The following is a 57,671-nucleotide window of genomic DNA, read 5'->3' as shown; positions in this document are numbered from 1 at the left end:
AGGTTCGTACACATTGATGATTTCAAATCCTGGATTCAGAGATTTTCAGCAGATGATTACTGTTGAAGATAATATTAAGCTTAATATTTCATTGAGCCAGGAAGACGAGGCAAAAACTTCAAACATTGATGAAGTTGTCATCTCCGCCGTGAAAAAAGACAAAAATCTTTCCACAGCGCAAATGGGAACCGAGACTTTGAGCATCAAACAGATCGAAAAACTGCCTGTTCTCTTCGGTGAAAAAGATGTGATGAAAACAATTCAGCTTTTGCCTGGCATTAAAAGCAACGGCGAGGGAAGCAGCGGTTTCAGTGTAAGAGGTGGCGCGACGGATCAAAACTTGATTTTGCTGGATGAAGCTCCTGTCTACAACGCTTCACATTTGCTTGGCTTTTTCAGTACATTTAACAGTGATGCACTCAAAGATGCGAGCATTATCAAAGGAAACAGCCCGGCTCAATACGGTGGCCGATTGTCTTCTGTTCTGGATGTGAAAATGAAAGACGGAAACAACAAAGATTACAACGTCACAGGGGGAATTGGTTTAATCAGCAGCCGATTGAGCGTGGAAGGTCCTATTCAAAAGGAAAAATCATCTTTCATTATTTCCGGAAGGCGAACGTATGCGGATGTTTTTTTGAAAACGACTGACGATTTCAAGGACAGCAAGCTTTATTTTTATGATTTAAACTTAAAGGCCAATTATCAAATTAATGACAATAACCGATTATATTTATCAGGTTACTTCGGGCGAGATGTTCTTGGTTTGGGAGATACTTTTGCTACCGATTGGGGAAATACAACTGCGACTTTGCGATGGAACAGCATCATCAACAGCAAATTGTTTTCGAACACCTCATTCATCTACAGCAATTACAATTATAACGTCAGTTTAACGAGTAATGACAATACTTTCGGACTGGACTCTCAGATTGAAGACTGGAATTTAAAACAGGATTTTACCTGGTTTGCCGGAAATAAACATTCTGTGAGATCTGGATTGCAGTCGATCTATCATACGATTTCGCCAAGTAGTGCATCAGGAACCAGTATAAGCAGTTTTCCGAGAAATCCTAGATATTCCTGGGAAAATGCTTTTTATATGAATGATGATTTCAAAGCGACAGAAAAGCTGACCATCAATTATGGATTGCGACTGTCTATGTTCAGTGTTTTGGGTGGCGACACTTTTAATACTTATGAAAACGGAACCATTATCAATTCTGAATTTTTGGAAAAAGGAAAATTCGGAAAGACTTATATTAATCTCGAACCAAGAATCACAGCGAACTACAGAATTAATGAAGTCAGCAGTGTCAAAGGTGGATTTTCCAGAAACACTCAGAATTTGCATCTGCTTAGCAACAGCGGAAGCGGAAATCCTACCGACCAATGGATTGGAAGCAGTTACACCGTGAAACCTGAGATTTCTGACCAGATAAGCGCAGGCTACAGCCGAAACTTCAGCAATAATAATTACGAATTGAATGCTGAGATTTATTACAAATCAATGCAAAACCAAATTGACTATAAAAATGGCGCGCAAATCACATTTGACACAGCTTCCGATGTTGAAAGCGAATTGCTATTCGGAAAAGGAAGAGCTTACGGTTTAGAATTAATTGCCAAGAAGAAAAGCGGGAAGCTCACAGGTTGGATTTCCTACACTTTATCAAAAACGGAAAGAAAAATCAACGGAATCAATGATGATGAATGGTACAACGCCAGACAGGACAAAACCCACGATCTCTCTGTGGTCGCCACTTATCAATTAAATCCAAAATGGTCTTTATCCGGTTTATTTCTTTACAGCACAGGAAATGCAGTCACTTTCCCAACCGGAAAATACGAACTGAACGGACAAACCGTCTTCCAATACAGCAACAGAAATGCCGACAGAATGCCCGCTTACCACAGAATGGATCTAAGCGCAACGTATGAGCCGGTTTCGAAAAAACGTTTCAAAGGTTCCTGGTCATTTGGGATCTATAATGTTTACGGCAGAGAAAACGCGTACACGATTAATTTTGAAGATAATCCGGACAGACCGGGAACTACCAGAGCGATGCAGACTTCGCTGTTCCGATGGGTTCCAAACATTACTTACAATTTCAAATTCTAAATTAAAATGATGAAAAATATATTGTTATTCCTATTCTCTCTTTTTCTGATCCTGTCTTGCGAAAAAGAAATCGACCTCGATTTGGATGATCAAAGCGGAAAGATTGTAATTGAAGGAAATATTACAGATCGGCCCGGACCATATTTTGTGAGAATTACAAAGTCAGTCGCCTTTACGCAGGCCAATGAATATCCTGCGGTAGAGAACAGTGATGTGGTTTTGAGTGATGATCTGGGACAATCCGAAATTTTAAAATATATTGGAAATGGATATTATCAATCTTCAAATTTTCTGGGACAATCCGGGCGAACCTACACTTTGAAAATCCAGGCAGATGGAAAAGATTATATCGCTAAAAGTACAATGCCGGAAGCGGTAGATTTTGAAGGTTTGGAGCAGGATTCCTTTCTGGTAGCCGGAGAAGTGAGTTATACGCTGTTACCGATTTTTACAGATCCGCCTGCATTGGGAAATCGCTACCTTTTTCGCTACACGGTAAACGATCGGTCGAAAGCTAATTTCCTGGAATTCTCGGATAATGTCAATAACGGATTGCCAAACCAACGACCACTTCTGCTGCCAAATGATGACGAAGACGGCAGCGTAAAAGTAAAAGTGGGCGACACAGTGACGGTCGAAATGAACTGCATTGATGATAAGATTTATACTTATTTTTCTGCATTACTCCAGCTTTCGGGTGGCGGTGGACCAGGTGGCGGGATTACGCCTACAAATCCGCCCAGCAATATTAGCAATGGAGCGTTAGGATATTTTTCAGCACATACTGTAAAAATAAAAACTGCGGTCATTGAATAGCAGACTTTTTCATTAATGGAACATTTCTCTATTAATGATTTTAATTCGGCAGCTATACTAGATTAAGTTTGCTATAAAACTGTCGATTCAAAAACCAAAGTCACTTTGAATTGTTTCCTTATTTAGGATATTCCTGTTCTAATTTTTTATCCAGCAGAAAAGGAATAAACGGGAGCACAGAACCTAGCAGATAGAGTGCAATTCTAATCAGACTCCAACGGTATTTGATGGAAGCAATCACGAGACAAACAAAAAATGCCAGAAACAAAATACCGTGAATCCAGCCAAAATATTTAACAGCCTCTGGAATATTAAAAAAATATTTTAAAGGCATTGCAATGAAGAGCAAAATGAGATAAGAAACGCCTTCTATCAAAGCTGTCTTTCGGTATAATTGGATCATTTTTAATGATTTGTTTTTTTTGATTTCAGAATGTGGTTACAATAATAATCGATTTCGGTGGAGTAGGCAACAGAAGAACATTTATTCGAAATAATTAAGGACAACCAAAAATGATTTGGTTGTTTTTTTATGCGTTATTCTCAGCGCTATTCATCTCCTTTTTTTGAATTTAAAAGTGGAAATAAAGATTTGTAAATTCTCAACCGAACAGCGTTGTATTTCAACTGTCTTGTACCGTCCTGTAACATTAATCCGGAAAATATATATAATTTTAAAAAATAGGAAAGTTTGAATTTTTTCAATCAGAATTAATGAAATTTTATTTTAAAATAAATTGTGAACTGGATTAAACTTTTCATTTTCATCTGACCCCCAATCAATAATTAACAAACCAACCAATGAAAAATGTCCAATCGGAAAATTCGTTTCTTTCTGCAGCCAGAAAGAGGAACTACAGCTTTCCACTCATTCTCATCACGAGTTTGTTTTTCTTTTGGGGTTTCATCCATAATCTGGATCCGATTCTGATCAAACATTTGCGAAGTGCTTTTCAGCTCAATCATTTCCAGGCTTCGTTGGTAGATTCATCTGTTTTTGCAGCGTATTTTTTACTTGCAATTCCCGCCGGATTAATTATTCAGAAGTATGGTTACAAAACCGGAATTCTTGTCGGTTTGTTCTTTTTTGCAGCCGGCTGTTTTATGTGTGTTCCCGCAGCCAATACGATTAGTTACCCATTTTTCCTTGGTGCACTTTTCATATTATCGTGCGGCTTGGCAATACTCGAAACTGCGGCAAATCCATACATCACTATTTTGGGTGCACCGGAAAAGGCAACACAAAGATTAAACTTTGCCCAGTCGTTCAATGGTTTGGCAGCCTCTGTCGCTCCAATTGTTGGCGGTATTTTTATTTTAAGTGACGAACCAAAATCACAGAATGAAATTGCCACGCTCAATCAGACAGCAAAACTGGCCTACATTCAGGCAGAAACTTCACTCGTGAAAGGACCGTACATCATATTGGGCATTATCATTTTGCTGGTGATGTTTTTATTCTTATTCGTAAAACTACCTGATGTTACTGAAAATAAGGAGAAGTCATCTAAAAATTTTCTGCAGGTTTTGGGCGTAAAAAATGTCGGTTGGAGTGTGCTAGCTCAGTTTTTTTACATCGGGGCACAGATTTATATCTTCAGTTTTCTTTTGGTTTTTGCAGAAGACGCAATTAATATGAAGGGTCAGGAAGCTAAATATTATGCTGGTGTCGCAGGATTTTTATTTATGATCGGGCGTTTTGCAGGAACTTTTCTGATGAGATATATTTCGCCCCAAAAACTATTGATGATTTACAGCATCATCAGTATTATTCTCAGCATTTGGGTAATTCTAGGATCGGGAATTTCAACCTTGTATGCACTTGTGGCGCTGACATTTTTTATGTCCATAATGTTTCCAACTATTTTTGCTTTGGGAATCGAAGGCGCAGGACCGGACACAAAACCTGCCTCCAGTTTATTAATTATGTCAATTGTCGGCGGCGCAGTTATACCGCCTTTGGCAAGCAAAATCACAGATATTTCTGGGAATATTCATTTTTCTTATGCTGTTCCATTATTGTGTTTTGTCATCGTGCTTTTATTTTCACTAAGGTTTAGAAATAAAATGTCGTCATAATGATTAATGGTAATCTAAATATCTTGGAGAATAATCTTGAGTCTTAAAAAATTATTTTAATCATTTAATTAATTACATAAATGTTTTCATTAAAAAATAAAAAAGCAGTTGTAACAGGCGGCGGAAGCGGAATTGGACAAGCGATTGCGGTTCAGCTTGCAGCCAATGGAGCAGAAGTTCATATTCTCGAAATTACAGAACAAAACGGACAGGAAACGCTTGAAAAAATAAATAATGCAGGAGGAAATGCTACAGTTTACGCCTGTGATGTCTCAAAACAAAAAGAGGTTTTAGACGTTTTCGATCAAATTGGAGCAATTAATATTCTAATAAATAATGCCGGAATTGCACATATAGGAAAAGCGGACACAACTTCGGAAGAAGATTTCGACAGAGTTTACAATGTCAACATCAAAGGCGTTTACAATTGTCTTTTTGCTGCGATTCCGCAGATTAGAAAATCTGGTGGTGGTGTGATCATTAATATGGCTTCCATTGCTGCATTGGTAGGAATTCCTGACCGTTTTGCCTACAGTACTGCAAAAGGCGCGGTAAAAGCAATGACAATGAGTGTTGCTAAAGATTATATTAATGATAATATCCGTTGCAACTCAATCTCTCCGGCTCGTGTACATACGCCTTTCGTAGATGGATTTTTACAGAAAAATTATCCTGACAACATCGAAGAAATGTTTGAAAAATTATCCAAAACCCAACCCATCGGAAGGATGGCTCAGCCTGAGGAAGTGGCTTCTCTCGCTCTTTTTCTTTGCAGTGACGAAGCTTCATTTATCACTGGTGTAGATTATCCAATTGACGGTGGTTTTACAACTTTAAATAACTAAAAAAATCAAAAATGAAATTAATAAAATTCGGAAAACCGGGACAGGAAAAACCGGGCGTCATTATTAACGATAAAAGATATGACGTCTCGCATTTGGTAAAAGATTACGATGAAAACTTCTTCTCCGGCGATGCCATAGAAAATTTAAAATCTGAAATTAATACGCAGAATCTACCGGAAATTTCTCCCGACGAAAGATTGGGTTCACCTTTAGCAAGACCATCAAAAATAATCTGTGTCGGATTGAATTATAAAGATCACGCAGCAGAAACCAACGCGCCGATTCCACATGAACCTATTTTGTTTTTTAAGGCGACGACTGCAATTGTTGGTCCGAACAATGATTTGATCATTCCTAAAACCAGTACAAAAACCGACTGGGAAGTTGAACTGGCAATTGTCATCGGTAAAAAAGCAAGTTATGTTTCTGAGGGAAATGCGCTGGAGCACGTTGCCGGCTACGTTTTGCACAACGATTACAGCGAAAGAGCTTTTCAACTAGAAAGAAACGGACAGTGGGTAAAAGGAAAAAGCTGCGATACATTTGCGCCGATTGGTCCTTTCATTGCGACGCCGGACGAGATTGAAGATGTTCATAATTTACGCTTGTGGCTGAAGGTCAATGGACAAATGCTGCAAGACGGAAATACTTCTAATCTTATTTTTAATATTCCTTTTATCGTGAGCTATATCAGTCAGTTTATGACTTTGCTTCCGGGAGATATTATCAGTACGGGAACGCCTGCTGGTGTTGGTTTGGGGCAAAAACCTGAACCTTGGTATTTGAAACCGGGAGATGTTGTAGAATTAGGAATTGAAGGTCTGGGAAGCAGCATCCAAAAAGTAAAAGCTCACGGAGAATAAATCATTTTAATATAAATTTCATCTCAGAAACTGATAAAAATGATTATCGATTCTCACGTCCATTTTTGGAAATTTGATCCGATTCGGGATAGCTGGATTACGAAAGATATGAACGTCATCCAAAATGACTTTCTGTCAGAAGATTTTTCTTTGTTCATCGAGGAAAATCGAGTAGAAGGCTGTATTGCTGTGCAGGCAAGTCAAAGTGATGAGGAAACAGCTTTTTTATTAAATTTAGCTAAAGAAAATCCGTTTATTAAAGCTGTCGTCGGTTGGATTGATTTAGCTTCAGACAATATTGAAGAATCGCTTCAAAATTATCAGTCCGAAAAACTAATCAAAGGTTTCAGGCACGTTGCTGAAGGAGAAGAAATTGGTTTTTTACTGAAAGAAAATGTTTTTAACGGAATCGCTGCTTTGCATAAATATGATTACACTTTCGATATTCTATTAAGACAGGATCAGCTTTCTGACGCCGTGAAACTTTCTGAGAAATTGCCGGATCAGCCTTTCATTCTGGATCATTGCGGAAAGCCTAATCTGAAAACAAATGATTTAAAAAGCTGGAAAATTAACATTTCAGAATTAGCTCAAAACCCTAATGTCTATTGCAAAATTTCGGGACTTTTAACTCAGGGAAATTGGAATTATATTAATGAAAAAGAAATTTTTGAAGTTCTGGATTTCATATTTTCACAATTCGGAATCAGACGTTTGGTTTTCGGAAGCGACTGGCCTGTGATGTTGTTGGGCGGAAATTATGCTTTGTGGATTGAATTAATTTTAAAATATGTCAGCCAATTTACACAAACTGAACAGCAGCTTTTCTTCTCAGGAAATGCAATTGAATTTTACAATTTATAAATTATGAATTTAAATCTCGACCAAAAAATAATTATCGTAAGCGGCGGCGCAAAAGGCATCGGAAAAGGTATTGCCAATGTTTTGGCTGAAGAAAATGCATTGCCAATAATCATCGGCAGAAATGAAGATGACAACAAAAAAGCCGTTCAGGAAATCCTGGATTTTGGTGGAAAAGCCGACTTTGTAACAGCCGAACTTTCCCAACCCGAAGAATGCAAAAAAGCTATCGATGAAGTTGTAAAGAAACACGGTAAAATAGATGGAATCGTGAATAATGCAGGTGTCAACGATGGAGTAGGTCTTGAAAATGGATCGTACGAAGGTTTCCTAAATTCATATCACAAAAACGTAGTGCACTATTATCTTTTGGTGCATCACGCACTTCCTTATCTCAAAGAAAGCAAAGGCGCAATCGTAAATATTGGCAGCAAAACTGCTGAAACCGGACAAGGCGGAACATCCGGTTACGCCGCAGCAAATGGAGCCAGAAATGCTTTGACAAGAGAATGGGCAGTTGAGCTTTTGCCCTACAGCATCCGTGTCAATGCCATCATCGTTGCGGAAGCCTGGACACCACTTTATGAATCGTGGATCTCAACATTTGAAAATCCGGATGAAAAACTGAAAAGCATTACTTCAAAAATCCCTCTCGGAAAGAGAATGACAACTTCGGAGGAAATTGCGAATATGGCAGCATTTCTTTTATCTGAAAAATCGTCTCACACCACAGGCCAGCTGATCCATGTGGACGGTGGATATGTGCATTTGGACAGGAGTTTGGACTAGAATATCTAGGAAAAAATGTTCTGTAGATACATTTCTACAGATTCATAATTGCTGAGCTGCAGTTTTTTCTTGAGTCTCATCTTGCACGCTCGCACACTTTGGGGCGAAATGCCAAGAGTATTTGCCATCTCGTTGCCATTGAGTTTTAAGGTCATCAGAACCAATATGCGGACTTCTGCCTCGGTCACAGGAATGCCGCTTTTCTTTATTTTGCTGAAAAAATCCGGGTATATTTCTGCAAAGCGTTTTTTAAATTTGTCCCAGCCATCATCGGTTATTATTTTCTGTTCAAGCAGTTCACTCACGTCGTAGTCAATATCTGTAATTTCTTTGTCTGGCTCCTGGAGCTGGCTGATGATATTATTTTTATGCGTGAGATCTATGATATAGGTTTTAAGATCTTCTTCTTTTATCTGGATCAGCTGCTTCGAATTTTCAAGTTCTAATTCCAGTTGTTTTTTTCTGAATTTGATCACAGAAAGATAGCGGTAAACAAAAAATGCAGAAATAAGCAATGCGATGATGGCGCAGGCTCCGATGAATATTACGCGGTCATTCGTGATTTTTTTCTCATTCTGAAGATTTTTAATTCTGAGGTTTTTCACTTCAATTCCTAAGTTGGCCTGATATTGAGACAGGATTTTACTTTGATTGGCCTGCATAATACTTTTTTCCACCTCATTATGTTTTTTGAAATAATATAATGCGGAATCCGGCATTTTAAATAGATCGTAATTGTGGGAAAGTTCTTCAAGACCTTCGCTGATGCGGACTTTACTTTTAACCAGATAGCTCAGCTCCAGGCATTTCCGTGCGGCGTTTAGCGCTTCTTTTTTATTGCCCTGTTTAGCGTAGATGTTGCTGAGGTTTTGGTAAGCAATGGCTTTACCTTCTTTGTTGTTGATTTTTTCACATTCTTCTAAAGATAAAAGATAGAATTTCAAAGCCTCATCATACGCTCCGGAATAGCGGTAGATCTGTCCTTGATTGTTGTAAGCAACCGCCAGATCTTTGGGTTGGTCAATCTCTCTGAACAATCTGATGGCTTCATTATTTTGGGTAAATGCCGCTTCAAAATTTCTTTGCTCTTTTAATATTAATGCCCTGTTCGTGTTAGTAAGACCCAAAAGCCTGGTCATTCCGTTTTTTTCAGCCAGTGCGGCAGATTCTGTATAGCATTCCATAGCGGCGGTATTGTTTTCCAGCCGCCAGTGTACCAATCCAAGATTATTGAGGAGGGTTGCGGTTTCTTTTTCGTCACCGGATGCTTTTACTTTTTTATAAGCCTTTGTAAAATAGTTGAGTGCTTCCTGATAATTTCCAAGATGCCACTGCTCATCGCCGAGATTCCTGTAATTGGTTGATTCATCATTTAAAGAATGAGTCTTATTAATGATAGTTTCATGACTTTCCTTGTTGCAGGAAACGGCAAATATTAAAATTAAAAAAAGAAGTATTACAGTATTTATTTTGTTCATCTTCAGCATAATAGTTCAAATTTAAATTTTTATACTGCATAAACAAAAAAAGGCTCTGGATATTTACCCAAAGCCTTCGATTTATTTAGTAATTAAAACTATTTAATGATCATCTTTTTAGCTTGCTTAATGCCTGATGATTCTAACTGGTAAAAGTATAATCCTGCTGGCAAATCTTTAGTATCAAAAGTTACGGTGTTTCTGCCGGAAGGATAAACAGCATTTGCTATGACGCTGATCTGGCTGCCTAGAGTGCTGTAAAGTTTGATCACCACCTTGCCACTATTGAGAAGTGTAAATGGTATTGTCGTAGTATTTGAAACCGGATTTGGATAGTTTTGTCCCAATATATCCTGAGTTGAGGAAGCGTTTAAGTTATCCGAAAGTCCAAGAGTGGCATCGTGTTCAGTTTCGAAAAAGTATAGTCCGCTGAAAAACGATTGGTTACTCGCACTGCCCGCCAGCAAAAGTCTGCCATCAGAATGCGGAATAAGTTTTTTTCCGAAGAACTCTGCATATTCAGGTCCGTTAAAAAATGTCTCACCTTTGTTCTGTCCGTTTTTATCAACTTTAATCAAAGATGCAATAGGGAAAGGCTGATTGAATATTTTGTGAGGAAAAGGATCAATTTGAACCTGATCCATAATATAACATACATCAGAAGCATCAATATGGAAATCGTTGTAGTAACGCATGTTTTCGGATGCAAAATCCCAAAGTTGATCACCGGATGCGCTGTACTTTACCAAAGTATTATTAATATCGCCATTAAGTGCAAGACTGTAACCTACCACAGCAATATCTCCACTGGAAAAAGGTTTTATGGTATATGAACGCTCGTCTCTGTCAGTATCACCAAAAGTCTTGCTCCAAAGTGTAGTTCCTGTGGCGCTGATTTTTGCAGTTACAATGTCATCAGCATAGGTTTCTTTATTTTTTGCATAACCATTGATGTAGATGCTGTTGTCATTCGAAATATAAAGATCTGTACCATATGAAGATGAACCGTCAACAGGTACAGAGCTCATCCAACCCGGAGTTCCGTCTGCATTGAACTGAACTGTTGTGAGATTTACATTTTCGGAGATGAAACTGCCGCTGCCGTGTGCACCGGTGAGAATCAGACGTTTGTTGGCATCAACTTTTCCGGCACTTATCCTGTAGATGTTGTTTCCGCTGGTTCCGGGCATATAAGTTTTCCACGCAAGAGAACCGTCAGCAGCCAGTTTGACTCCTAAAAACGAGATGGAAGCACTTCCTTCGGTTTCTTTGGCCGTACCACCAAGATAAACAGAGCCGTCTGCCTGAGGTTCCATCACATAAACCTGAGCATTATAAAGTTCGATGTTCTTTGACCACAGTTGACTGCCCTCAGGTGATAGTTTTATGACTTTCAAAGCTGGAGGATTCTGATCAAAACTAGGCAACAGGCAGACATAAGTGTTTCCGTTGTCATCAGCTCTCGCCACAATGCCTTCAGCAGCATTACCATTTTCTGAATTAAACACGGCATCCCACGCTATATTTCCTTCTGCATTGTGCTTCACAAGAAAATAGTTGTTGTTAAGCATTCCATCGGCATAGTTGAAATATGAACCCGTTGAAAAAGTATTGCCATTCTTATCATTAAAAGAATTCAACATTGTCGCATCTTTTGTTCCAAGATTGGTGTAGACGGCATTCCATTGTGTAGAAGGACTTGTTGTACCAAAAGTTGATTTTACAGTTTCGAACACTGCACCTTTCTCAGTGTAATAGGAATTCACAGAGAAATAAATATTGCCGTTATCATCAGTTCCCGCGCCAGCCATTTGTCCCATCGTTGCCATTCCTGTAGTGGTAGAAATTACAAAAGCAGATCGCCCTAAAAGTTCTCCGTCCGTCGAATATTTATAAGCACGAGCTGCAACATCCTGCTCCCATTCTTCAGCGCCTGGCGTCATACCATTGGCAGACGTTATAATATTACCTTGTGCATCAAAAGTCAATTTCGCATTATTCGTTTCGATAAGATCACTGGTTTCCTTCACCCAATTCTGAGTACCGTCGAGATTGTAAGACAGCAAAACGGTTCCGTCTTCTGAAAAACTGCCTGCGTGACTGCCTGCAACATATAATTTATTGTTTTTAAGACCTGCCTTCCAACCCATTGTTGATTCGCTGTCAGACCTGTAAGTCTGAATCCATTCCTGCTCTCCATCAGGATTATATTTGATGGTTCCTATTCGGTTTAGGAAGGTGTCAAAAGTTCCGGTGACATAGACATTTCCTTCTCCGTCGCTGGTGATTGCCCTTGCCACAGAGTTGGTGACGTCTGCAATATTCTCAGGATCGGTGCTTTCATAATTATATGCCTTTTCCCAAAGTTTAGAACCGGCAGCGTTATATTTAATGGTATGATAATTCAGCCAGCCGTCTGCATTGGGACTGTAGCCTGTAACCAAAACATTGCCGCTGTTGTCCACTGCTAACGCTGTTGCCTCATTCCAGCTTTCTCCACCAGCAGGGTTTTCTGTGTGATGCCATTGTTCAGAACCGCTGCTGTTGTATTTGATAGTGACGTAATCAATAGAATTTCCCGACCAGGCAATTCCGGTAATGTAAACGTTTCCATTGGCGTCGGTAGCGAGACTGTTTGGAACATCAAGGCCTTGTTTGCCATTGTCAAAAGTAGTATCCCAAAGCTTAGAACCGGAAGTGTCATATTTAATGACCCGTATATTCATATCATTTCCATTCCACTTTAGGCCGGATACTATGACATTTCCGGCATTGTCAAACGCAATCTGCATTCCGTATTCTACAGCAAACTGGGCAGCCTGCTCGCGTTTTTGCCAAATTGTCTGTCCATCCGGTCCGATCTTCATTGTAAAGAAGTCACCGGAAGCCTGATTTTCATTTGAACTTCCTCCAGTAATATAAGTATTGCCAAGACCATCTGTTATGGATGCATAAGGAACATTGTTGCCTTTGTAGGCTTCGCCGCCATAGAACTGGTTGGTCTTATTTGCCGTTTTAGATTCTGGTATTGAAAGTCCCATTTGGGCTAACATTTTTTGTTGAGGATCAGCAAAAGCTTTGTACCCATCTTTTGGTTTAAAAGAATTCCAGCGGGACAGTACAGAAATACTTCCATTCTTTTGAGAAGCGAGGTAGCCTTGTTGTTTTTTCAGATTTGTACTTTGCGCGGCAGCACCAATACTGATGCCTGCAGACACAAAAACAAAAAGAGATTTGGTAGTAAATTTCATCTAATCAATTTAATTTTGTTAAGTAAATTTATTCTAAATATCAGTCTTTATTGACTTTAAAGTGTTGACATTGGTGTTGACAAAACCCGGAATTGCTCTTCCAGAGTACTTTTTGCAGAAACTATTTGCAAGAATCGGTTTATGCTTTGGTACTCTAATTGTTTTTCGTAATTTACAGTCAATCAATATTTTTATATATGAGTGAATTTTCTGAGTTCTATAAAACTTTAGAAGTAGACAGCGGACTTTTGATTATGCTCATGGTGATGAGTATCTTTGTAGCCATTTTTCACACGGTCATCATTATGGGACTGTACGAAATTAATCTAAAACCAAAATGGCTTTTCTTTGTTCTGAATCCTTTACTGATCTATCTCTGTTCGCTCTATGACAGCAGATTAGCTGCATTAATTGCGATTGCACTCTTTCTCTCTGTTTTCCTTTTAGGTATTATCGGGATGATTGTTTCAGCCGTCAGAAGTGGATTTCAAAATTCAAAAGAAGAAAATGAACGCAGACTAAGATCTGGAAAACCGGCGCTTCCGCTTTGGAAAAAGATTTTGATCACCTTGTCAGGTTTGTTGTTTTTCGGAGTGGTTTTATCATTGGGCGTTCCGTATTTCATTATTATCGTCTTTATTATTCTACCATTTTTATCTTCATTAAAATCAAATAACAAAAAAAGATTTTACAGATTTCAACGGACATTGCCAACTGCAACCATACGTTCTGTAGCGATGGGTCTGGCAGAAATCTCCGGAAAATCAAAAACGATTGAAACGATGATTTCAAGGATCGGAAGCAAGCAATGTCTTGGTTATCTCTATACTATCGAAAATATTTCTACAGACAAAGACGGCGATAATTCCTACTCACTGGAATCTTCGGAAACAGTCTGCAAACCTTTCTACGTACAGGATTCAACTGGTCAGATGAAGGTTCTGTCAAATGATATAGAATTTATAGATTTCGAAATCGATGAGCGTTATGAAGCCTCAAAAAAGCGGTACACTCAATATCTTCTCAAAGAAAATATGGATGTTTTACTGATAGGTAAAGCAAGTATTCAGGGAATTAACGAACCTGTTTTTGAAAGAGAAGAGATTAAAAATGTCTTCGGAATTTCGCCAGTGGAAAGCGTTGAAAATTATAATACAATGCGTCCCATTTTGCAGTCAGCGGGATATTTTATTTATTTTTGGGTCATTCTCATCGCGCTTATTTTATTAACGCCTGTCACCTTGAACAATGATTCGATAAAGTTTGGAAAGATCAACTTCGATCTGCCTTTTAAAAATTCTAAACCGGTAAAGTCGGTTGATGATTTTTATGATAATATCTATGACAGTTACGAGCAGAGAAACACCGAGCCGGTCGAAAATATGTATGAGGCAGACAGCCTGGAAGTAACCCAGCCATCGGAATAGATTAACATTAATTAAAACAAAAATTATGATACAGATTTTAGCTTACGTTATTATTGGATTAGTCGTTTTAGGACTTCTCAATGTCATTATCTCGACTTACAACAGGCTTGTAATGTTGAAAAATAATGTCGACAAATCTTTCGGAAATATCGATGTACTTCTTAAACAGAGAGCGGACGAAATCCCGAATCTAATCAAAGTTGTAAAAGAATCGATGAGGTTTGAAGAATCTATGCTCACGAAATTGACGGAACTTAGAACCAATTTTCTCAATGCCAATTCGGTGGAAGATAAGGTAGAACTGTCCAACCAAATGCAGACGCAGCTGAAATCTATTTTTGCAGTCGCTGAAAATTATCCGGACATCAAAACCAATCAGAATTTTCAGCTTCTTCAAAACCGCGTTTCTCAGATTGAGGACGCTATTGCAGACCGACGTGAATTTTATAACGAAAGTGTGACAATGTACAATATTGGCATCGCAGAATTCCCAAATCTTATTCTTGCAAAACCAATGATGTACACCAAAAGACAGCTTCTTCAAATCTCAGAACAAGAAAAAAAATACGATGGAATTGCCTTTTAACATCATCGATATCCTTCACAGCATCGAAGCGGAGCCTGGTTTTCTGGTTGCCTTTGCAGCATTTCATCCATTTGCTTTGCTGCTACTTCTGATTCCACTTTGGATCTTTAAGAAAATTGGCGTATACAAACCAGCTGAGGAACTGGGGATTTTCGGTTTTGCGGTGGTGTGCATTATGATGGTCGGCTGGCTTATGGGATTTGTTTCTCAGATTTTATTAATGTTTATGGGCGTTTCCGGAATTAAGATGCTGATGATTTATTTTGCAATGTATCTCTGTGTAACGGCTTGTGTGATCGTCAATGCTAATGGATTGAAGAAAATATATGAAAAGGATCAATTGAAAAAGAAAAAAGTGGCTTAAATAAATTTTATTTTCAATGTAAAATTCAAATGTCAATTGCTGATATTCTAACCAATTTGTAGATAAGTTATTTAGAACGTTTTCATATAGTCTTATCATTGTGAAATCGGATACTTTATTTCCTATATTTAAAGTGGAAATAATGACTTATGAGCAACATACATAATTTAAACAGGCGATCCTTTCTCAAGACAACAGGATTATTGGCTGCCTTTGCAGCGATTCCGACCTCGGTTAAAGCTTTTTATAATGATGTGAAAACTTTCTTCGTACCTGCAAAAAAGGTATTGAAACTCAAAGTTTCCATTAATAAAAAGGCCTACGAAATAGACAGCGACAGCCGAACGACATTGCTGGATCTACTACGAGAAAACCTTGATCTTACTGGGACAAAAAAAGGTTGCGATCACGGACAATGTGGCGCCTGCACAGTTCATATCGATGGGGAAAGAGCTTTGAGCTGTTTGACCCTTGCTGCAATGATTCCCGGAAAAGAAGTCACGACTATTGAAGGTTTGGCAAATGGAGACAAACTTCATCCGATGCAGGAAGCGTTTATAGAATGTGACGGTTTCCAATGCGGCTATTGCACACCGGGACAGATTATGTCCGCAGTCGCTTGCGTGAAAGAAGGTCATACAGGTTCTGTTGCAGAAATTAAAGAATTTATGAGTGGCAATCTTTGCAGATGTGGCGCCTATAACGGAATTGTTCAATCCATTCAAAAAGTTGCAGCAAAATGAGACCATTTAATTTTATTAAAACCGAGAACGTTTCACAAGCTTTATCTCAAAAGAAAGAAACTGCACAGTTCATTGCTGGCGGAACCAATCTGATAGATTTGATGAAGAAAAATATTGCACAGCCTGACACTTTGCTGGACATCACTTCTTCCTTATCAAACAAAATTGAAAAAAAATCCAAAGGAATAGAAATCGGCGCAATGGTGCGTAATACCGCCGTTGCTTTAGATGAGACTGTACTTTCTCAGCATCCGTTGGTTTCAAAAGCAATTTTAGCAGGAGCATCGCCTCAGATCAGAAATATGGCTTCTACAGCGGGAAATCTACTGCAGAGAACCAGATGTCCATATTTTTATGATGTGACAACACCTTGCAACAAAAGAAAACCTGGAAGCGGCTGCAGTGCGATCACCGGAGAAAATCGAATGAACGCCATTGTTGGTTATAATGAGCAATGTGTTGCGGTGCATCCATCGGATTTATGTATTGCGCTCGCAGCTTTGGATGCGGAAGTCAATTTCATATCTAAAAATCAAAAACAAGGTTCTATTGATTTTAAAAATTTCCATAAACTTCCGGAATCTACACCTCAAAAAGATCATACTTTGCCTGAAAATTCTTTGATAACTTCTGTTTCCATTAATGAAAATCATTTTAATAAAAATTTTGCTTATGTGAAAGTGCGCGACCGCGATTCTTATGCTTTTGCATTGGTTTCCGTCGCCGCTGCTTTGCATTTAAAAGATAATAAAATTGTGGAAGCCAGATTGGCATCCGGAGGCGTTGCACACAAACCATGGCGCTGGTACGAAGCCGAAAAATTTCTGAAAAATAAAGAACCTAATGCGAAAAATTTCGCGGAAGCTGCAACCATCGCTACAAAAGATTTGAAACCTTTATCTCACAATAGTTTCAAAGTCAGTATGTTGAAAGGCGCAATTGAAACAGCACTTCAGGATTGTATTAAAGTTTAAACACATCAAATCATTTATTATGAATTTTTTCGATAATCAAAATAATCCTGTCACAATGCCGGAAGGTCGGGTAGAAGGGATCGCTAAAGTCACCGGAAAAGGAAAATACTCGGCAGAATATGATGTGAAAGATCTTTGCTACGGCGTATTGGTCGGAAGTACAGTTCCATCCGGAAAGATTGAAAGCATTAATCTCGAAAATGCCAAACAGGTTTTGGGCGTTGTGGACATCATTACTCATCTTAATAAAGAAACAGTTCCGGGTTTGGCTGATGAAGCTAAAATCAAGGAATCCCGTTTTGGTTTGCCGGTTTTTCATACGGATAAGATTTTTTTCAAAGGTCAGCCAATCGCTCTGGTCATTGCTGAGACTTTGGAAGATGCTGTTTACGCTGCGTCACTTGTCGAAGCAAAATATAAAACAGATCAATTCAATGTTGATTTTAAAAAATCGCATCCTGAGATTCCATTGAAAGAAGAAGGAAAAGAACGGGGAGATCTCAACAATTGGAACAACGCTTCAAATATCATCGAAGCAGAATATACGATCAAAGCAGAAGTTCATCATCCGATGGAAATGCACGCTACAACGGCAGAATGGATTTCTCCGGACAAATTAAAATTGTATGATAAAACGCAAGGTGTCAATGGAGTACAAAAGACTTTTGCAAAATTGTTCGGAATTCCTGAAAAGAATATCGAAGTCATCAGTGAATTTGTTGGTGGAGGATTTGGTTCCGGACTGCGCGTCTGGCCTCACGCTTTAGCTGCTGTGATGGCTGCCAAAAAAGTCAAAAGACCAGTAAAATTAATGCTTACAAGATCTCAAATGTTTGCCGGAAGTGGCTACAGACCTGCGTCCTGGCAGAAAGTGAAACTGGGAGCTGATGCTAACGGAAAATTTACTGGAATTTCTCATCAGGCTAAAAATGGCACTTCAAAATACGAAAATTTCAGCGAAGGCATTACGCGCGTGACGCGATTGATTTATAAGTTTGATAATCTTAAAACCGAAGCCGCGATCGTTCCATTAAATCTTAGTACGCCAACCTGGATGCGTGGTCCGGGAGATTGCACCGGAGATTTTGCTATAGAATCTGCAATAGATGAGTTGAGTTATAAACTTAATCAGGATCCTTTGGAACTAAGATTGAAAAATTTAGCTTTAGAAAAAAATCCTGAGACAGGCTTGCCTTGGTCAACTAATTTTCTTGATGAATGTCTGGCAAAAGGTGCCGAAATGATCAACTGGAAAGAAAGAAAATCCAGTCCAAAACAATTGGTAGATGGCGATTGGTACACTGGTTACGGAATGGCCGTCGGAATGTGGAACGCCGGAAGAGCAAACGCAAGCGCAGCCATTAAAATGACAAAAGACGGAATCATAACGGTTCAAACTGCGATGACCGACATTGGAACTGGAACCGGAACCGGAATGCAGAATATTGCCAGCGAGATTACGGGAATTCCAAAAAGTAACATCAAGATCGAATTGGGAAATTCCAATCTACCGCCAGCGCCAAGCCAAGGCGGGAGCAACGGAATGTCATCCGTAAGTGGAGCTGTAGTGGAAGCAAGTAAAGCTTTGAAATTAAAATTAGCAGAATATGCAGCCCTTCAAAATAGTACTTATAAAAATGTAACAGCCGATGATATTTTGCTTTCCGATAAAGATATTTATCTGAAGTCAGCCAATTCCAGTTTTATTTCTTTTTCAGAGATTTGGGAAAATAATAATTTGACAGAGATCATTGTAGATGGCAGTTCCGGTCCGGGAGAAGAGCGCAAGAAGTTTTCATTTTGCTCGTCAGCCGCTCATTTTTGTAAGCTAAAAGTCAATATCAAAACCGGAAAAGTCAAAATCGAAAAAATGGTTTGTGTAGCAGATGGCGGAAAAATTGTCAATGACAAAGCCGCTGCCAATCAAATGTCTGGTGCGGCAGTTGGCGGTATTGGAATGGCGCTGATGGAAGAACAGACTGTTGATACAAAACTTGGTGCTTTAATTGGCGACGATTTGGCGGGTTATCATTTCCCTGTTAACGCAGATGCACCGATTATCCAAGTGGGTTTCATTGGTAAACCGGATCCGAATATCAATCCGACTGGCGCAAAAGGTTTGGGAGAAGTCGGAATCATCGGAACTGCGCCGGCGATCGCAAATGCTATTTTTAATGCTATTGGAAAACGACTGAGAGATTTGCCAATTACACCGGATAAAATTTTAGGTTAAATAACGAAATTTCTCTCATCATAATTAATAAAAAAACAGCTTTTCAAATTCTTGAAAAGCTGTTTTTATGTGTTGAAGTATTAAATTTTAATCCCTGAAAAACTGTCCAATTCCCACAGAATCAAAAGTATAAGCATTTGAATTTTCGGACCTATCTAATTTTTTACTAATCGTTAATGCCCATAAAACCAATTCTTTGCAGAAATTTTGATCTTCAGCACTTAATTCTGAAGCGTTTTCTTCTATCACTGTTACTAATGGATTGATGCTGTTTAGTTTAGCATAAAATTCTTCGTCAGTATCGGTATAATTTAACTCGAGATGATTTTTGTTAAACCATTTAATCAAATCTGAATAAGGTGTCTTGATGCCTTCTTTGTCGAGTTTGGAAATGCGTGGGAAAATACTTTCAAACTGTGTCATTACAGCTTTGTCGATCAAGATTTTAGCAACATAATCTGCGCCTTCCTGTTCGCCTTCGTAAACCAATTCAATTTTCCCTGTAATGGATGGAATAATTGACATAAAATCAAGCAATCGAACCGTTGTTTTTGAAGAGTCGGTTTCTATCAGACGTAATTTTGCTGCTGCGATCAGGTTTTCCATGGCGCTAATTGTCAATCTTGCACTTACGCCGCTTTTCGCATCCACATATTCGCTGTCACGCGCTGCAAAAGCGACTTCTTCCAAAAGATCTTTAGACAAATTTGGAATTTGAATTTTAGATTTATCTTCCTCAGAAATTGCAGCTTCCTGCTCCGTGATTTGTTTCGCAAGCGCAATGGTCTTGGGATAATGGGTGAAAATCTGAGAACCAATTCTGTCTTTCAATGGTGTCACGATGCTTCCACGATTGGTATAATCTTCAGGATTCGCAGTAAATACAAACTGAATATCCAAAGGCATTCTCAACTGAAATCCACGAATCTGAATATCGCCTTCCTGCAAAATATTAAACAAGGAAACCTGAATTCTTGCCTGTAAATCCGGCAATTCATTCAAGACAAAAATCGAACGGTTTGCTCTTGGAATCATTCCGTAATGCAAAACACGTTCGTCGGAATAAGGTAGTTTTAAAGTGGCTGCTTTGATTGGATCAATGTCACCAATTAAATCAGCAACATTTACATCCGGAGTCGCCAGTTTTTCAAAGAAACGTTCGGAACGATGAACCCACGAAATCGGCGTTTCGTCTCCCAATTCTGCGATCAGATCTCTGGCAAATTTTGAAATCGGCTGAAAAGGACTGTCGTTGATCTCGGAACCTTTGACAATCGGCATATATTCGTCCAAAAGATTGACCATACTTCTCGCAATTCTGGTTTTTGCCTGTCCTCTCAATCCTAAAAGATTAATGTGATGACCAGCTAAAATCGCCTTTTTCAATTGAGGAACTACAGAATCTTCGTAGCCCCAAAGTCCTTCAAATACTGGTTCTTTAGCTTTAATTTTTGAAATTAAGTTTGACTGAATTTCCTGACTGATGGTTTTATCTGTGTAACCGGAATTTTTCAATTCCTTGAATGTAATATCGTTTTTCATTATTTTAAATTCTCTTTATTCTATTTTTTTCGTAATCTTCAAAAATCATTTGTCCTAAACCTGAAAGTCCTGTTAAGAAGGCTTTTCCTTTATTCTGAGCAGTAAAAGCTTCCACAAATTTCCGTAAATAAGGATCTTGCGCAATCATAAATGTGGTAATAGGAATTTTAAGTTTTCTGGCTTGTGCAGCCTTATTGAGACATTGGCCAACAATCATTTCGTCCAATCCAACACTGTTCATATAATATTCTCCGGTTGGTAATTTGATACAGCTCGGTTTTCCGTCTGTAATCATAAAAATCTGCTTGTTGGTATTTCTTTTTCTTCTCAGAATATCCATTGCCAATTCCAATCCTGCAACCGTATTGGTGTGAAAAGGACCAACTTGTAAATAAGGTAAATCCTTAATTTTAATTGGCCAGGCTTCGTTTCCGAAAACGATAATGTCAATGGAATCTTTCGGATATTTTCGGTTGATGAGTTCTACCAAAGCCATTGCTACTTTTTTCGCAGGTGTGATTCGGTCTTCGCCGTACAAAATCATGGAGTGGCTGATGTCGATCATCAAGACAGTGCTCATCTGCGCTTTATGCTTGGTTTCTTCTACAATGAGGTCATCTTCCGTCATTTGAAGATCTGAAATTCCGTTGTTGATCTGAGCATTTTTCAGACTTTCGGTCATATTGACGGTTGACAAGTCGTCGCCGTATTGGAAGTTTCGGTTTTCGCCATCACGTTCGTCGCCGACGCCGGATTTGTTGGTTCTGTGATTTCCGATGCCGCTTTTTTTCAGCTTTCCGAAAATTTGGTCGAGTGCATATTCGCGTAAAGCAGCTTCCAATTTGGCGGTCAGGATATTTTTACCTTTTCCGGTTCCGGTATTTCCATCTTCAGAATCGTCTTCTTTTTTTATATAGCCTCGTTTTCGAAGGTCTTCTTCAAAATCTTCAAGCGTATACTCGTCGGTGAAAATATCGTATTCTTTGTCCAGCATATCGAGCCAGTCAAAAGCTTCTTCGATATCGCCGGAAGTGTGGGTCAACAGATCTTTGAATACATCAAAAACACGGTCGAAGTTTGATATTTCTTCCGGAATGTGCTTGCTGAACGTAAAACCTTGTTGAAAATTAAATTGTTTGTTTGTCATGAGATCAATCTCCATTTTAGAAAACACAAGTTAGGAAAATATTACTGCAAGAATGACGCCTTAAAAATAGAAAATACTGATGGCATTGATATAAAATGAAAATATATCAGCGATCAAAACAAGAATCACAGTTGAAAAATGGTATCAAAATAGCAGTCAATATTATTATGAAAAAATACGATAAGAAAGACTTTCCGGTTACAGAAGCGCGCCGTTTTTTGGAACCGACTCCTACAGTTTTGGTAACATCAGCTTATCAGGACAAAAAAAATGTAATGGCAATGGGTTGGTACACGATTATGGAATTTGTTCCTTCATTAATTGGATGTATGATTTCCAGCGGCAATCACAGTTTTGAACTCATCAGGAAAAGTAAGGAATGTGTGATCAATATTCCAACGCTTGAGTTGGCAAAAACAGTTGTTGCCATCGGGAATTGCAGCGGTTCAGAAGTTGATAAATTTGAACAGTTTAGCTTAATTTCGGAGACAGGAAAACTTGTAAAAGCGCCACTGTTAGTCAATTGCTTTGCAAGTTTTGAATGTAAACTTTATGATGATAAGCTGGTAAAGGATTACAATTTTTTCATATTCGAAATTGTAAAAGCCCACGTCGCAAGCTCGCCAAAATACCCTAAAACAATCCAATATCGAGGTGACAGTCACTTTGTAGAATCGGGCAGGAATATCATCATCAACTCATTGAAATAGATATTACAACTTATCTTTTATAACAATTTTCAGTTACAGTAAAATCTTTTTAATTTTAAATAAATTCAATAATAATCAATTATAGTACGGTATTTGATATAACATTTTCGAAAACCTGATCATTTGAAACTAAAACTAAACAAAGGAAAAATTCTTAGACGTTTTATCAGAACCATAATTGCTATTTTGGTTTTTTTTGTTGTGCTGATATTCAGCCTGCGATTGCCCTTCGTCCAGAATTTTATTAAAGATAAAGCGATTACTTACCTCGAAGGCAAAATCAAAACCAAAGTAAGTCTGGAAAAGATTTACATTGGTTTCCCTAATAGTGTTATTATTGAAAATCTGCATCTTACAGGTCAAAAAGTGGATACACTTTTATCTGTTAGAAAATTTGATGTTGGATTGGATATGTGGCAGCTGATGAAGTCCAAAGCAGATTTGACCTCGATAGATTTGGAAGGCGTTCGTGCGAATGTTGTCCGCGGTCCGCAAGGCAAGTTTAACTTCGATTACATTATGGAAGCGTTTGCGACTTCGGAAAAAGAGGAAAGTCCGTCTAAACCTTTTATTATTTCGCTTGACAAAATAAATCTTAAAGATATTGGCGTTACTTTCAACGATCAGCAATCTAAAAATGATATCAAGCTTTACTTTAATTCATTTGATACGAGAGTAAAAACCTTTGACCTTCAAAATAATAAATACGCAGTCAACGATATCAATCTTGACGGTTTAAAGTTAAAATTGAAACAAGATTTAATTGAAGAAGTTTCGAAAAATGTGGAGGAAAAGGTAGATTCACTGAATCAGAAAAAACCAATGCAATTAGGCTTGAGCGGAATCAAACTGACTAATTTCAACATTGATTATGGTGATGATAATTCGAAGACTTTTGCGAAAGTTCTGTTTAAAGAATTAAGTACAAAAATCAACAATCTTAATCTTCAGAATAATTCTTACGATGTTGGAAATGTTTATTTGACAGGCGCAAATATCAATGCAAATCTTTTTCTTCCAGCTTCAAACGCCAATCCGAAAAACGAAAATACAGCCGAAGTTTCTAAAAATGCAACGCAGGAAAAAGCTATGAAAGTGCTTCTCGGAAAATTAATTTTCGATGATGTAAAAGTAGCTTACAATAATACAGCCGTTGCGCCGACGAGAAGCGGAATGGATTTCAACCATCTTAATTTTGCGAAATTAAATGTTGATGTCCGTGATTTCAAAATGGAAAACAATGGTTTTGCTGGTAGTGTGAAATCGGCAGAAATTCAGGAAGCACGAGGTTTGGATATTCAAAAATTTAATACGGATTTTGTTTATTCAGACAAACAAGCTTATCTAAAAGACCTTTATCTACAAACGCCGAAAACGATTTTGAGAGATGAAGTTGTCCTTAATTACAATTCAATTGACCAATTATCTTCAAATCTTGGCGCCGTAAAAATTTCGGCAAGCATCAAAAATTCTAAAATTGGTTTTTCTGATATTTTAAATCTCGTTCCAACACTACGAAATACAGCTCCGTTTAACAAATATCCAAATGCAATTCTTGCCGTTAACGCAAATGTGAGAGGAACTGTAAATGATCTTTTCATTAATGAACTCAAGGTTTCCGGCTTGGATCAACTTCGGGTAAATGCGTCCGGAAGAATCCGAAATGCGATGAATCCTGACAATCTTTATTATGATTTGAAGATTGGAGAATTGGCTTCGTCAGGAAAAACGATTTTCAATCTGGTTCCAAAAGGTACGATTCCTTCCAATATTTCTCTGCCTTCACATTTCAGTATTAAAGGTTTTGCGAAAGGAACAACAAAGGTTGTCAATACAAATTTAAGTTTGTACTCAACGCTTGGAAATGCGGGAATCAAAGCACAGGTTGATATGCGAAGAAAGAATCGTGAGTTGTATGATGTGAAAGCCAATCTTCAGAATCTTCAAATCGGAAAAATTATTCAGAACAAAGATATCGGTGGAATTACAGCTCAGATTTCTGCAAAAGGCGAAAGTTTTGATTTTAAAAATGCGAATGCAAACCTTGTTGGAAACGTGCAATCGGCGACTTACAAAGGTTACCGTTATCAAAATATGAATCTGGTTGGCAAGATCAATCGCGGCGTTTACAACATCGTTCTCAATTCCAAAGACCCAAATGCCAATCTTCAACTGACAGCTTCCGGCGTTTACAATGAAAAAAATCCAACGGTAAAAGTCAATGGAACTATTGATAAATTAGATTTAAATAAACTAGGTTTCTACAGCTCGCCGATGATTTTGGCTGGCGCAATTGACGGCGATTTCAAAAGTCTGGATCCGGATAATCTGAACGGTTATTTAAATTTAAAAAACTTTGCAATTTCTGACACGAAGGAAGTTTATCCAATTCAGGAAGTAAATCTTTTGGCAGTTTCAACGTCCGATTCTACTCAAATTAAATTCAATTCTCAAATTGCAGATCTTGAACTGAACGGAAAATACAAACTGACTCAGATCTTTGGAGCGTTGTCGCAAACATTGAATCAATATTACCAATTCCAAAAACCTTCAAAAGCGGCTAAAATTGATGCGGGACAATATTTTACAGTTAATGCGACCATCAAAAATGATGATTTGATCAGAAAGTTTGTTCCGGATTTGAAAAGTTTTGAAACCATCAATATCACAGGAAATTACAACGCAGATTCTCAGAAAATAGAACTGGATGCCAAGATTCCTCAGGTTCTATATGGAACGAATACGCTTGAAAATACGAACATTAAAATCACGAATGAAAATCAGGCATTGCAATACAATCTGGATGTTGCTTCATTAAAAAGCGAAAGTTTTGCCTTGAATAAAGTCAACATTAATGGTGATGTTGCCAATAATATTATCAATTATAATATCACGACAAAAGATGAAAAAGATGCGACACAATTCTTAATTGCAGGAAATGCGAAATCGATGAATGATATTACCGAAATTTCGTTAAATCCAAATGGCTTAAAATTAAATTATAACGATTGGACAGTTGCTGGCGATAACAAAATCCAAATCGGAAGTCAGGGAATTTTTGCCGATAATTTCAGGCTGACAAACGGCGGAAGTGAAATTTTGGTTCAGTCCGAAAACAGTTCGCCAAACAGTCCTTTAAATGTCACTTTGAAAGATTTTAAAATTGAAACATTAACTGAGATCATCAAAAAAGATTCTCTATTGGCACAAGGAACCATTAACGGAACGGCGCAGCTGAGAGATTTAAATAAAAAAATGACCTTCACTTCAGACCTTAACATAACTGACCTTTTCTTTTACGGAAGTCCGGTTGGGAATCTGACAGTGAAAGCTAATAACACTTCAGCTGATATTATTAATGCAGATATTGCACTTTCCGGAAATGAAAATGATGTGAACATTACAGGAAATTACAACACGGCTGTCAGCAGTTTTGATTTGAATCTGGCAATGAATCAGCTTCAGATGAAGACTTTGCAAGGTTTTACTATGAATGCAATTATGAATACAGAAGGTTATCTTTCAGGCGATCTGAAGATTACTGGAACTGCAACTGAACCAAAAATTATTGGCGACGTCAAAATGAATAATGTCGGATTGATGATTGCACAAACCGGAAGTGATTTCAGAAAAATTGATGATAAAATTTCATTCACAAACCGCGGAATTGAATTTGATGATTTCAAGATTAATGACAAAGACGCAAACTCACTGAAAATTGATGGTCAGGTTTTGACCCAGACCTACAGAGATTTTGCATTTAACCTCGACGTTAATGCCAAAGATTTTAAAGTCGTTAATTCTGAAAAATCAGATGATGCCATGATGTACGGGATTTTGTCCATTGATGCTGCTTTGAAAGTCCGTGGAAATCTCGACTTACCAAAAGTTGATGGTAGACTTGCCGTTTCTGATGACACCGATTTTACGATAGTACTTCCGCAATCCAGTCCATCTTTACAAGAGAGAGACGGAATTGTCGAATTCATTGATCAGGATCAAATTGCATTAAATAAAACCATTGTTGCAGACTCTTTGGCTGCGAAAAACAAGATCAAAGGAATGGATGTCAGCGTCAATATCGAAGTCAGCAAAGAAGCTAAAATCTCTGCAATTATTGATAAAGCGAATGGTGATTTTGTAAAGATTCAAGGCGAAGCGGAATTGACTGGCGGAATTGATCCTTCTGGGAAAACAACTTTGGTAGGCGTTTATGAAGTAGAAAAGGGAAGTTATGATATGAGTGTGAGTCTTTTGAAACGTAAATTCGATATCCAGAAGGGTAGTACGATCACATGGACTGGCGAACCGACTGCCGCAACGCTCGATATTACAGCTGTTTATAAAACAAAGACTGCACCTTTGGATTTAGTGGAACAGCAAATTAGTGGTGAAACTCCGGCCACACTCAATCAGTTCAAACAACAAATGGAATTCAATACTTTGCTGAAAATGAAAGGCGAACTTTTGAAACCGAGTATTTCATTTGATATTACAACTGCGGAAAAAAATAACGCCGTTTCATCCACTGTTACAGATATAGTTGACCAAAAACTGAGTCAGTTGCGAGAGGACGAAAACGAAATGAACAAGCAGGTTTTTGCCTTGCTTTTACTGAATCGATTCATCGGAGAAAATCCTTTCGAGAATAGTGCTGGACTTTCAACTGAAACTTTAGCAAGACAAAGTGTGAGCAAAATTCTTTCTCAGCAATTGAATAATCTGGCTTCTGATTTAATAAAAGGTGTTGATCTGAATTTTGATCTGGAATCGACTGAAGATTATTCAACAGGAACTCAGAATACCAGAACAGATCTGAATGTCGGCCTTAGTAAAAAATTATTGAATGACCGATTGAAAGTCTCTGTAGGAAGCAACTTCGGACTAGAAGGTGAAGCGCGTCAGAATGAAAATACGACCAACATTGCCGGCGATGTGACTGTAGATTACAGCCTTTCAAAAGATGGAAGATATATGCTGAGAGCTTATCGTAAAAATGAATATCAAGTGGCTTTGCAAGGTCAGATTGTAGAAACTGGTGTTGGTTTTATTATCACTTTGGATTACGATAAATTCCGTGAGATTTTCCAGAGTTCGAAGCGGGAAAAAAGAAAAAGAGAAAGAGAAAAAAACAATAACCAAGTAGTAGATTTTAAATAATGAAGAGCCGATTTCCAATCCATTTCAGACCAGTCATTGCCATATCATTCATCGCAATCGTTGCTTCGTGCAGCAATACCAAATTTCTGAAAGACGGACAAATGCTGTACACTGGCGGCGAAGTGAAGATCGAAAATGACAGCATTCCGAAAAAACAAAAGAAGGCTTTGAAGTCTGAGCTGGAAGAAAATCTAACGCCAAAGCCCAATTCAAGTTTTCTTGGATTAAGACCAAAATTGTACGCTTACAATATTGCAAAAGAACCTAAAAAAGAAAAAGGTTTTAATTATTGGTTAAAATATAAATTCGGAGAAGAACCAGTTTTGCTGGGCGATGTTGATAAGGAATTTAACAAAGATATAATCGTTAATTATTCTGAGAACAAAGGATATTTCAATGCTAAAGCAACTTACGATACGGTTTCGAAAAATAAGAAAGCGCAGGTTATTTATACTTTAAGACCGGGAAATCAATATCTGATAAGTCAGGTTAAGTTTCAGGAAGATTCAACGTTGGTGAATAAAGAAATTCAGAATCTTAAAGATAAAACGTTGTTGAAAGTGGGAAATCCATTTGATCTTGCCGTTATCAAAGCTGAGAGAGAAAGGATTGACAATGGTTTAAAGGAAAAAGGATTCTATTATTTTCATCCGGACAATATCATCGTTCAGGCCGACAGTACTGTTGCAAAAAATCACAAAGTAGAACTTAATGTTAAACTAAAAGAGCAAACGCCTGATTTAGCAAAGCAGCAGTTTTCAATCGATAAAGTGGTAGTTTTCCCGAATTACAACATTCGAGATGTGAAAGACGGAAAATACAGTATTCCGATGAGTGCAGATTCTCTTGCAAAATATGCGCACGAAGATATTTATGTGATAGATCCGGAGCACAAATTCAAACCGAAAATTTTTGATCGCGCCTTATATTTTAAAACTGGCGATGTTTACAATCGAAAAGATCATAATTTGACTTTAAGCCGATTGATCAGTTTGGGCGTTTTCAAATTTGTAAAAAATGAATTTGTAGTTTCAGATTCACTGAATCATAAGTTTGATACTTATTATATGTTGACGCCAAGACAAATCCAGTCGCTGCGTTTGGAAGCGTTGGGAAGAACAAATTCTGCCAATTACGCAGGAAGTGAATTAAATTTAAACTGGACACATCGTAATTTTTTCCGAGGCGCAGAACAGTTTAAAGCTTCTGTTTATGGTGCTTTTGATGTTCAGATCGGCGGTCCGGCTGATGCGGAAAATATCATCAGAGTGGGAGCCAATGCACAATTGTCGATTCCGAGAATTGTGGCGCCGTTTCGATTTAATTCTTCAAGTGCTTTTGTGCCTAGAACCAATATGCAAATTGGATATGAGTTCCAGAACCGAACAACTTTATATACTTTAAATACTTTCAATGCGTCATTTGGCTACGCCTGGAAAGAAAATGTAAGAAAAGAACATGAGCTCAAGGTGATTGATGTTTCGCTTATTAATCCAGCCAATGTTACTGATAAATTCCGGGAGCAGACTGCCGGAAATCAATATCTGAAAAGAGCGACAGATCAGCAATTGATCTTTGGACCAACCTATACTTATACATATACAAACACAACTTCGCCAAAAACAAATACGTTCTATTACCGAGGGATGTTGGATCTGGCTGGAAATCTGACTGGACTTTTGACTGGTGCAAATGCTAAAAATGGCGATCAGAAAGATATTTTTGGTATTCCTTTTAGTCAGTATGCGAAGATGGAAAACGATTTCAGATTCTATCACAAATTTGGAGAGAAAACATCTTTTGCATCCCGAGCAATTGTTGGTGTTGCGCTTCCTTATGGTAATTCAGAATACATGCCTTTTTCCAGACAGTTTTTTGTGGGCGGAAGTAACAGTATCCGAGCTTTCCGAGCAAGAACATTAGGACCTGGAAGTTATGATCCAAGGACTCAGCAGAATGGATTTGTATTTGATCAGGCAGGTGATGTAAAACTTGAACTTAATGCAGAATATCGTGCGAATATCTATAAATTTCTTAATGTTGCAGCATTCGCAGACGCCGGAAATATCTGGTTGATTAATGAAGATCCAGAAAGACCAGGCGCAAAGTTCTCGAAAGATTTCCTGAGTGAAGTGGCTGTCGGAGCTGGAGTAGGACTTAGATTAGATTTCTCAATTTTAGTTTTGAGACTGGATCTTGCAATGCCATTGAGAGTACCTTATTATGAAAAAAGTGATCGTTGGGTTTTGGACAGAGTGAAATTCGGAGACAGCTCCTGGAGAAAAGACAATCTGATTCTGAATATCGCAATCGGTTATCCGTTCTAGTATTCTTAATTAAAATAATTACAAAGGAAGTGTAAACCAAAATGTGCTTCCTTCACCGATTTTGCTGTCCGCTCCAATATTGCCGTTGTGTTTTTTGATGATTTCTGCACAGATGTAAAGTCCCAAACCAAGTCCGGAATAGGATTTTCCTGAATGATCCGCACGGTAATAGCGGTCAAAAAGATTGGGCAGAATCCCAGCATCTATGCCTTCTCCAAAATCCTTGACAGAAACTTTCACTTCATCGTTTACAGTTTCAATATTGATCTGGATTTGATTGGAATTTGAAGCATATTTTACGGCATTATTCACAAAATTAATGACTACTTGTTCAATCCTGTTTTCATCTGCGAACACATTTATATTTTTATCTCCCTGAATGACGAGTTCATATTTACCTTCCATCCGGATGTGATTGCAGCTGTTGGAAAGCATATTAAAGAGATTGAATTCCTTCTTTTCAAGCTTCAGCTGATCCTCGTTCATTCGTCTCATATTGAGAAGCTCATCAATCAAAGAAACCATCGTATCTACACTTTTCATAGATTGATCCAGCAGTTTGCTATGCGTTTCGGAGAATGGTTTTTCTTTCAACCGATCCAGCAGTTGGATGGAAGCCTTCAAAATTGTCAGCGGCGTTTTCAATTCGTGGCTGGCAATGCTCAGGAAGTCATCTTTGCGTTGTTCAAATAATTTTTTCTCAGTGATGTCTGCAGTCATTCCCACCATACGGTCAGCTTTCCCGTTTTCGTCATATCTAGGGCGTCCGTGCGCCTGGATCCAATGGATAGAGCCGTCTCTCCATTTTACGGGATATTCGGTTTTGTAGATTCCGTTGGTTCGGATTGCTTCCTGCACGAGACCTTTAACTCTCTCGCGATGTTCCGGCAGCATCGCTTCAAAAAGATCAGAATATTTAAAGTCTTCTTCTGGCTTGAACCCGAAATTTCGTTTAAACTGATCGGTACTTTGCATAATTCCCGTTGCAATATTAACCTCTGTAGAACCCAGACTGCTGGCGTCCAGAGCGATTTGAAGGCGGGTGTTGATCTCATTTACAGTCTCACGGGAATTGATCAGATCTTTGTTCGCATTCTCGAGTTTGGAATTGATGGAGAGAAGTTCCTCATTGGTCATTTGATATTCCTCATTCAGTTCTCCGAGATCTTTGGTAAGTCTTTCTTCGGCTTTAGATTTTTCAGTAATTACTTTTCTTGCCGCCATTCTATCCGAAACTTCAAAGGCTGTGTGAAGAATGTAAGTTGTTTTTCCATTTTCATCAAGAATTGGCTTGTATTCGAAATCAAAATAAAAATGCTGAAGTTCGCCGTTAACTTCCAGAATTGCTGGATAATCTTTCGCCAGATAGATGTTTCCAGAGTGCCAAACGCCTTTCAGAATTTCTAGAAAAGGCTGTCCGGAAAGTTCGGGTAAAGCTTCGGCAAATTTGCGGCCTACCACCTTTCTGTCTTTCCCCCACATCGTCAACATCGCTTCATTTGCACTGATGATTGTAATCTCATCGCCAGAATATACTGCTGTCGCATTGGGCGATTTGAAGAGAATACTGAGAAGCTGCTCTGGCTGAATGTAATCGGGAGAGTTCATAATGACTTTAAAAATTAAACAAATATAATTATTATCTCATAAATGTTTATGATTAAATTTTTGATAAATGGCTCGGGATTTGAAATCAATTCGAAAATTCGATTCTTAGTAATCATCAGCTTATGTCGATTAATTTTCGTTTTTTTGCAAATTCTTAATTAAAACAGAACTATGTCCAAGTTTGATGAGATCAGGCCATTTTATGATAATGAAGTCAATGATGCGTTGCTGAATGTGGCCAGACATCCGATGATGAAAGCCTTAATGAGTTTTACGTTTCCCGATCGTGCCGAGGATTTTTGGATAGATCAGTTTCCTAATGTCCACTCAATCAAAGATTTTCAGAGTCAGTTTATTTCGCAGACTGTTCATCAGATTCTCAAAAGAAGTTCTGAAGGCTTAACCACTTCCGGCTTCGAAAATCTCAATAAAAATACGGCTTATCTTTTCATTTCTAATCACAGAGATATTGTTCTGGATACTTCTTTGCTGAATCTGTCGTTGCTGGAGAACGGTCTTATTATGACATCTTCAGCCATTGGTGATAATCTGGTGAAAAAGCCATTTCTTCACGTTTTAGCAAAACTGAACCGCAACTTTTTGGTTCAGAGAGGTGTGTCCATCCGCGAACAGTTGGGCAGTTCCAAAATGTTGTCAGAATATATTTTGACTTTATTAAAAGAAGAAAACCGCTCGGTCTGGATGGCTCAGCGCGAAGGCCGGACAAAAGACGGAAATGATACCACGCAGCAAGGTGTTTTGAAAATGCTGGCAATGTCTGCCGGAGATCTTCCGCTAAAAGAATTTTTTAAAAGTCTGAAAATAGTTCCGCTTTCGATTTCTTACGAATATGATCCGACAGATGTCCTGAAAATGCCACAGCTGATGGCAAAAGCAAGAAATGAGGTTTATATCAAAGATGAAAAGGAAGATTTCAATACAATGCTGAGTGGCGTTCTGGGGCAAAAAAAGCATATTCATCTTCACGCCGGAAAAGTCCTCGACGTGGAATTAGATAACATCGAAACAGAAAACGATAACAAAAACAAACAGCTGCAGGCTATTGCCGAAATTATTGACAATTCTGTTCTCCAAAATTATAAACTCTGGCCGACTAATTTCATCGCCTACGATCTGCTTTATGACACTAATCGTTACGCAGAAAAGTATACCGAAGCAGAAAAACAACTCTTCGAAAGACGTTTGGAAATGCGGATCGATGTTACAGATAAGGTTTTGAAAGAGAGTTTTTTGTCGATGTACGCCAATCCTGTGATCAACAAAATTACGCATCATCAGAAAGTTTCTATTTAAAATTCAGTAAGATTTTTAAGTTGTTTCATTGAGTTGAAAATTTATTTATGAACAGGGTAGTTTTTAAGAAATTTTGGCAAAGAAATTGAGTAGTGTTAAGTAATTAATAACTAACAATTTAAAACTAACCATTATGAACATTTCTTACTATGATTTTAAAAATCTACCAAATGAATCCCAGTGTGACATTGTTTTGAATCAAGGTCATTTGATGAACGAAACCATCAAAGACGAACTGAAATTTGTGCTCTATGAGATTTCATCTTTCTCCGTCGAGATCGTCTACAACAAAAACAACAATAGAATTGCAGCAATGAATGTCTATCAAAATAAGTCGGCTTACGCTAACTAAAAAACAGAAACACTATCAGATTTTGATAGTGTTTTTGTTTTAATAAAATAGAAATTACAATCTATTCTGTTCATCCGTCTTGCTACTGGCTTTTGCTTCTTTCACTTTTTGATTTCCAAAATTATATTTCAGATTGATAATGAAATTCTGCGTGTCCCGATAATCCTTGAAATATTGATTCTGGTCGGCATAATTTGTCGAAATCGTATTCTTATTCGTTTTAAAAATATCATTGAAAACCAAGCCGGCTTCCAGTCTTTTGCTAAACATTTTTTTATTGATGATTACGTAAGTATTCTGTGAAGAACTGATGTCAAAAGAACCTTGTATAGTCTTCGAATTATAAACGTAACCCACATTCAAATCCCAAGTTTTTGCTTTGTCCAAAGTGATTTGTGTTGAAAGATTCGTATTGTAGAAGAACACATCATTTTTGTAAAGGATTTGATTCACACCCATAAAATAATTTTCCTGATATTCGCCCATCGCAAAAACATTCAGCTTCCAATATGGCTTTATCGAGAAGCTTTTAGAAACATTCGCGCCCAAATTTTTTCCGTGGTCAATGTTCGTAAAATTGTAAACCGTTTCAAAAGTCTCCGGATTTTGGATTGAAATTTCCATCGACGGGTCTTTGATGTAACTGAAATACATTTCGAAGTTCCAGTTTTTCACCGTGTAAGTCAAACTCAGATTGTGAATAATCGTCGATTTCAAATTCGCATCACCTTGAAAATAAGAATACAAATTATAATAAGACCTCGATGGATTCAGGAAATCATAATTCGGTCGGTCGATTCTTTTGCCGTATGAAAATCCCAATTGCTGGTCATCGTTCAAAGTGTACATCGCATAAAAAGTGGGGAAAAGTCCAGTTCGCGTTCTGTTGTTTTCAACCGTTGGATTGTCAGATTTTGTTTTGATAGCAGTTGTTTCCGACCTTAATCCAGCTTTCAGTTCCCACTTTTTCAATTTATATTCTGATGAAACATAAATGGCAAAAATATTCTCTTTATAATCAAACAAATTACTTTTCAAAGGATTGTAGATAATAGATTCCCGCGTTCCATCAAAAAAATCCAGATCGTTTTCATTATGCACAAAACTATATTTAATTCCACTTTCCAACGTGAATTTTTCCTTTGTCAATCGGTAATCCAACTGCGAAGAGTAAAGCGAAATATTCTGCATATTCTTACTTCCAAATCGATTGTAATCTTCCGGCTGGTCCACAAAATTGAGTTGCGTTTCAATGTCCTGATTTTCCTTATATTTTTTCGTACTGAAATTATTGGTCCAGGTCAAATTCTGGTCACTAAATTTCTTATCAAAAACCAAATAAGAATTAAAACTATTATTAAACTCATTTTTCTGATTCGATGTCAAATAATTGGATTGCAACTGTCCGTTTTCCGTGCTGTAAATATTCGTCGGAACCTTGTAATGACCATTGTTATTGGGCGCATTGTAGCCATCAAAACCAAACTGAACGGTTGACAAACTATCCAAACTGTATTGCCCGGCGAAATTGTAAATATGTTGTTCGTGTGCGTGCGTTTTCCGCGTCATATCGCTTTCCCAGAGTGTTTTGTCATTGCTGAAAGTTACGACATCGAAATTTTTCCGAACATAATCGCCGGTCACGAAATCATAGTTTCCACTCAATTGCCATTTTCCAGTGTTGTAAGATTGCGAAGTTCCAATCTTTCCTTTTGCATAAATCGATTGATGATAACGCGTCGAAATCCGTCCTTTGTAACCAGAAAGCACATTTTTTTTCATTTTAATATTAATGATGGCGCTGCCTTCAGCTTCATATTTCGCAGGCGGATTGGTGATGACTTCCACGGACGAAACGTTGCTTCCATCGGTGTTTTCAAGAAGTTGTTTCAGTTGCTCCTGCGTCATCAAAGTTTTTTTATCATTAATGGTCACGATGATTTGCGAATTCCCACGAACGCTCAATTCTTCATTTTTCACCAAGACGTTCGGCGTACTTTTCAAAATATCCCAAGCATTAAGATTTTGAAGTGGCGTATTATCGATATTGAATTCCAATCGGTCGATTTTCCTTTTCAGCAAAGGTTTATTTGCTTTGATGGTCACCGCTTCGATGTTGTTCAAAGTATCTTTTTTAAGGATAATATTCAATGCCAAATCGCTTTCCTCGAGCGTCAATTCATAATCCCGAAAACCAGATTTTTTAATGATTAATGAAACTGGAAACACCGAGATTCCATCAATCACAAAATTTCCTTGCGCATCAGAATTATAGATTTTATTTTCATTGATTTGAATAATGCCGTCCGAAATCGGTTCCTGATTTTCATTTTCAAGATGTCCTTTGATGCTTTGACTCCAAATCAGAATCGGGAATATCAGTAAAATTGTGATGTAATATTTCATTTCATTGATTTTCTCCAAAATTGAGACAGTTTGCATCAAAGTTTTGTTAATGAAGGGTTAACGAACGGTTAATGCTATTTTTGAAGGAAATTTGATTGTATTTTTGAAATATGAATCGCAAGAGAAATATCACCGTCATTTTGTTCACGTTCAGCCTGATTATTTTGGTTGCGCTGCAAGGCTTTTACATCTATAACTCGTACCGTTTGGAAGAAAAGGACTTCAACCGTCAGGCAAAAGAAATAGCTAGTAAAGTGATGGACGGAATGGACAAATTCGACACCGATGCCAATGACAATCGACTTGTGGGTGATTTTGAAAGGTTGAAATTGGGAATTACGATTCAGGGTGAACAAATAAAATTTCCTGATAAAATTTACTCATCAGAAATCCAATACAGTCAAAAAATGGAATCTCTGCTCAGGAAAAATGTTGGAAATTCTGGATTTGAAATGGCGATGAAGAATGAGATTTATTCTGTTTTGGACGAATTGAAGAATGAAGAACTGCTTCCAAAAGGTAAATCGATTACGCTCTTCCAAACGATTAACAAGGTTGAAAAACCGATGTCGCTGACGGAAAGTATTTGGTCAAGCCACCAATCAAAAACCAATACTGATTTGAATGTTAATGAGCGTTACAACTATTTGGTAAAGTCAAAAGCGTCGTATCAGTTGCTGAATATTCAGTATTTGGTGTTGAGGAAAATTGTTCCTTTGATTATTATTAGTTTATTAATCATAATTCTGATTGTTTATCTTTTTTACAACAGCATCAAAAACCTGAATCGCCAGGAAAAGAAAATCTCACAGCTTCACACCACCATCGATTCGATCGCACACGAACTGAACACGCCAATCACAACGTTGAAATTTTCAATCGTCCAAACCTCAGATTCTGAAACCAAAACTTTATTGGAAAGACAAATCAAACGTCTGGAAAATATTGTAAAATCCATTCATCATTCGGATTCTGAGGATATTTTGATTGATAAGATTGAAATGGAAAATTACTTTTCGAACATTAAAAAAACTTATAAAGACATTAACTTTAATATCAATCTGGATTTAATTAAGAATAAAGTTCTTCGTCAAAATGACTTCACACAAATGATGGACAATCTCATCGATAATTCTGTAAAATACGGCACGAAAAATCTTGGTATTATCATTAATGAAAATCTTGAAATAGAAATCTCCGACGATGGTATCGGAATTCCAAAAGACGATTTGAAATTTATTTTTGATAAATATTACCGCGTTTCCAGAACCGAAAATCTGAACATCAATGGTTTGGGTGTTGGATTATTTTTGGTGAAATCCATTGTTGATAAATACAAAGGAAAAATCTCTGTAAAATCCAATCCTGATAAAGGCATAACCTTCAAAATCCAGATTCCAAATGAAAACTAAAATCCTTTTGGTAGAAGACGATGCAGACTTGGGAATGGTTTTGCAACAATATCTGGAATTCTCAGATTTCGAGGTCAATTGGATTTCGAATCCCGAATTTATCATTAATAATAAAAAAATCATCCAGGATTACCAATTGGCGATTTTGGACGTGATGCTTCCTTTTATGGACGGTTTCGAACTGTCAAAAGAAATCAGAAAAACATCTGATATTCCCTTCTTATTTTTAACTGCAAAAGGTCAAAGTATTGATAAAATCTTGGGTTTAAAACTCGGCGCCGACGATTACATCACAAAACCCTGCGAGCCGGAAGAGTTGATTTTGCGCATTAAAAACATACTGAAAAGACAGCAAAATCCTCAGACAGAAATCGTTAAAATTGGAAATTATTCTTTCATTCCATCGCAGTTTCAGTTGAAATTTGAATCCGAAACAATCCAGCTGACCGAAAAAGAATCGGAACTTTTGCTTTTGCTTTCCCGAAACAATCAGAAGATCATCAACCGCAAAGAAATCCTGGAAAGCCTTTGGGGTGAAAATGATTATTTCCTGGGAAGAAGTCTGGATGTTTTTATGACAAGGCTTCGGAAATATCTCCAGAAAGACGATAGAATCAAGTTCGAATCCGTCCGTGGAATCGGTTTCAAAGTTGAGTTTCCTTTGTAAAATTTAAATGAAATTTACTGAAAAAGACCTTTCCAAACTGCCCAGATAATAAGTAGTGGCAGGTTGATAATTCCGAAGATAAAATGCCTGAATGAGAGTTTTAGCCTCCCGATTTTTCCCTTTTCAAAATAGACAGATCTGACGTAAAGATCAAAAAAATTCATAACTTTTATTTTCCACAACAGTATCAAAGATAGTTCCTAATAGACAATTTATTGTTAAGAAATTGTTAAGTTTAGATTGTTTCAGATCACATATTTCTTGAGTCCCTCCATAATGCCCTGCCATAACATATTGAAGAAACTCTTGTCCGGATCCCGTTTTTTCTCGATCAGCACGTGCGTTGGTTCGCCCTTGGATTCGTTTTTTACAAACCAGTTGGCCATCGTCGACAATACTTTTCGTTCCTTTCCTTTTTTGTTGAGGAAATTCACGTACATATCATTGTATTTGAAATAAAATTTCCCGGCGATTCCGGCATTGGTACCATAATAATCGAACTTTAGATAGTCAATTTTTCCGTCCAGCGTAATATTCAGATATGGTCGTACAAATAAATTGACGTTGTCAGCAGAAAGCTTGAGAATGCTACCTTTGATTGTAAACTTGTCCTGCAAATCCATCACATCAAATTTCCAAACGATGTTGGTAGGCGCAGTTCCATAGAAAGCAAAATTAGCATCAGCCGTTATCACAGTTGGTCTTCCTTTGATTTTCCCGTTGTTGACATCATTAATTAAAATCCCAAAATTCTCAAATTCTAATTTTCCGGGAATGTTACTATTTTCTGCATTTTCCTCATAAACCAACGCTGAGTTTTTGATCAACACACTTTTGACAAACAAAGGCATTTTTACATTCCTCAATTTTTTACTGAATAATATTCTAGGATCGTGATCGTCTGCCGGAGCCAAATCGTGGTAAATATTACAATTCAAACCATCGATTTCGACTTTGCTAATATCAATCACAGGATTTCTGAATAAATCCGAATTTTTATCCGTAATGCCAATACTTTTAACCGAAATTGTATAGAGATCAGTCTCTTTCGCAATCACTTTGCTGAAGCCGGCTCTGGAGTACTTTGGCAGATATTTGAAATCTTTAATACCCGTTTTATTGCCTGTATTTTTAAGCTGAGCAATTTTAAGCGTATAATATTTTCCCGCATCAAGGTCAATTTTCTGAGCATTGATCAATCTTTTGCCAATCGTAACAGGTTTGTGATTTTTAAAATCTGCAGTGTTGGAAGACAATTGCTGTAAGTTGATGTCAAATTTGCCAACCGACAATTTCTGTTTTCCCTGACTGGTTTGAGACATTTTTCCATTCGAAATATTGATGAAGCCAAGTTTCGCTGCAAAATCGGGTAGAGTAGAACTGGATTTTTTCTGTTTTGGTTTTTGTTTGTGATTGGATGAAATTATTTTGATGTCAGGCGATTTGATTTCAATTCCGTCCATCAGGATATTCAGTTTTTGACCAATGTATTTTGTCTGGTTGTTTACGATCTTGATTTCGTCTGTATTGATGTTGAAAAGATCTTTGTTCGCAGATTTTGCCAAAGCCGTAACCTGAACTTTTTCGAACAGAATATTAGAATCGTGAGAATCGATTTTTTTAATTCTGACAGCCTGAAGTTTGTTGGCTTTAAAATAAATATTATCCGCTTCGATGTCATGATTGGTAAATCTGAAAGGGATTTTTTCTTTCACAGTATTTTTATCAAAAACGATGTTGCTGAGTTTGAAATTAAATTGATCAATTGAAGCTGTTTTGTCCAAATCAGCCTGCAAAACCACAATTTTACCTTTCTCAAAACTGATGTTTTTCAAACCGATTTTCATATCGATTTCTTTCGGATCTTTCTCCTTTTCAACAATGTTTTTTCCTGTGGAAGTGACTTTAAGATCCGGATGTTTAAAGATGATATCGGAAACAATCAAAGAATCCTCGCTCACATTGAAATCCTTTGCCAATAAGTTTTCAGAATAGAAATCAAAGATATTTTTCGCATTGTAATTGGCAGCTTTCTGCAATGGTTTGAGATGAAATTTCTTCAGTTCCAGTGTTTTGTTTGCAGCCAGAATTTCGTCAGCATCAACTTCATAAAATTCATTTACGCCTATTTTGACGCTTTTTGCATCGATCTTAAATTCCTGAAAAGCAATCGGAATCTTCGAATCGTTACCGCTTTGTTTGATGTCTTTCAGTTTGATGTTAATATTTTCTCCAACGAAAACCGGTTTTCCATCCGCATTTTTGATGTCTGCAAAAACATTATTAATCAAAATATTATTGATATGAATATCCGTCGCTTTCTTCTGTTTTTTTTCGTTTTTCTTTTTAGGAGCAAGTCTTACATTGATTTTAGAATCCGTTAAAAGCAATTGATCCGCGTGATAAGATTTGTTGAAAATGGCTTTCCAGATAGAAATATCATGAAGTTCTATTTTCTTCACAGTTCCATTGATCTGAGTGATAGAAAAATCTTTGGGATTTTTTGTGGAAATTTTCAATTCATCCGCAGTAAAATCACCTTTTAAAAGACTTAATGAAAAATCTTTCAACTCAATTTTGTAAGGTGTTTTATCGTTTACGAGATCTGGAAGTTTTCTTTGAAGATAGAAATCCAGAGCAAAGGGAAACGCCAAAATCAGAACCAGGAAACCAATTCCTATTCCCAAAAACCATTTTCTGCGTGTGTGTTTTTTCTCGTGTAATTTTTCGTTCATCAACTAGTTTTTTCTAATTTCAAATCTACACAAAAGATGTTCCAATAACTCAAAATATTGGTTTTGTAAATGATTATTTGCTAACTAAGCTTCAATTCTACAATTTTAATTTATTATTAATGAAAATAATTCAAAAAAAAATGGCCGGAACTTTTCCGACCATCTTTGTCACCGAAGTAACTTTTAACAAAAAATAACTTAAACTTTATTTATTTCCATCCGCCTCCCAGAGCTCTGTAAAGATCAACAATACTGCTGAGTCTTTGTCTCTTGATAGAAGCCAGATTTAATTCTGCCTGAAGTGAGTTGGCCTGAGCCGTGATCACTTCCAGATAGTTTGCCATTCCGCCTTTGTAAAGGAGTTCGGCACTTTTTATTCCGTCTTTCAACGTTGTCACTTGCTCAGAAGCTTTCACTTCCTGAAGTTTCAGATTTTCATTGGAAACCAATGCGTCAGAAACTTCGCCGACAGCATTCAAAACAGATTGTCTGAAAGCCAGAACGTTTTTCTCTCTCTGGATTTTTGCAACTGCCAAATCGGTTTTCAATTGTCTTTTCTGGAAAATAGGCTGTGTGATTCCTCCTAAAACAGAACCGAACATCGAAGCTGGAATCTGAAACCAATTATCAATTTTAAATGAATTCACACCACCGTTTGCGGTAATCCTCAAAGCCGGATACATACTTGCCTGAGCAATTCCCACAATCGAATTGGATTCCAGTAAAACCAATTCCTGCTGGCGAACATCCGGACGACGGCTCACCATCGCAGCGGGAATTCCTGCCGAGATATTTTGTGGTAAAGACGAATCGGACATTTCAATCGTTCTACTGATTTTATCTGGATTTTCACCCACCAAAATACTCAATGCATTTTCCTGAATGGCAATATTTTGTTCGAGTTGCGTAATCAAAAGTTCCGTAGATTCTGTTCTGGCTTTCGCCTGCTGAACGCCTAATGAAGTCGTTTCGCCGCCTTTCCAGATTTTCTCAGTCACATCTAAAGTATTTTTGCTGAGTTGCAGATTGGATTTTGCCACATTCATTTGTTTGTCAAGCATTAACAAATTGTAATAACCTTGAGCAATTGCTGCGACCACTTGCGTCTGAATCGCTTTTGAAGCTTCGTAAGTCTGCAAATATTGAACTCTGGAAACTTCCTGCTGATTTTTAATCTTTCCCCAAATATCAGCTTCCCAACTTAAATTGAAAGCCGCATTATAATCTTCAACGTGACTCTGACCTAAAAACAAATTTAGACTTTGCCCGTTCATACTGTTTTTTGAAGGTCTGGAAATCTGTCCAGAAACGCCAAAACTGATGTCCGGATATTGCAGATATTTTGCCTGATTCAATCGTTCTTGAGAAGAAGCGACTTGTTTCAAAGCGATCAGCAAATCATAGTTATTTTTGATTCCTTTTTCGATCAGATTTTGCAAGATCGGATCTTTGAAGAATTGTCTCCATTCCAAATCGGCGATGCTTGCAGTATCCGCGGTTGCCGTGTATTTGAATGTTTCCGGCAACTCTGGACTTACTTTATCCAAAGCTAATTTTGGCATGCAGGAAACCGCACTTGCGACTACCACTGATGATACCAAAATCTCTTTTATTTTTGTTATGATGTTCATTGATTTTCTTTTAGTTTTAAATTATTGACGTCTTGTTTTGGGCAGCTTTTTCCGCCTTCCGTTCCCAATCTTTTTTGCTCCAAGATTTCAGTCTAAATAGAACTTGAGTATAAGCAAAAAAGGATTTTCACTCAAGTCAGGCTGCGTAAGATTCCGCGTTCTAGACTTTCTGAAGTCCCTCTCTCTTGGAGAGGGATTAGGGAGAGGATTATTAAATATAATTTAAAGCCGCTTTTTCTTTTTTCATTTTACGTTTCTTTCTGCTTGGCATTTTCTCGTGCAGATATTGGAAAATCACGTACATCACCGGAATAATGAAAATCCCGAAGACAACACCCGTAAACATCCCACCAACAGTACTAATTCCGATCGAATGATTTCCTTTCGCCGCAGCACCTTGCGACCAAACCAATGGTAACATCCCGATGATAAATGCGAATGATGTCATCAAAATTGGTCTTAATCTTAATCTTGAAGCTTGAAGTGCAGATTCGATTAAAGTCTTTCCAGCTTTTCTTCTTTGAACTGCAAATTCCACAATCAGAATCGCATTTTTTGCAAGCAATCCAACGAGCATAATTAATCCAACCTGAACGTAAATATTATTGTCAATTCCAGCCAAACCTGTAAAAGCATAAACTCCGAAAATCCCTGTAGGAATCGTCAAAATGATGGCGAAAGGCAAGATGTAACTTTCGTACTGCGCTGCTAATAGGAAGTACACAAACAAAATACTCAACATAAAGATGAAAGCCGTTTGTCCGCCGGTTTGTCTCTCTTCACGTGTGATTCCTGTCCATTCGTAGCCGTAACCTCTTGGTAATGAATTTTTTGCCGTTTCTTCCACCGCTTTGATTGCGTCTCCTGTACTATAACCGGGTTTCGGCGTTCCATTGATTGTTACGGCATTGAAAAGGTTGTTTCTTGTAACTGTTTCTGGTCCGAAAGATCTTTTCAAAGTCACCAATGTTTTTACCGGAACCATTTCACTTTGATTATTCTTTACATAGATTCCTTCCAATGAGTTTGCATCGGTCCTGTAAGGAATATCTGCTTGAGCCATTACTCTGTAATATTTTCCAAATCTGTTGAAATCTGAGACGAAACTACTTCCGTAATAAATCTGCATAGTCTGCATCAAATCGTTGACAGAAACGCCTAACTGATTGGCTTTGTCGGCATCAACCTGAATGGTATACTGAGGATTTCCTGCCGCATAAGTTGTGAATGCAAAGGCAATTTCCGGACGTTTCATCAGTTCTCCAATAAAAGCCTGAGTCGTAGTTCCCAATTGTTCAAAAGAACCATTGGTTTTATCCTGAAGCATAAATTCGAAACCGGAAACGTTACCAAAACCTTGAACAGTAGGGAAGTTGAAGAAGAAAGCACTCGCATCTTTTACCTGCGCTACTTTTCCTGTCAGCCCCGCGGCGATCTGATCCGGATCTTTTACGTCGCCACGATCTTCGTAATCCTTAAGTTTGATAAAACCGGCAGAGTAGGGCGATGCATTGGCATTACTAATGAAATTCAAACCGTCAGAAACCCAAAGATATTTGGCTACATTTTCCTTTTCTATAATCTTATCAATTTGTTTTGTCGCTTTGTTGGTTCTTTCCAATGAACTTCCAGGAGGCGTATTCACAGCATATAAAACAAAACCTTGATCTTCCGTTGGAATGAATCCAGAAGGCGCTTTATTGACTAAGAAAATTGTAATAGCCGTAATCAATACAAGTCCACCAACGCTGACCCATTTGTTTTTGATTAAGAATTTAAGACTGTAAATATATTTTTTAGTCAGATTATTAAAGCTTGTATTAAAGGCATTGAAAAATCTGGATCCGAAACCTGTTTTTTGATGGTGCTCGCCGTGTTCACCTTGAGGATCATTAAGTAAAAGCGCACATAAAGCAGGACTCAATGTCAATGCATTAATAGCTGAAATCAAAATAGCAATGGCTAATGTGAAAGCAAACTGTCTGTAGAAAACACCTGCCGGACCTTGCATAAATCCAACCGGAATAAACACCGCCGACATTACCAAAGTGATGGAAATAATCGCTCCCGATATCTCAGTCATCGATTCTCTTGTAGCTTGATCAACTGGTAATCCCGTATGTTCCATCTTGGAATGGACGGCTTCTACAACCACAATCGCATCATCGACGACAATACCAATGGCGAGAACCAAAGCAAATAAGGTCAACATATTGATGCTGAATCCGAATAAATTCAGGAAGAAAAATGTACCTATAATCGCAACCGGAACCGCAATTGCCGGAATCAAAGTCGATCTGAAATCCTGAAGGAAAATATAAACCACAATGAAAACCAGGATAAATGCAATCACCAAAGTCTCCACAACTTGATGAATAGACGCATCCAAAAAGTCTTTGGAGTTGTACATAATGATTGGTTTCACTCCTTTTGGAAGTGTTGTTTTGAATTCTTCAACCTGTCTTTCAACTTCGGTTAGGATTTCATTTGCGTTAGATCCTGCAGTTTGAAGAATTGCGAAACCAGCTACAGGCTTGCCATCAACTCTGTTCGCTGCGGTGTAACTGTAAGATCCGAATTCTACTCTGGCAACATCTTTCAATCTTAGGAAAGAACCGTCGCTATTGGATTTTACAACAATATTTTCGTAATCTTCGTTTTTGTTTAGTTTCCCTTTATACTTTAAAATGTATTCGTAAGTTTCCGTACTTCCTTGTCCGAAACGTCCAGGCGCAGCTTCAAGATTGCTGTTTTTAACCGCTGCCAAAACTTCCTGAGGCGACAGATTATTATCAGCGAGACGATCCGGTTTCAACCAGATTCTCATCGAATAGTCTTTAGATCCAAAAACCTGAGCCTGAGCAACTCCCGGAATACGCTGAAGCTGCGGAATGATATTGATCTTCATATAATTCTGAAGAAAAAGCTCGTCGTATTGTTTAGGATCATCACTCGTGATTCCCATAAACATAATGAAACTGTTCTGAACTTTCTGAGTCGAAATCCCTGCCTGAACAACCTCTTGAGGAAGCTGACTCATCGCTTTGGAAACTCTGTTCTGAACGTTTACCGCTGCATTATCAGGATCTGAACCTTGTTTGAAAAAGATACTCAAAGTCATCGATCCATCGTTACTGGAATTCGAAGTCATGTAAGTCATATTCTCCACACCGTTTACCGCTTCCTCAATTGGATTGGCTACAGAACGGGCAACAACTTCGGCGTTAGCGCCGGGATAAGATGCCGTTACCTGCACGCTTGGTGGCGCAATATCGGGGAATAACGTGATCGGCAATTGGAACACCGAGAGCAATCCCAATAATAATAAGATGATCGAAATAACCGTTGAGAGTACCGGTCTTTCTATGAATTTTTTGAACATAAGAAGTATAGTTTTAAGTGGCGTTCGGCAAATAGCTTTTGGCAATTAGCTTTAAAGCCAATTTTTAAAAATTAGTAATAATTAAATCTTTAGTTAGCCATTAGCAAAAAGCCAAAAGCTATCAGCTATTTACAGTGGCGTTGCTGTCAATAAGCTGTCAGAAGAAATCATTTTTGGTTTGATTGGCGCGCCGTCTTTCAAGCTGCCTAATCCGGTGTAAACGATCTGATCACCTTTTTTAAGGCCTTCAGAAATGAAATAGTAATTTTCGGTTTTTCCTGAAATCGTAATTGGTTTACTGGTCACGGTTTTGTCTTTTCCAAGAACATAAACGTAAGTTTTATCCTGAATTTCGAAGGTTGATTCTTGCGGAATAACAACTGCATTTGATAGTAGCTGTGGCATTCTTACTTTTCCGGTGTTTCCGCTTCTCAAAGTTCCGTTTGGATTTGGGAAAGTGGCACGAACCGTGATTGCACCTGTACTTTTATCGAATTGACCGTCAATCATTTTCATTTTTCCTTTTTCAGAATAAGTCGTGTTATCAGCAATGACTAAATCTACCAAAGGCATATTTCTCATTTTTTCTTCAAGCGTTGCGCCGACGTATTTCTTTTGGAAAGCGATAAAATCGATTTCACTGATGGAGAAATAAGCATAGATTTCGCTGATGTCAGAAACGTAAGCAAGTGGAGTAGCGTCGGTTCTGGAGATTAAACTTCCTTTTTTGTAAGGAATTCTGCCAAGATAGCCGCTGACAGGTGCTGTAATTGTAGTAAATCCGTTTGTAATTCTGGAACCACTCAAAGAAGCTTTGGCCTGAGCAGCGGTTGCAACTGCGACGGCGTAATTGGCTTTTGCAGTTTTCAGCTGAACGTCAGAAACCACTTTTTCAGCAACTAGAGTCGTCAATCTGTCAACTTCCACTTTCATTTTCTGAATATTGGCGTTTGCGGCTTGTAGATTGGCACTTGCCATATTCACCTGTTCGCCGTAAGATCTGGAATCGATTTTGAATAAAGGTTGTCCAGCTCTTACGAAAGCACCTTCTTCCACATAAATTTTGTCCAGATAACCATCAACCTGAGATCTGATCTCCACATTGTTTTTTCCTTCCAAAGCGGTCGGGAATTCCTGAAAAGTAGAAGTGTTGGAAGTGATGACAGTATAGATAGGCAATTCTGGAGCTGGTGGCGGTGCGCCTGCGCCTTCTGCCGCTTTTGTACAGTTTTGTAAAAGTATAATACTCGATAGAAGTATGATAAATTTTATTTTAGTGATAGTTTTCATTTTGAAGTTTGAATTTTAGATTAAGTTAGATATGTTCTTAATAGTTTTGTAGTTATTTTTCCTAACAGTGTTAATGATTTGTTCAAAAAAATATAACATTCGCTGGTGTTTAGATTTTAGTTTCCATAATAGTTTAATTTTAAAATTGATTTCTGAAGTTGCTTAAAATTGTTAGTATAGCTAACGGTGTTAATGTTTTATGGTAAAAATTGACTTCTTGAAAGATTTAAAACTTAAAAAGTCTCAGATTAATTTAATGTTAATTTTCCTAACGGTGTTAATTTGAAAGCCAAAAAAAAATTACAATGATTTAATGAACGCAGAAACAGTTTCGTCCAGCGTCGTTTTATTCATTGTAGAAGGAATATCTGCATTTCTCATCATCATAATAGAAATCAAACCGTGAACGGCTGAAAACAAAGCGTGAGAAGAGTGGCAGGCATTATCCGGATTTGAACCTTTTTTATTGATGATTTCTAAGGTACATTCATAAAGCATATCCTGAAATGAGGAAAATTCTTCCTTCATCATTCCTTTTCCGCTGCACTGCATTCCCAATCCAAACATCAGCTGGTAATATTCTTTATTCTTAAATGCAAATTTCCAGTAAGCATCCACAATTGCAGTTAGCTGATCTTCCGGTGCATCGTGTTTCTTCTGAGCTTTCAGTAATTCGATGTGTAACTGATGGAAACCATTTAATGAAATTTCATATAAAATTGCTTCCTTGTTTTCAAAGTAATCATAAACTACCGGTGCACTGTATTCAATCGCATCGGCAATTTTACGGATAGAAAGTGAAGCCCAACCTTCAGTCTTGGCCAAGTTGAAAGCCTCCTGCAAAATATTTGCACGGATAGATTCCTTTTCTCTTTGACGACGTTCGTGTAAGCCCATTATTTTATTTTTCTAACAGCGTTAGCAAAACTACAACTAAAACTTCTTAAATACCAAACAAATTTCTTTTTTTAACATTAAGTTATAACATCATCTACTCAGAAAGATGGTTTGAAGTCAGCCATTTAGGGAATTCTTTATCGGTCAGTTTACTGGCAAAATCAATGTACCAGCTGTATCCGTTGCGTCGTTCTTCGGATATTTCTTCATAATTATTTTTGATGCTGCCATCGCGGTCTCCGAAAATTGGTTTGTTAATTTTGATGTCATAAAATCTTGCCCAGACAACAGAACCTTTTTCTTCTTCCAAAACCCTGATCTTTTTGCCATTCACTTCCTTAACCTTATAGCTGTAACCTTCAATTTTGTACTGCTTAAACCATTTTACAGCACTTTTAATTGATTTTTCGATTTCTGGCGTTACAGGTTGCATCATTAAAAATCTGACAATTCCAACAGATTCTCCAGTTGCTAATGAAACTGGCTCAAAAGCTCTGGCCTTTGCAGGTTGAAGTGTAATCTCATCATATTGATCTGCCCAGATTGTCGGAATGCCATTCTGTAAAACCTGATTTTTCAGAATACAGTCGATTCCTTTTTTGAGTGCTGTTTTTGATTTTAATTTTAATTCAGAACTTACGGCGTCAAAATCATTTTTACCTTCAGAAGCATTATAAAGTATAGTCAATGCGTTGATCATTGCATTGTCATTGTAGGTAATCTGTTTGCGGTAAATCTGCTTGTTGGGATAGTATTGCGGAAATCCGCCATTTTCATACTGCATCAAAAGCAAGTATTTAATACCTTTTTCCGCAGCAGAAAGATAGGCTGGATTTTTAGTTGATTTGTAAGCTTTAAGGAGGATATTGATTTCCCTCGTCGTTGCACTATTGTCGATGGTGGCGTGATCGTCACCAGTGGATTTTATTTTTTCCAGTAATGCTTTATCGAGAGGCAAATTGTAATTAACAGCTTTGCCGTCATTGAGTTGTTTTCCCCAGGCTCCGATTGGTAATTGATATACCAATAATTTGTCAGCCAGTGTATCTTTTGTCTGCGCGACAGAACTGCCTGCAACAAGTATAGAAAAGAATGTGATAATTCCTGTTTTCATTTTTGATATTAAGTAAATAATGTACAAATTAAGCATTATTAATATTAAAATGATAATTAATTTTTAGTTTCTGAACAGATCAGAATCGTTAGGCAGAATTGATCCTCACTTGAAAAATTTTAAAATTTCAATCAGAGGTCGCTCTTAATACTTTCCAATTAATCTGGGGAATGATTGACAGTCACGATCACCTTGTCTTTTTCATCATTGAATTTAATAATGGTAACACCGCCGGGAAACAGAAGCTCTAATTCCAGCATATTTTGTTTGGGATAAGTGTAAGTTACGGAAATCGGACATTCTTCAAAGCTTGCAATGTGTTTGGCTTTGGGCATCTGCTTTTCCAGATATTTACCGTCATCATTGCTGTTGTTGCTTTTTCGGAACGCGTCATAAGCTTCGGCCAGATTATAATTTTTATATAGACATTCCGTCACATAACCAGTTTCCATATCACCGCCTTGGTCTTTGCAGACAATCGTTTTTTTGTTTTGTATCTCACTTTGACTTTCAGATGAATTGTTGGTTCCTTGCAATTTATGTGCTGCAGAATCCCGCTTGTTCAGTCTGATTTCGGAGTTTGAATTTTTATCGGTGTCTTTATCAGTAGCGGATTTCGAAAATAATTTTGAGCTTTTATATCCTTTTTTGACAACCTCTGACCTCGATAATAGGACAGTAAATGACAACGCGCCGATCATTAAAATAAATAGGGTAAGGAGTAGAAATATTCTGGTTTTCATTTTTCATCAGTTTTTTGGTGGTTATTATTGATAGGTCTTGCCGTTATATTTCAGAATTTTGGTGCTGTTTTTATGGGTTACTTTTTCAACACAGTCATCTTTTATCGAAATGCTTTTGGTGTATGTCGTTTTACTTTTAACAATCAGATTTTTGAAGCCGTTTGTCTTATTTTTGTCAATATCGATGTGGCCTGTACTGTCTTCAAACTCGCCTGCACATTTAGTGTCCCATTCACCGCCAGCCGAATCTATTTTGTAATTGTTGAGAATCTGTTCTAAGGTATTATTCTGGACTATATAAAGAGAAAGATCTGTATTGTGGGATGGATTTGGCTGGCTGCCGTTTCTGTAGCTTGCGCGGATTCCAAAAGCTCTTGTGTTTTCATTAAGCTGGTAAAGCCCTGTGTCAATCGTGATATCCCAAAGAGCCATCGCATCGGAAGTCCACGCATTCGGTTCAATGTATTTGTACAGAATTTTCCCCGAAGTATTGTCTGCAATGATGATATAGGCATCCAGTTCCAGATAGAGATTTCCGTACTCATCAGTTTCGTTCACTCTGTATTTCGGGATCACCATCAGCGTGTTGGAAGGTTTATTGGGCAGAACCTTTTCTCGGTACAGCGGTTCGTGGATGTCTTTTTTGTTCAGTTTCAGCTGTGAAAGAACATTATCTAGAAGTCTGCTATTTTCCTGAGCATTAGCGTGGTAGAAAAAGAAGGTCAGCAGGAGTAAGGTGATCGCTTTTTTCATAAGTTGTGTTATTAGTCATAAAATAAGCGCAACACAATTCAAGCCAAACCGGCGCTGATAAAGCATTATCTTTAATTTTCAATCAGCTGCCGGATTGCAGAAGTCCTTTTTTGAGACTGAAATAAAAGAGGTTAATCAAAATTAAAAAGGAAACAATGATGATAATGATGACAGAAAACATCTGAAACAAAGCTTCCGAAAACGCCTGGCTTTCTGCATTGCAGTCGATCTCATCGCCCCAGAAGTCAATGCCTTTTTCGCCTTCAAACATTGTATCACTACAGGCTGAATATTCCGGAATGATCAGCAGAACATAAATTAAAAGCAGCGGAATCACCACAATCATTAATAAGACATTGATGAATTTTAGAATTTTAAGTTTCTGATGCAAAATCATTTTGATAATAGTTGATTTTTCAGGAGAGCCAAGATTTTGAATAATGTTCTGATCTGTAATTATTTTACTTTTTTAAGCGTTACAAGACCGTGATGAAGCCAGATGCCAAACACGCCGGTTTTTGTCAGAAAAGCCTTGTCACCTCTCAAATCTACAGTCGTATTCGCTTCCGTTTGGCAGATGAAGAAATGACCGCCGTCAATGCAGTTCATTTTGCCGGCTTTATGAAGGCCTGTCCATCCAAACTCCTTGTACTCATCATTTTCTGGGGTGAAAAGGAATCTTCGCACCATTGTAGAATCTTTTTTAGCTTCCTGCTCAGAGATGATTGTCCAGCGTTCAAGATCTGTCTGCAGCTTAACGGGAAGATCATCGGCTTTGAGATCCGGTAGTTTTACGATAGTCAGATTTCCTGCACTTTTGCTAAGATCACCAGTGGGATAGACGGCGTATTCGCCCGACCAGAGATCTGCTGTGGCTGTTTTCTGAGCCTTTAAAGTATCACTGAAAACGATTGCAGTCAAAATCAGGAAGAAGTATTTCATTAGTTATTGTGTTTTGGTTTCACTAAAGATAATGAATATTTTGAGGATAAGTAAGCCTTTTGTGCTGATTTATATAAATATTAGTAATTATCCGAATCTGCTATATGATAACATTAAGATTCCCGTTATTACTTTGCAGGCAAGATGATTACACATTATAATCAGCTGCTTTAACCATAAACTATGAAAAACTTCAACATCACAAAGACAGAAATCCTGTCCGACAATTGGTATGTCCTTAGAAAGATCACTTATGAGTACCTTCAGAAAGACGGCACATTGCAGACCCAAAGCAGGGAAGCTTATGATCGGGGAAACGGTGCAACCATTCTGCTGTACAACAAAGAATCCCAAACCGTCATCCTTACCAGACAATTCAGGATTCCGACTTACGTCAATGGTAATGCGGATGGGATGATGATAGAAGCGTGCGCCGGATTGCTGGATCAGGACAATCCCGAAGACTGCATCAGAAGAGAAACGGAGGAGGAAACAGGCTACAAAATCAGGGAAGTGAAGAAAGTCTATGAAGCGTATATGTCACCGGGATCTGTCACAGAAATTCTCTATTTCTTCATCGCTGAATATTCCAAAGCAATGAAAGTCAGCGACGGCGGCGGACTGGAAGAAGAAGCTGAAAACATCGAAGTCCTGGAATACCAGTTCTCACAAGCCTTAGAAATGATCAAGTCAGGCGAAATCAAAGATGCCAAAACTATAATGCTGCTCCAGTATCTCAAAATCGAAGGTATTTTATCATAATTGCGGTTTTGAGAACGATACAGGAAACTGGTGACCTATTCATGACTGTTTCAGCATAGAAATTGGAGACTTAGACACTCGCAGCCAGCAACGGCGGGTGAATTTTGTTTTCGTACTTTTGCCGCTATTATTTCATTATCCCAATGCTTGCAGACGCCTTCAATTTCTCAGACCTCAGACAGATCAACATTAAAACCGAAATTCTGGCAGGTTTAACCGTCGCAATGACGATGATTCCCGAGTCGCTTTCATTTGCAATTCTCGCAGGACTATCACCGTTGACCGGACTTTATGCCGCATTTCTGATGGGAATTGTCACAGCCATTTTAGGCGGTCGTCCCGGAATGGTTTCCGGTGGGGCAGGTGCTACAGTGGTTGTGCTGATGGCTTTGGCGGCTTCACACGGCGTTCAGTATTTGTTCGCTGCTGTGGCGTTAGCCGGATTGTTTCAGATTCTGGTGGGTGCTTTTAAGCTGGGGAAATTTGTGCGACTGATTCCTCAGCCTGTGATGTACGGCTTCCTGAATGGCCTGGCGATTATTATCTTCATGGCGCAGGTGGTTCAGTTCAAAACGGTTGAAAATGGCGTCAGCTCCTGGCTCACCGGCTCAGCCTTATATGTGATGCTTGGACTAACGGCTTTGACGGTTGCCATTGTTTTAATTGTTCCAAAAATTACCAAAGCAGTTCCGGCATCTTTGATTGCCATTATAATTGTTTTTGCTCTGGTTTATGGCTTTAATATTGACACAAAAAAAGTCATTAATATAGCCAGTGTCAGCGGCTCTTTACCAAGCTTTCATATCCCTTCCGTTCCTTTTAATCTGGAGACTTTAAAAGTGATTTTTCCTTATGCGATGATTATGGCCGGCGTTGGTTTGATAGAATCACTCCTGACCCTGAATATGGTAGACGAAATCACCAATACCAAAGGCAACTCCAACAAAGAAGCGGTTGCTCAGGGGGCGGCCAACATTACCAATGCTTTTTTCGGTGGAATGGGCGGTTGTGCAATGGTAGCACAGACTTTTGTTAATATCGGTGCCGGCGCAAGATCGAGACTTTCTGCAATGATTGGCGCAATGACTATTCTGTTCATCATTCTGATTGGCGGTCCGGTGATCGAGCAGATCCCGATGGCTGCTCTGGTAGGCGTGATGATGATGGTGGCGATCAGTACATTTGAGTGGGCATCTTTTCGGATCATTACCAAGATGCCGAGATCCGATATTTTTGTCGGAATGCTGGTAGCTTTGATTACCGTAATTCTTCACAATCTGGCTTTGGCAGTTCTGGTTGGTGTAGTGATTTCGGCTTTGGTATTTGCATGGGACAATGCCAAGAGAATCCGCGCAAGAAAGAGCATCAATGCCGACGGCAGCAAATTATATGAGATCTATGGACCATTATTCTTTGGAAGCACAACGGCTTTTCTGGAGAAGTTCGATGTTGCGGATGATCCCGAAACCATCATTATCGATTTTAAGGAATCCCGGATCGCAGATATGTCAGCTTTGGATGCGCTTAAAAAAATAACCGACAAATACCAGTCTCAAAACAAAACCGTCAAAATCAAAAACCTCAGCAGAGACTCCCGCAGAATGATCGGCCAGGCCTCAGGCTTTTTAGAAATCACCCTTCACGAAGACGATATCAGCGCCGCTCAGCCTGCATCACCATCTAAGAAAGTATAAGCATTCGCTAATCGTATTACGAATAACGCTGTTTGAGACTTTCGAAGCCGAAATTTGGCTTGATATTTACTTCTACCTTGAAGTGGATTAATAAATAATCAGTCAGCTTATGATGTACAAATACCGGTTTTTCATCTATGGTTTTTTTATTCTGATGTTTGGAATCTCCTTTGCGGTGATTTCAATCAGCCTTTCTGCTAAGGAAGATTCCATTGGTTACAGTACAGAGAAAATAGAACTCAATGGTATTTTCTCCATTTACGAAGGCAAGGTTTATGCGATGGTTCCCAGTAATGGCTACTATGAAGTCAAGGGAGCAGATCCGTCAACCTTTAAAGTGATTCCCGACAATTTTACAGATGCCCACATTGGATATGACAAACAGCACGTCTATGCCGGAAATATCATTCTGAAAGGGCTGAATCCCAACAAACTTAAAGTCGTGGGGAATAATTATTACACCGACGGCGAAACTTCATATTACTGCGCCCGAAATTCTGAGAAAAACGAATCCCTCAGTGCGGTGGGTTTCATTCTTCAGTTAGCCGGTCAGAGTTTGGGGATTGCAGACAAGCCGCAGAACTATTGGTATCCGTTTGTTGAGTTGCCAAAGCATCAGATTTATGAATCCAGACCCGCCTTCGCAACCGCGGCTAATGCTCATAAAGCTTTTTACAAAGGACTTGAATTACCGCAAGCCGATCCTAAAACAATCCGGCCCATCCAGATCCGTTATTGGGATGGTGACAAGCGGGAAAGCGAATTCTACCGCACCGACGGCAAAAGAGTTTATTATGAAAACCAACTGCTCCCGTTGGCCTACAATACAAGTCTCCACGAGATCGGTATCGAGTCAGATCTGCCTTCCCGAAACGCTTATCTTATTGACCCTGAAAAAGGAATGGTCTATGCAGACGGTCATTCTTTCGATCTTGCCAAAGCACCTTACCGATTGATCAGTGAACATCTGGAACATGCCAATCAGGCGTTGTTTGCTGCCAAAGATGGTCTCTATTTTTACAATTCGGAATCGAAAAAAGTAGAAAAGGCTGCCGACAATCCTTTTCAGAATAACCGTTTTGAGGAGATTTCGCACGATGTCTTTTCGAGTGGTAACAGGATCTACTATCTGCAAGCTTCCGAACACTGGGGCAAGAAAACAGGACTTCAAAGCCGCTCAACACATTTGCTGGAGTTAGAGAATGTGCAGGCCTCGAATTTAAAAAAGATAAGCAATGAAGCGGTTACTTATGGCAGTGTCTGGCAGGCGGGAAGCCGGTATTTCTATTTTGATGATCTGGGCAGTTCGCAGTTGATGTCGTCCGCTGTTTATGAAATCAAAGATCAGGCAACTGTCAGGTATCTGACTACTTCAAAAGAATTAGGATCCGACGACATCCGGCAACTCAGCCGTTCCGGAAAATTGTCGCCTGCAAATGCAAAAAATGTAGCAACCGCTACCACACCTTTTGGCTATGACTGGTACGATTCCTACTGGATTATTTTTGGCGGTATTGCCTTTGTATTGCTCATTGTGTTTCTGATGCGAAATAAAAGGGTAGATCCTTACCTCATCAAAGACGGTTACCTCATTATCAACAACCTGCTGTTCACCAAGTACAAAATTACTGACATCGACAAAATCATCTTCCGGGTCGAAAGATCCATCAAAGGCGGCGGCTACGGTGGCAGAATGCAGATAAAAATGAAAAACGGAAAAACAAGCCGTAACACCATTTTCTCCACCAAAGTGACCCTCACGCCGGAATCTGAAACAACTGTCAAAACTTATATCAATGTGTTGCGGGGAGAGTTGGCGAAGGAGGGGATTAGTAGTGAGATGGACAGATAGAATTCAAACAATTTTTTCATTTTAATGAGATTGAAATTTTTAATTTAGGCTAATGGGTTTTTATGGATTTCCGTAAGGTGTTGGTGGTTTTTTGGTTATATTTGGCAAAATATCAAATAACCAAGAATTTTAATTAGGGATTTAAAATGTCAGAAGAACAAAGACGTCAGTTGCAGCAGCAACTTTGGAATATTGCCAATACTTTAAGAGGGAAAATGGATGCCGACGAATTTCGGGATTACATTTTAGGATTTATTTTCTATAAATATCTGTCTGAGAAGATTCATTTTACAGCCAACAAAATTTTATTAGATTCTGGAGAAGACATTGATTACAATGATGTTGATGAAAATACAGAGGAAGGAAAAGAAATCGTTCAGGCAATTTATGAAGAGGTTGTTGAAGATTTAGGATATTTCTTAAAACCATCAGAACTTTTCAGTAATATTGCTAAAAAGGGCCATCAAAAAGAGGAAGGAAAATCAAATTTTATCCTTGCAGAACTTTCAAAGATTCTTACTAATATAGAGCAATCTACTTTAGGTACTGATAGTGAAGACGATTTCGACAATCTTTTCGAAGATTTAGATTTAACTTCTTCCAAATTAGGGAAAACCGAAGATGAGAAAAATACGTTGATTTCCAAAGTGTTGTATCATCTGGATGATATAGATTTCAATCTTTCTGATACCAATGCCGATGTTTTGGGTGACGCTTATGAATATTTGATTTCACAATTTGCAAGTGGAGCAGGCAAGAAAGCAGGGGAATTCTACACACCTCAACAAGTTTCTACCATTTTGGCTAGAATCGTTACCAGCAGAAAATCCCAGTTGAAATCCGTATATGACCCAACTTGCGGAAGTGGTTCTTTGCTCCTTCGTGTTGCCCGCGAAGCAAAAGTAAGTGATTTCTACGGTCAGGAAATGAACCGAACCACTTACAACTTAGCGCGAATGAATATGATTCTTCACGGAGTCAATTACAGTAATTTCGATATCAAGCAGGAAGATACGCTTGAGAAACCCCAACACCTTGATAAAACTTTTGATGCTATTGTCGCCAATCCGCCCTTTTCTGCAAATTGGAGTAGCAATGAACTTTTATTGTTAGATGAGCGTTTCTCACAATATGGAAAATTAGCTCCGGCTTCAAAAGCTGATTTTGCTTTTATCCAGCATATGATTCATCATTTGGATGAGAACGGAATTATGGCAGTGGTAATGCCTCACGGAGTTTTGTTCCGTGGTGCAGCGGAATTGGTTATTCGTAAATATCTGATTAAAGAGAAAAATTATCTGGATGCTGTAATCGGTTTACCTGCCAATATTTTCTTTGGTACAAGCATTCCGACTTGTATACTAGTCTTTAAGAAATGCAGAGAACAGGACGAGGATGTTCTGTTTGTGGATGCAAGCAAAGAATTTGAAAAACAAAAAAATCAAAATGTATTGCTTCCAAAACATATCAATAAAATTGTTGATATGTACCAGGAAAGAAAAGCGGAAGAGAAATTCTCTTATCTTGCTACTTTGCAGGAAATTGCTGATAATGATTACAACCTGAATATCCCTAGATATGTAGATACTTTTGAAGAGGAAGAAGAAATCGACATCCAAGCGGTAATGGCGGAAATTAAGGAGCTTGAAGCAAAGCGCTCTCAACTTGATCTTGAAATTGAAGTTTATTTAAAAGAATTAGGATTAGTAAGTTAATTTTTTTTGACTTTAAAATATCCTTAATTTTTATAGCAGTAACAATAAATTATCAAGATGACAGAAAAAAATAAAAGTATCAGAA

Annotated in this window: 41 protein-coding genes (1 of these 41 running past the window's edge); 24 read left to right on the top strand and 17 right to left on the bottom strand. The window is 38.1% G+C overall.

All coding sequences use genetic code 11. The features are described from left to right. Both LUD75_RS07005 and LUD75_RS07000 read left to right on the top strand, forming a co-directional pair. Nucleotides 1-2,122, top strand: partial view of a TonB-dependent receptor gene (locus LUD75_RS07005; RefSeq protein ID WP_232704968.1) — the 3' portion only. 212 nt of this gene lie to the left of the window's left edge; the window shows 2,122 of its 2,334 coding nt (coding positions 213-2,334); the start codon falls outside the window, past its left edge; its stop codon occupies nt 2,120-2,122. 6 nt (nt 2,123-2,128) lie between these two features. Further along, nucleotides 2,129-2,938, top strand: a complete 810-nt coding sequence (locus tag LUD75_RS07000; RefSeq protein WP_232704967.1) for a DUF4249 domain-containing protein — start codon at nt 2,129-2,131, stop codon at nt 2,936-2,938. A 118-nt stretch (nt 2,939-3,056) separates the two neighbouring features. Here LUD75_RS07000 and LUD75_RS06995 read toward each other — a convergent pair whose 3' ends face one another. Then, nucleotides 3,057-3,341: a DUF3817 domain-containing protein gene (locus tag LUD75_RS06995; protein WP_232704966.1), complete on the bottom strand. Its 285-nt coding sequence runs from the start codon at nt 3,339-3,341 to the stop codon at nt 3,057-3,059. Between the two features lie 398 nt (nt 3,342-3,739). Between LUD75_RS06995 and fucP the strand changes: the two genes are divergently transcribed. The 5 genes from fucP to LUD75_RS06970 all read left to right on the top strand — a co-directional run bounded on the left by fucP (nt 3,740) and on the right by LUD75_RS06970 (nt 8,375). Further along, nucleotides 3,740-5,017, top strand: coding sequence for an L-fucose:H+ symporter permease (fucP, locus tag LUD75_RS06990; protein ID WP_232704965.1), 1,278 nt, complete (start codon nt 3,740-3,742; stop codon nt 5,015-5,017). An 80-nt stretch (nt 5,018-5,097) separates the two neighbouring features. Continuing rightward, nucleotides 5,098-5,862 (top strand): glucose 1-dehydrogenase, encoded by a 765-nt coding sequence (locus tag LUD75_RS06985; RefSeq protein WP_232704964.1) that lies wholly within the window; start codon nt 5,098-5,100, stop codon nt 5,860-5,862. A gap of 11 nt (nt 5,863-5,873) precedes the next feature. Continuing rightward, nucleotides 5,874-6,725 carry a fumarylacetoacetate hydrolase family protein gene (locus LUD75_RS06980; protein ID WP_232704963.1) on the top strand — a complete coding sequence of 284 codons (852 nt, stop codon included), beginning with the start codon at nt 5,874-5,876 and terminating at the stop codon, nt 6,723-6,725. Nucleotides 6,726-6,764: 39 nt separating this feature from the next. Continuing rightward, nucleotides 6,765-7,589, top strand: a complete 825-nt coding sequence (locus LUD75_RS06975; RefSeq protein ID WP_232704962.1) for an amidohydrolase family protein — start codon at nt 6,765-6,767, stop codon at nt 7,587-7,589. A gap of 3 nt (nt 7,590-7,592) precedes the next feature. Next, on the top strand, nt 7,593-8,375 hold the full coding sequence (locus LUD75_RS06970) for an SDR family oxidoreductase (protein WP_232704961.1): 783 nt from the start codon (nt 7,593-7,595) through the stop codon (nt 8,373-8,375). A gap of 5 nt (nt 8,376-8,380) precedes the next feature. On the opposite strand, the gene LUD75_RS06965 is transcribed toward LUD75_RS06970, so the two are convergent. Next, complete coding sequence (locus LUD75_RS06965) at nt 8,381-9,853, bottom strand: tetratricopeptide repeat protein (RefSeq protein ID WP_232704960.1); 1,473 nt, start codon at nt 9,851-9,853, stop codon at nt 8,381-8,383. 98 nt (nt 9,854-9,951) lie between these two features. Then, nucleotides 9,952-13,104: a T9SS type A sorting domain-containing protein gene (locus LUD75_RS06960; protein WP_232704959.1), complete on the bottom strand. Its 3,153-nt coding sequence runs from the start codon at nt 13,102-13,104 to the stop codon at nt 9,952-9,954. 197 nt (nt 13,105-13,301) lie between these two features. Between LUD75_RS06960 and LUD75_RS06955 the strand changes: the two genes are divergently transcribed. The 6 genes from LUD75_RS06955 (at nt 13,302) to LUD75_RS06930 (ending at nt 19,431) form a co-directional block, all read left to right on the top strand. Continuing rightward, nucleotides 13,302-14,531, top strand: a complete 1,230-nt coding sequence (locus LUD75_RS06955) for a hypothetical protein (RefSeq protein ID WP_232704958.1) — start codon at nt 13,302-13,304, stop codon at nt 14,529-14,531. Nucleotides 14,532-14,556: 25 nt separating this feature from the next. Next, complete coding sequence (locus tag LUD75_RS06950; protein ID WP_232704957.1) at nt 14,557-15,117, top strand: LemA family protein; 561 nt, start codon at nt 14,557-14,559, stop codon at nt 15,115-15,117. Beyond that, on the top strand, nt 15,101-15,481 hold the full coding sequence (locus LUD75_RS06945) for a hypothetical protein (protein WP_232704956.1): 381 nt from the start codon (nt 15,101-15,103) through the stop codon (nt 15,479-15,481). Before LUD75_RS06950 ends, LUD75_RS06945 begins: the two co-directional genes overlap by 17 nt. A gap of 149 nt (nt 15,482-15,630) precedes the next feature. Then, entirely contained in the window at nt 15,631-16,224 is a 594-nt protein-coding gene (locus LUD75_RS06940) for a (2Fe-2S)-binding protein (protein ID WP_232704955.1), read from the top strand. Beyond that, entirely contained in the window at nt 16,221-17,198 is a 978-nt protein-coding gene (locus tag LUD75_RS06935; protein ID WP_232704954.1) for a xanthine dehydrogenase family protein subunit M, read from the top strand. The genes LUD75_RS06940 and LUD75_RS06935 overlap by 4 nt, the downstream gene beginning before the upstream one ends. A gap of 19 nt (nt 17,199-17,217) precedes the next feature. Next, the gene (locus tag LUD75_RS06930) at nt 17,218-19,431 is read left to right on the top strand and encodes a xanthine dehydrogenase family protein molybdopterin-binding subunit (protein WP_232704953.1); all 2,214 of its coding nucleotides are present in this window, start codon (nt 17,218-17,220) and stop codon (nt 19,429-19,431) included. 87 nt (nt 19,432-19,518) lie between these two features. On the opposite strand, the gene LUD75_RS06925 is transcribed toward LUD75_RS06930, so the two are convergent. Together LUD75_RS06925 and LUD75_RS06920 are read right to left on the bottom strand one after the other, a co-directional pair. Continuing rightward, nucleotides 19,519-20,973, bottom strand: a complete 1,455-nt coding sequence (locus LUD75_RS06925) for a sigma 54-interacting transcriptional regulator (protein WP_232704952.1) — start codon at nt 20,971-20,973, stop codon at nt 19,519-19,521. Nucleotides 20,974-20,977: 4 nt separating this feature from the next. Then, nucleotides 20,978-22,120 carry a VWA domain-containing protein gene (locus LUD75_RS06920; RefSeq protein ID WP_232704951.1) on the bottom strand — a complete coding sequence of 381 codons (1,143 nt, stop codon included), beginning with the start codon at nt 22,118-22,120 and terminating at the stop codon, nt 20,978-20,980. 95 nt (nt 22,121-22,215) lie between these two features. On the opposite strand from LUD75_RS06920, the gene LUD75_RS06915 reads away from it, so the two are divergent. The 3 genes from LUD75_RS06915 to LUD75_RS06905 all read left to right on the top strand — a co-directional run bounded on the left by LUD75_RS06915 (nt 22,216) and on the right by LUD75_RS06905 (nt 30,317). Continuing rightward, the gene (locus LUD75_RS06915) at nt 22,216-22,830 is read left to right on the top strand and encodes a flavin reductase family protein (RefSeq protein WP_232704950.1); all 615 of its coding nucleotides are present in this window, start codon (nt 22,216-22,218) and stop codon (nt 22,828-22,830) included. A gap of 123 nt (nt 22,831-22,953) precedes the next feature. Further along, nucleotides 22,954-27,990, top strand: coding sequence for a translocation/assembly module TamB (locus LUD75_RS06910; protein ID WP_232704949.1), 5,037 nt, complete (start codon nt 22,954-22,956; stop codon nt 27,988-27,990). Next, nucleotides 27,990-30,317 (top strand): BamA/TamA family outer membrane protein, encoded by a 2,328-nt coding sequence (locus LUD75_RS06905; RefSeq protein ID WP_232704948.1) that lies wholly within the window; start codon nt 27,990-27,992, stop codon nt 30,315-30,317. The genes LUD75_RS06910 and LUD75_RS06905 overlap by 1 nt, the downstream gene beginning before the upstream one ends. A gap of 18 nt (nt 30,318-30,335) precedes the next feature. Here LUD75_RS06905 and LUD75_RS06900 read toward each other — a convergent pair whose 3' ends face one another. Continuing rightward, entirely contained in the window at nt 30,336-31,925 is a 1,590-nt protein-coding gene (locus LUD75_RS06900) for an ATP-binding protein (RefSeq protein WP_232704947.1), read from the bottom strand. 171 nt (nt 31,926-32,096) lie between these two features. Here LUD75_RS06900 and LUD75_RS06895 point away from each other — a divergent pair, with 171 nt between their 5' ends. Together LUD75_RS06895 and LUD75_RS06890 are read left to right on the top strand one after the other, a co-directional pair. Beyond that, nucleotides 32,097-33,239 carry a 1-acyl-sn-glycerol-3-phosphate acyltransferase gene (locus LUD75_RS06895; protein ID WP_232704946.1) on the top strand — a complete coding sequence of 381 codons (1,143 nt, stop codon included), beginning with the start codon at nt 32,097-32,099 and terminating at the stop codon, nt 33,237-33,239. 133 nt (nt 33,240-33,372) lie between these two features. After that, complete coding sequence (locus LUD75_RS06890; RefSeq protein ID WP_232704945.1) at nt 33,373-33,591, top strand: hypothetical protein; 219 nt, start codon at nt 33,373-33,375, stop codon at nt 33,589-33,591. A gap of 54 nt (nt 33,592-33,645) precedes the next feature. On the opposite strand, the gene LUD75_RS06885 is transcribed toward LUD75_RS06890, so the two are convergent. Beyond that, nucleotides 33,646-35,997: an outer membrane beta-barrel family protein gene (locus LUD75_RS06885; protein WP_232704944.1), complete on the bottom strand. Its 2,352-nt coding sequence runs from the start codon at nt 35,995-35,997 to the stop codon at nt 33,646-33,648. Nucleotides 35,998-36,107: 110 nt separating this feature from the next. Here LUD75_RS06885 and LUD75_RS06880 point away from each other — a divergent pair, with 110 nt between their 5' ends. Both LUD75_RS06880 and LUD75_RS06875 read left to right on the top strand, forming a co-directional pair. Continuing rightward, nucleotides 36,108-37,409 (top strand): HAMP domain-containing sensor histidine kinase, encoded by a 1,302-nt coding sequence (locus LUD75_RS06880; RefSeq protein WP_232704943.1) that lies wholly within the window; start codon nt 36,108-36,110, stop codon nt 37,407-37,409. Next, nucleotides 37,399-38,076 carry a response regulator transcription factor gene (locus LUD75_RS06875; protein ID WP_232704942.1) on the top strand — a complete coding sequence of 226 codons (678 nt, stop codon included), beginning with the start codon at nt 37,399-37,401 and terminating at the stop codon, nt 38,074-38,076. Before LUD75_RS06880 ends, LUD75_RS06875 begins: the two co-directional genes overlap by 11 nt. Nucleotides 38,077-38,321: 245 nt before the next feature. Here LUD75_RS06875 and LUD75_RS06870 read toward each other — a convergent pair whose 3' ends face one another. From LUD75_RS06870 to LUD75_RS06825, 10 genes are all read right to left on the bottom strand, one after another. Beyond that, nucleotides 38,322-40,811 carry a hypothetical protein gene (locus LUD75_RS06870; RefSeq protein WP_232704941.1) on the bottom strand — a complete coding sequence of 830 codons (2,490 nt, stop codon included), beginning with the start codon at nt 40,809-40,811 and terminating at the stop codon, nt 38,322-38,324. A gap of 209 nt (nt 40,812-41,020) precedes the next feature. Further along, a complete protein-coding gene (locus LUD75_RS06865) occupies nt 41,021-42,442 on the bottom strand; it encodes an efflux transporter outer membrane subunit (protein ID WP_232704940.1) in 1,422 nt (473 codons plus the stop codon). Nucleotides 42,443-42,653: 211 nt separating this feature from the next. Then, nucleotides 42,654-45,824: an efflux RND transporter permease subunit gene (locus LUD75_RS06860; protein WP_232704939.1), complete on the bottom strand. Its 3,171-nt coding sequence runs from the start codon at nt 45,822-45,824 to the stop codon at nt 42,654-42,656. 129 nt (nt 45,825-45,953) lie between these two features. Further along, nucleotides 45,954-47,114: an efflux RND transporter periplasmic adaptor subunit gene (locus tag LUD75_RS06855; protein ID WP_232704938.1), complete on the bottom strand. Its 1,161-nt coding sequence runs from the start codon at nt 47,112-47,114 to the stop codon at nt 45,954-45,956. Between the two features lie 300 nt (nt 47,115-47,414). Then, nucleotides 47,415-48,011 (bottom strand): TetR/AcrR family transcriptional regulator, encoded by a 597-nt coding sequence (locus LUD75_RS06850; RefSeq protein WP_232704937.1) that lies wholly within the window; start codon nt 48,009-48,011, stop codon nt 47,415-47,417. 94 nt (nt 48,012-48,105) lie between these two features. Then, nucleotides 48,106-49,125, bottom strand: a complete 1,020-nt coding sequence (gene pelA, locus LUD75_RS06845) for a pectate lyase (RefSeq protein ID WP_232704936.1) — start codon at nt 49,123-49,125, stop codon at nt 48,106-48,108. A 158-nt stretch (nt 49,126-49,283) separates the two neighbouring features. Beyond that, complete coding sequence (locus LUD75_RS06840) at nt 49,284-49,868, bottom strand: hypothetical protein (protein ID WP_232704935.1); 585 nt, start codon at nt 49,866-49,868, stop codon at nt 49,284-49,286. 24 nt (nt 49,869-49,892) lie between these two features. Continuing rightward, a complete protein-coding gene (locus tag LUD75_RS06835; protein WP_232704934.1) occupies nt 49,893-50,621 on the bottom strand; it encodes a hypothetical protein in 729 nt (242 codons plus the stop codon). Between the two features lie 82 nt (nt 50,622-50,703). Then, nucleotides 50,704-51,018 carry a hypothetical protein gene (locus tag LUD75_RS06830; RefSeq protein ID WP_232704933.1) on the bottom strand — a complete coding sequence of 105 codons (315 nt, stop codon included), beginning with the start codon at nt 51,016-51,018 and terminating at the stop codon, nt 50,704-50,706. 59 nt (nt 51,019-51,077) lie between these two features. Then, nucleotides 51,078-51,563, bottom strand: a complete 486-nt coding sequence (locus LUD75_RS06825) for a phosphate ABC transporter permease (RefSeq protein ID WP_232704932.1) — start codon at nt 51,561-51,563, stop codon at nt 51,078-51,080. Nucleotides 51,564-51,746: 183 nt separating this feature from the next. Here LUD75_RS06825 and nudK point away from each other — a divergent pair, with 183 nt between their 5' ends. The 4 genes from nudK (at nt 51,747) to LUD75_RS06805 (ending at nt 57,586) form a co-directional block, all read left to right on the top strand. Continuing rightward, complete coding sequence (nudK, locus tag LUD75_RS06820; protein ID WP_232704931.1) at nt 51,747-52,325, top strand: GDP-mannose pyrophosphatase NudK; 579 nt, start codon at nt 51,747-51,749, stop codon at nt 52,323-52,325. A 143-nt stretch (nt 52,326-52,468) separates the two neighbouring features. Next, a complete protein-coding gene (locus LUD75_RS06815) occupies nt 52,469-54,019 on the top strand; it encodes a SulP family inorganic anion transporter (protein WP_232704930.1) in 1,551 nt (516 codons plus the stop codon). A 109-nt stretch (nt 54,020-54,128) separates the two neighbouring features. Continuing rightward, nucleotides 54,129-55,871 (top strand): DKNYY domain-containing protein, encoded by a 1,743-nt coding sequence (locus tag LUD75_RS06810; protein ID WP_232704929.1) that lies wholly within the window; start codon nt 54,129-54,131, stop codon nt 55,869-55,871. A 146-nt stretch (nt 55,872-56,017) separates the two neighbouring features. Beyond that, entirely contained in the window at nt 56,018-57,586 is a 1,569-nt protein-coding gene (locus tag LUD75_RS06805; RefSeq protein WP_232704928.1) for a type I restriction-modification system subunit M, read from the top strand. Nucleotides 57,587-57,671 lie beyond the last annotated feature (85 nt).

Source organism: Epilithonimonas sp. JDS, from assembly GCF_021261315.1.
Classification (GTDB): domain Bacteria; phylum Bacteroidota; class Bacteroidia; order Flavobacteriales; family Weeksellaceae; genus Epilithonimonas.
The sequence above is the reverse complement of the archived record's forward strand: the minus strand, read 5'-3'. Positions and strand labels throughout refer to the sequence as shown.

Bases quoted from the DNA above. Each gene is read 5' to 3' on its own strand.
- LUD75_RS06815 (WP_232704930.1), top strand. From the start codon at position 52,469: ATGCTTGCAGACGCCTTCAATTTCTCAGACCTCAGACAGATCAACATT.
- LUD75_RS06900 (WP_232704947.1), bottom strand. From the start codon at position 31,925: ATGAACTCTCCCGATTACATTCAGCCAGAGCAGCTTCTCAGTATTCTC.
- LUD75_RS06950 (WP_232704957.1), top strand. From the start codon at position 14,557: ATGATACAGATTTTAGCTTACGTTATTATTGGATTAGTCGTTTTAGGA.
- LUD75_RS06830 (WP_232704933.1), bottom strand. From the start codon at position 51,018: ATGATTTTGCATCAGAAACTTAAAATTCTAAAATTCATCAATGTCTTA.
- LUD75_RS06920 (WP_232704951.1), bottom strand. From the start codon at position 22,120: ATGACAAACAAACAATTTAATTTTCAACAAGGTTTTACGTTCAGCAAG.
- LUD75_RS06945 (WP_232704956.1), top strand. From the start codon at position 15,101: ATGGAATTGCCTTTTAACATCATCGATATCCTTCACAGCATCGAAGCG.
- LUD75_RS06970 (WP_232704961.1), top strand. From the start codon at position 7,593: ATGAATTTAAATCTCGACCAAAAAATAATTATCGTAAGCGGCGGCGCA.
- LUD75_RS06805 (WP_232704928.1), top strand. From the start codon at position 56,018: ATGTCAGAAGAACAAAGACGTCAGTTGCAGCAGCAACTTTGGAATATT.
- fucP (WP_232704965.1), top strand. From the start codon at position 3,740: ATGAAAAATGTCCAATCGGAAAATTCGTTTCTTTCTGCAGCCAGAAAG.
- LUD75_RS06875 (WP_232704942.1), top strand. From the start codon at position 37,399: ATGAAAACTAAAATCCTTTTGGTAGAAGACGATGCAGACTTGGGAATG.
- LUD75_RS06965 (WP_232704960.1), bottom strand. From the start codon at position 9,853: ATGAACAAAATAAATACTGTAATACTTCTTTTTTTAATTTTAATATTT.
- pelA (WP_232704936.1), bottom strand. From the start codon at position 49,125: ATGAAAACAGGAATTATCACATTCTTTTCTATACTTGTTGCAGGCAGT.
- LUD75_RS06925 (WP_232704952.1), bottom strand. From the start codon at position 20,973: ATGAAAAACGATATTACATTCAAGGAATTGAAAAATTCCGGTTACACA.
- LUD75_RS06880 (WP_232704943.1), top strand. From the start codon at position 36,108: ATGAATCGCAAGAGAAATATCACCGTCATTTTGTTCACGTTCAGCCTG.
- LUD75_RS06865 (WP_232704940.1), bottom strand. From the start codon at position 42,442: ATGAACATCATAACAAAAATAAAAGAGATTTTGGTATCATCAGTGGTA.
- LUD75_RS06895 (WP_232704946.1), top strand. From the start codon at position 32,097: ATGTCCAAGTTTGATGAGATCAGGCCATTTTATGATAATGAAGTCAAT.
- LUD75_RS06985 (WP_232704964.1), top strand. From the start codon at position 5,098: ATGTTTTCATTAAAAAATAAAAAAGCAGTTGTAACAGGCGGCGGAAGC.
- LUD75_RS06870 (WP_232704941.1), bottom strand. From the start codon at position 40,811: ATGAACGAAAAATTACACGAGAAAAAACACACACGCAGAAAATGGTTT.
- LUD75_RS06860 (WP_232704939.1), bottom strand. From the start codon at position 45,824: ATGTTCAAAAAATTCATAGAAAGACCGGTACTCTCAACGGTTATTTCG.
- LUD75_RS07000 (WP_232704967.1), top strand. From the start codon at position 2,129: ATGATGAAAAATATATTGTTATTCCTATTCTCTCTTTTTCTGATCCTG.
- LUD75_RS06955 (WP_232704958.1), top strand. From the start codon at position 13,302: ATGAGTGAATTTTCTGAGTTCTATAAAACTTTAGAAGTAGACAGCGGA.
- LUD75_RS06940 (WP_232704955.1), top strand. From the start codon at position 15,631: ATGAGCAACATACATAATTTAAACAGGCGATCCTTTCTCAAGACAACA.
- LUD75_RS06885 (WP_232704944.1), bottom strand. From the start codon at position 35,997: ATGAAATATTACATCACAATTTTACTGATATTCCCGATTCTGATTTGG.
- LUD75_RS06980 (WP_232704963.1), top strand. From the start codon at position 5,874: ATGAAATTAATAAAATTCGGAAAACCGGGACAGGAAAAACCGGGCGTC.
- LUD75_RS06850 (WP_232704937.1), bottom strand. From the start codon at position 48,011: ATGGGCTTACACGAACGTCGTCAAAGAGAAAAGGAATCTATCCGTGCA.
- LUD75_RS06995 (WP_232704966.1), bottom strand. From the start codon at position 3,341: ATGATCCAATTATACCGAAAGACAGCTTTGATAGAAGGCGTTTCTTAT.
- LUD75_RS06855 (WP_232704938.1), bottom strand. From the start codon at position 47,114: ATGAAAACTATCACTAAAATAAAATTTATCATACTTCTATCGAGTATT.
- LUD75_RS06930 (WP_232704953.1), top strand. From the start codon at position 17,218: ATGAATTTTTTCGATAATCAAAATAATCCTGTCACAATGCCGGAAGGT.
- LUD75_RS06810 (WP_232704929.1), top strand. From the start codon at position 54,129: ATGATGTACAAATACCGGTTTTTCATCTATGGTTTTTTTATTCTGATG.
- LUD75_RS06835 (WP_232704934.1), bottom strand. From the start codon at position 50,621: ATGAAAAAAGCGATCACCTTACTCCTGCTGACCTTCTTTTTCTACCAC.
- LUD75_RS06915 (WP_232704950.1), top strand. From the start codon at position 22,216: ATGAAAATATATCAGCGATCAAAACAAGAATCACAGTTGAAAAATGGT.
- nudK (WP_232704931.1), top strand. From the start codon at position 51,747: ATGAAAAACTTCAACATCACAAAGACAGAAATCCTGTCCGACAATTGG.
- LUD75_RS06890 (WP_232704945.1), top strand. From the start codon at position 33,373: ATGAACATTTCTTACTATGATTTTAAAAATCTACCAAATGAATCCCAG.
- LUD75_RS06960 (WP_232704959.1), bottom strand. From the start codon at position 13,104: ATGAAATTTACTACCAAATCTCTTTTTGTTTTTGTGTCTGCAGGCATC.
- LUD75_RS06825 (WP_232704932.1), bottom strand. From the start codon at position 51,563: ATGAAATACTTCTTCCTGATTTTGACTGCAATCGTTTTCAGTGATACT.
- LUD75_RS06905 (WP_232704948.1), top strand. From the start codon at position 27,990: ATGAAGAGCCGATTTCCAATCCATTTCAGACCAGTCATTGCCATATCA.
- LUD75_RS06975 (WP_232704962.1), top strand. From the start codon at position 6,765: ATGATTATCGATTCTCACGTCCATTTTTGGAAATTTGATCCGATTCGG.
- LUD75_RS06935 (WP_232704954.1), top strand. From the start codon at position 16,221: ATGAGACCATTTAATTTTATTAAAACCGAGAACGTTTCACAAGCTTTA.
- LUD75_RS06840 (WP_232704935.1), bottom strand. From the start codon at position 49,868: ATGAAAACCAGAATATTTCTACTCCTTACCCTATTTATTTTAATGATC.